General features: G+C 63.2%; 54 protein-coding genes, 1 tRNA gene and 2 pseudogenes (2 of these 57 running past the window's edge). 31 read left to right on the top strand and 26 right to left on the bottom strand.

Translation table 11 applies throughout. The features are described from left to right. From lon to cmoB, 4 genes are all read left to right on the top strand, one after another. On the top strand, positions 1–1901 hold the 3' portion of the coding sequence (gene lon, locus C2H86_RS17345; protein WP_159409093.1) for an endopeptidase La. 520 nt of this gene lie to the left of the window's left edge; only the last 1901 of its 2421 coding nucleotides appear in the window; the start codon falls outside the window, past its left edge; it ends in the stop codon at positions 1899–1901. A 108-nt stretch (positions 1902–2009) separates the two neighbouring features. Further along, positions 2010–2402, top strand: coding sequence for a protease inhibitor I42 family protein (locus C2H86_RS17340; RefSeq protein WP_159409092.1), 393 nt, complete (start codon positions 2010–2012; stop codon positions 2400–2402). An 89-nt stretch (positions 2403–2491) separates the two neighbouring features. Continuing rightward, positions 2492–3235 carry a carboxy-S-adenosyl-L-methionine synthase CmoA gene (cmoA, locus tag C2H86_RS17335; RefSeq protein WP_159409091.1) on the top strand — a complete coding sequence of 248 codons (744 nt, stop codon included), beginning with the start codon at positions 2492–2494 and terminating at the stop codon, positions 3233–3235. Continuing rightward, complete coding sequence (cmoB, locus tag C2H86_RS17330; RefSeq protein ID WP_159409090.1) at positions 3232–4188, top strand: tRNA 5-methoxyuridine(34)/uridine 5-oxyacetic acid(34) synthase CmoB; 957 nt, start codon at positions 3232–3234, stop codon at positions 4186–4188. Before cmoA ends, cmoB begins: the two co-directional genes overlap by 4 nt. 70 nt (positions 4189–4258) lie before the next feature. Here cmoB and C2H86_RS17325 read toward each other — a convergent pair whose 3' ends face one another. After that, positions 4259–4462 carry a hypothetical protein gene (locus tag C2H86_RS17325; RefSeq protein WP_103449372.1) on the bottom strand — a complete coding sequence of 68 codons (204 nt, stop codon included), beginning with the start codon at positions 4460–4462 and terminating at the stop codon, positions 4259–4261. Between the two features lie 241 nt (positions 4463–4703). On the opposite strand from C2H86_RS17325, the gene C2H86_RS17320 reads away from it, so the two are divergent. After that, positions 4704–5378 (top strand): heavy metal response regulator transcription factor, encoded by a 675-nt coding sequence (locus tag C2H86_RS17320; protein ID WP_159409089.1) that lies wholly within the window; start codon positions 4704–4706, stop codon positions 5376–5378. Then, entirely contained in the window at positions 5375–6766 is a 1392-nt protein-coding gene (locus tag C2H86_RS17315) for a heavy metal sensor histidine kinase (protein ID WP_159409088.1), read from the top strand. The genes C2H86_RS17320 and C2H86_RS17315 overlap by 4 nt, the downstream gene beginning before the upstream one ends. Here the strand turns inward: C2H86_RS17315 and pdxJ are convergent, their stop codons facing one another. The 10 genes from pdxJ to rpoE all read right to left on the bottom strand — a co-directional run bounded on the left by pdxJ (position 6767) and on the right by rpoE (position 16776). Beyond that, positions 6767–7489 carry a pyridoxine 5'-phosphate synthase gene (gene pdxJ, locus C2H86_RS17310; protein ID WP_430738590.1) on the bottom strand — a complete coding sequence of 241 codons (723 nt, stop codon included), beginning with the start codon at positions 7487–7489 and terminating at the stop codon, positions 6767–6769. A gap of 61 nt (positions 7490–7550) precedes the next feature. Continuing rightward, positions 7551–8234, bottom strand: coding sequence for a DNA repair protein RecO (recO, locus tag C2H86_RS17305; protein ID WP_159409086.1), 684 nt, complete (start codon positions 8232–8234; stop codon positions 7551–7553). Positions 8235–8382: 148 nt separating this feature from the next. Beyond that, positions 8383–9285, bottom strand: coding sequence for a GTPase Era (era, locus tag C2H86_RS17300; RefSeq protein ID WP_159409085.1), 903 nt, complete (start codon positions 9283–9285; stop codon positions 8383–8385). Then, positions 9278–9967, bottom strand: coding sequence for a ribonuclease III (gene rnc, locus C2H86_RS17295; protein WP_060508426.1), 690 nt, complete (start codon positions 9965–9967; stop codon positions 9278–9280). Before rnc ends, era begins: the two co-directional genes overlap by 8 nt. A 161-nt stretch (positions 9968–10128) precedes the next feature. Continuing rightward, complete coding sequence (gene lepB / locus C2H86_RS17290; RefSeq protein WP_054885003.1) at positions 10129–10983, bottom strand: signal peptidase I; 855 nt, start codon at positions 10981–10983, stop codon at positions 10129–10131. 5 nt (positions 10984–10988) lie between these two features. Then, on the bottom strand, positions 10989–12788 hold the full coding sequence (gene lepA / locus C2H86_RS17285) for a translation elongation factor 4 (protein WP_159409084.1): 1800 nt from the start codon (positions 12786–12788) through the stop codon (positions 10989–10991). Between the two features lie 182 nt (positions 12789–12970). Next, on the bottom strand, positions 12971–14407 hold the full coding sequence (locus C2H86_RS17280; RefSeq protein WP_159409083.1) for a DegQ family serine endoprotease: 1437 nt from the start codon (positions 14405–14407) through the stop codon (positions 12971–12973). A gap of 187 nt (positions 14408–14594) precedes the next feature. Further along, complete coding sequence (locus C2H86_RS17275) at positions 14595–15560, bottom strand: MucB/RseB C-terminal domain-containing protein (protein WP_159409082.1); 966 nt, start codon at positions 15558–15560, stop codon at positions 14595–14597. A 12-nt stretch (positions 15561–15572) separates the two neighbouring features. Then, the gene (locus C2H86_RS17270) at positions 15573–16163 is read right to left on the bottom strand and encodes a sigma-E factor negative regulatory protein (RefSeq protein ID WP_159409081.1); all 591 of its coding nucleotides are present in this window, start codon (positions 16161–16163) and stop codon (positions 15573–15575) included. Positions 16164–16194: 31 nt separating this feature from the next. Then, positions 16195–16776 carry an RNA polymerase sigma factor RpoE gene (gene rpoE, locus C2H86_RS17265; RefSeq protein WP_003252049.1) on the bottom strand — a complete coding sequence of 194 codons (582 nt, stop codon included), beginning with the start codon at positions 16774–16776 and terminating at the stop codon, positions 16195–16197. Positions 16777–17211: 435 nt separating this feature from the next. Between rpoE and nadB the strand changes: the two genes are divergently transcribed. After that, a complete protein-coding gene (gene nadB, locus C2H86_RS17260; protein ID WP_159409080.1) occupies positions 17212–18816 on the top strand; it encodes an L-aspartate oxidase in 1605 nt (534 codons plus the stop codon). Here the strand turns inward: nadB and C2H86_RS17255 are convergent. Further along, entirely contained in the window at positions 18809–19264 is a 456-nt protein-coding gene (locus tag C2H86_RS17255) for a protein YgfX (RefSeq protein ID WP_159409079.1), read from the bottom strand. The two genes, nadB and C2H86_RS17255, sit on opposite strands and share 8 nt — an antisense overlap. Then, complete coding sequence (locus C2H86_RS17250) at positions 19248–19502, bottom strand: succinate dehydrogenase assembly factor 2 (RefSeq protein ID WP_008094993.1); 255 nt, start codon at positions 19500–19502, stop codon at positions 19248–19250. Before C2H86_RS17250 ends, C2H86_RS17255 begins: the two co-directional genes overlap by 17 nt. 133 nt (positions 19503–19635) lie before the next feature. On the opposite strand from C2H86_RS17250, the gene C2H86_RS17245 reads away from it, so the two are divergent. Continuing rightward, positions 19636–20577, top strand: a complete 942-nt coding sequence (locus C2H86_RS17245; protein WP_159409078.1) for a YgfZ/GcvT domain-containing protein — start codon at positions 19636–19638, stop codon at positions 20575–20577. 31 nt (positions 20578–20608) lie between these two features. After that, positions 20609–21415: an HDOD domain-containing protein gene (locus C2H86_RS17240; RefSeq protein ID WP_159409077.1), complete on the top strand. Its 807-nt coding sequence runs from the start codon at positions 20609–20611 to the stop codon at positions 21413–21415. Positions 21416–21464: 49 nt separating this feature from the next. Here C2H86_RS17240 and C2H86_RS17235 read toward each other — a convergent pair whose 3' ends face one another. Both C2H86_RS17235 and C2H86_RS17230 read right to left on the bottom strand, forming a co-directional pair. Next, positions 21465–22844 (bottom strand): sensor histidine kinase, encoded by a 1380-nt coding sequence (locus C2H86_RS17235; RefSeq protein ID WP_159409076.1) that lies wholly within the window; start codon positions 22842–22844, stop codon positions 21465–21467. Continuing rightward, on the bottom strand, positions 22837–23508 hold the full coding sequence (locus C2H86_RS17230) for a response regulator (RefSeq protein ID WP_159409075.1): 672 nt from the start codon (positions 23506–23508) through the stop codon (positions 22837–22839). Before C2H86_RS17230 ends, C2H86_RS17235 begins: the two co-directional genes overlap by 8 nt. Positions 23509–23708: 200 nt before the next feature. Between C2H86_RS17230 and C2H86_RS17225 the strand changes: the two genes are divergently transcribed. From C2H86_RS17225 to C2H86_RS17205, 5 genes and pseudogenes are all read left to right on the top strand, one after another. Next, complete coding sequence (locus tag C2H86_RS17225; RefSeq protein WP_159409074.1) at positions 23709–24998, top strand: OprD family porin; 1290 nt, start codon at positions 23709–23711, stop codon at positions 24996–24998. A gap of 43 nt (positions 24999–25041) precedes the next feature. Then, positions 25042–26022: a Bug family tripartite tricarboxylate transporter substrate binding protein gene (locus tag C2H86_RS17220; RefSeq protein ID WP_060508439.1), complete on the top strand. Its 981-nt coding sequence runs from the start codon at positions 25042–25044 to the stop codon at positions 26020–26022. Positions 26023–26087: 65 nt separating this feature from the next. Next, complete coding sequence (locus C2H86_RS17215; RefSeq protein ID WP_159409073.1) at positions 26088–26546, top strand: tripartite tricarboxylate transporter TctB family protein; 459 nt, start codon at positions 26088–26090, stop codon at positions 26544–26546. A gap of 3 nt (positions 26547–26549) precedes the next feature. Beyond that, positions 26550–28064, top strand: a complete 1515-nt coding sequence (locus tag C2H86_RS17210; protein WP_159409072.1) for a tripartite tricarboxylate transporter permease — start codon at positions 26550–26552, stop codon at positions 28062–28064. Continuing rightward, positions 28057–29088, top strand: a pseudogene (locus tag C2H86_RS17205) (AbrB family transcriptional regulator). The gene C2H86_RS17210 and the pseudogene C2H86_RS17205 overlap by 8 nt, the downstream one beginning before the upstream one ends. A gap of 27 nt (positions 29089–29115) precedes the next feature. Here C2H86_RS17205 and ung read toward each other — a convergent pair. Further along, the gene (ung, locus tag C2H86_RS17200; RefSeq protein WP_159409071.1) at positions 29116–29808 is read right to left on the bottom strand and encodes a uracil-DNA glycosylase; all 693 of its coding nucleotides are present in this window, start codon (positions 29806–29808) and stop codon (positions 29116–29118) included. A gap of 126 nt (positions 29809–29934) precedes the next feature. Between ung and C2H86_RS17195 the strand changes: the two genes are divergently transcribed. Next, entirely contained in the window at positions 29935–31044 is a 1110-nt protein-coding gene (locus C2H86_RS17195; protein WP_159409070.1) for an enoyl-CoA hydratase/isomerase family protein, read from the top strand. Positions 31045–31049: 5 nt separating this feature from the next. Here the strand turns inward: C2H86_RS17195 and C2H86_RS17190 are convergent, their stop codons facing one another. Next, positions 31050–31511 (bottom strand): hypothetical protein, encoded by a 462-nt coding sequence (locus C2H86_RS17190; protein WP_159409069.1) that lies wholly within the window; start codon positions 31509–31511, stop codon positions 31050–31052. Positions 31512–31723: 212 nt separating this feature from the next. Here C2H86_RS17190 and C2H86_RS17185 point away from each other — a divergent pair, with 212 nt between their 5' ends. From C2H86_RS17185 to nadS, 7 genes and pseudogenes are all read left to right on the top strand, one after another. Then, entirely contained in the window at positions 31724–33214 is a 1491-nt protein-coding gene (locus tag C2H86_RS17185) for a sensor domain-containing diguanylate cyclase (RefSeq protein WP_159409068.1), read from the top strand. Continuing rightward, positions 33207–33401, top strand: a pseudogene (locus C2H86_RS17180) (cysteine-rich CWC family protein); the annotation flags it as partial. The gene C2H86_RS17185 and the pseudogene C2H86_RS17180, both read left to right, overlap by 8 nt. Positions 33402–33536: 135 nt before the next feature. After that, positions 33537–34229 (top strand): pseudouridine synthase, encoded by a 693-nt coding sequence (locus C2H86_RS17175; RefSeq protein WP_159409067.1) that lies wholly within the window; start codon positions 33537–33539, stop codon positions 34227–34229. A 332-nt stretch (positions 34230–34561) separates the two neighbouring features. Beyond that, positions 34562–35449, top strand: a complete 888-nt coding sequence (locus C2H86_RS17170) for an alpha/beta fold hydrolase (RefSeq protein WP_159409066.1) — start codon at positions 34562–34564, stop codon at positions 35447–35449. A 111-nt stretch (positions 35450–35560) separates the two neighbouring features. Then, positions 35561–35634: transfer RNA gene (locus C2H86_RS17165), tRNA-Gly, on the top strand. Positions 35635–35834: 200 nt separating this feature from the next. Beyond that, entirely contained in the window at positions 35835–37535 is a 1701-nt protein-coding gene (locus C2H86_RS17160; protein WP_159409065.1) for a SulP family inorganic anion transporter, read from the top strand. Between the two features lie 119 nt (positions 37536–37654). Continuing rightward, positions 37655–37942, top strand: a complete 288-nt coding sequence (gene nadS, locus C2H86_RS17155; RefSeq protein ID WP_159409064.1) for a NadS family protein — start codon at positions 37655–37657, stop codon at positions 37940–37942. Position 37943: 1 nt separating this feature from the next. Here nadS and C2H86_RS17150 read toward each other — a convergent pair whose 3' ends face one another. Beyond that, on the bottom strand, positions 37944–39011 hold the full coding sequence (locus tag C2H86_RS17150; RefSeq protein WP_159409063.1) for a glycerophosphodiester phosphodiesterase: 1068 nt from the start codon (positions 39009–39011) through the stop codon (positions 37944–37946). A 125-nt stretch (positions 39012–39136) separates the two neighbouring features. Here C2H86_RS17150 and C2H86_RS17145 point away from each other — a divergent pair, with 125 nt between their 5' ends. Further along, positions 39137–40147, top strand: coding sequence for a DUF4917 family protein (locus C2H86_RS17145; protein WP_159409062.1), 1011 nt, complete (start codon positions 39137–39139; stop codon positions 40145–40147). Positions 40148–40187: 40 nt separating this feature from the next. Here C2H86_RS17145 and C2H86_RS17140 read toward each other — a convergent pair whose 3' ends face one another. From C2H86_RS17140 to C2H86_RS17125, 4 genes are all read right to left on the bottom strand, one after another. After that, a complete protein-coding gene (locus C2H86_RS17140) occupies positions 40188–40676 on the bottom strand; it encodes a helix-turn-helix transcriptional regulator (protein WP_159409061.1) in 489 nt (162 codons plus the stop codon). Positions 40677–40678: 2 nt separating this feature from the next. After that, positions 40679–40942, bottom strand: a complete 264-nt coding sequence (locus C2H86_RS28375) for a hypothetical protein (protein ID WP_159409060.1) — start codon at positions 40940–40942, stop codon at positions 40679–40681. Positions 40943–41120: 178 nt separating this feature from the next. Then, on the bottom strand, positions 41121–42335 hold the full coding sequence (locus tag C2H86_RS17130) for a class I SAM-dependent methyltransferase (RefSeq protein ID WP_159409059.1): 1215 nt from the start codon (positions 42333–42335) through the stop codon (positions 41121–41123). Positions 42336–42408: 73 nt separating this feature from the next. After that, positions 42409–43026, bottom strand: coding sequence for a TPM domain-containing protein (locus C2H86_RS17125; protein WP_159409058.1), 618 nt, complete (start codon positions 43024–43026; stop codon positions 42409–42411). Between the two features lie 187 nt (positions 43027–43213). Between C2H86_RS17125 and bglX the strand changes: the two genes are divergently transcribed. The 4 genes from bglX to C2H86_RS17105 all read left to right on the top strand — a co-directional run bounded on the left by bglX (position 43214) and on the right by C2H86_RS17105 (position 50287). After that, positions 43214–45505, top strand: a complete 2292-nt coding sequence (gene bglX, locus C2H86_RS17120) for a beta-glucosidase BglX (protein WP_159409057.1) — start codon at positions 43214–43216, stop codon at positions 45503–45505. A gap of 120 nt (positions 45506–45625) precedes the next feature. Further along, positions 45626–47383, top strand: coding sequence for a sensor histidine kinase (locus tag C2H86_RS17115; RefSeq protein WP_159409056.1), 1758 nt, complete (start codon positions 45626–45628; stop codon positions 47381–47383). Continuing rightward, on the top strand, positions 47377–48711 hold the full coding sequence (locus tag C2H86_RS17110) for a sigma-54-dependent transcriptional regulator (protein ID WP_159409055.1): 1335 nt from the start codon (positions 47377–47379) through the stop codon (positions 48709–48711). The genes C2H86_RS17115 and C2H86_RS17110 overlap by 7 nt, the downstream gene beginning before the upstream one ends. Positions 48712–48967: 256 nt before the next feature. After that, positions 48968–50287, top strand: coding sequence for an MFS transporter (locus tag C2H86_RS17105; RefSeq protein ID WP_159409054.1), 1320 nt, complete (start codon positions 48968–48970; stop codon positions 50285–50287). Positions 50288–50338: 51 nt separating this feature from the next. Here the strand turns inward: C2H86_RS17105 and C2H86_RS17100 are convergent, their stop codons facing one another. Next, positions 50339–51091, bottom strand: a complete 753-nt coding sequence (locus tag C2H86_RS17100; protein ID WP_159409053.1) for a COG4705 family protein — start codon at positions 51089–51091, stop codon at positions 50339–50341. 352 nt (positions 51092–51443) lie between these two features. Here C2H86_RS17100 and C2H86_RS17095 point away from each other — a divergent pair, with 352 nt between their 5' ends. After that, positions 51444–51731: a hypothetical protein gene (locus C2H86_RS17095; RefSeq protein ID WP_159409052.1), complete on the top strand. Its 288-nt coding sequence runs from the start codon at positions 51444–51446 to the stop codon at positions 51729–51731. Between the two features lie 102 nt (positions 51732–51833). Then, positions 51834–52439: a flavin reductase family protein gene (locus C2H86_RS17090; protein ID WP_159409051.1), complete on the top strand. Its 606-nt coding sequence runs from the start codon at positions 51834–51836 to the stop codon at positions 52437–52439. Here C2H86_RS17090 and C2H86_RS17085 read toward each other — a convergent pair whose 3' ends face one another. Both C2H86_RS17085 and C2H86_RS17080 read right to left on the bottom strand, forming a co-directional pair. Next, the gene (locus C2H86_RS17085; protein ID WP_159409050.1) at positions 52440–52673 is read right to left on the bottom strand and encodes a hypothetical protein; all 234 of its coding nucleotides are present in this window, start codon (positions 52671–52673) and stop codon (positions 52440–52442) included. It lies immediately after the preceding gene. Positions 52674–52718: 45 nt separating this feature from the next. After that, entirely contained in the window at positions 52719–53012 is a 294-nt protein-coding gene (locus C2H86_RS17080) for a putative quinol monooxygenase (RefSeq protein ID WP_103449332.1), read from the bottom strand. Positions 53013–53213: 201 nt separating this feature from the next. Here C2H86_RS17080 and C2H86_RS17075 point away from each other — a divergent pair, with 201 nt between their 5' ends. After that, the gene (locus C2H86_RS17075; protein ID WP_159409049.1) at positions 53214–54134 is read left to right on the top strand and encodes an AraC family transcriptional regulator; all 921 of its coding nucleotides are present in this window, start codon (positions 53214–53216) and stop codon (positions 54132–54134) included. 1 nt (position 54135) lies between these two features. Here the strand turns inward: C2H86_RS17075 and C2H86_RS17070 are convergent, their stop codons facing one another. After that, entirely contained in the window at positions 54136–55773 is a 1638-nt protein-coding gene (locus tag C2H86_RS17070) for a 5-guanidino-2-oxopentanoate decarboxylase (RefSeq protein ID WP_159409048.1), read from the bottom strand. Positions 55774–55902: 129 nt separating this feature from the next. Here C2H86_RS17070 and C2H86_RS17065 point away from each other — a divergent pair, with 129 nt between their 5' ends. Then, a protein-coding gene (locus tag C2H86_RS17065) for a LysR substrate-binding domain-containing protein (RefSeq protein WP_159409047.1) crosses the window boundary here: on the top strand, positions 55903–56079 show its start. It continues 699 nt past the right edge of the window; only the first 177 of its 876 coding nucleotides appear in the window; the start codon lies at positions 55903–55905; its stop codon lies beyond the right edge, outside the window.

The raw sequence follows: 56079 nt of genomic DNA, 5'->3' as shown, positions 1-56079 counted from the left end.
TGCTGCCGCTCAACCCGCTGTACAGCGAAGAACTGAAGAACTACCTCAACCGCTTCAGCCCCAATGACCCGTCGCCACTCACCGACTTCGCCGCCGCGCTCACCTCCGCCACCGGCAACCAGCTGCAGGAAGTGCTCGACTGCGTGCCCATGCTCAAGCGCATGGAGAAAGTCCTGCCGATGCTGCGCAAGGAGGTCGAGGTCGCGCGCCTGCAGAACGAGATTTCCGCCGAGGTCAACCGGCAGATCGGCGAACACCAGCGCGAATTCTTCCTCAAGGAGCAGCTCAAGGTCATCCAGCAGGAGCTGGGCCTGACCAAGGATGACCGCAGCGCCGACCTCGAACAGTTCGAGCAGCGCCTTGCCGGCAAGACCTTGCCCGAGCAGGCGAGAAAGCGCATCGACGAAGAAATGGGCAAGCTGGCCATCCTCGAGACCGGTTCGCCCGAGTACGCCGTCACCCGCAATTACCTGGAATGGGCCACCGCCCTGCCCTGGGGCGTGTACGGCAAGGACAAACTCGACCTCAAGCATGCGCGCAAGGTGCTCGACCAGCACCACGCCGGCCTGGATGACATCAAGGAGCGCATCCTCGAATTCCTCGCCGTCGGCGCCTGGAAGGGCGAGATCAGCGGCTCGATCGTGCTGCTGGTGGGCCCGCCCGGGGTGGGCAAGACCAGCATCGGCAAGTCCATCGCCGAATCCCTCGGCCGGCCGTTCTACCGCTTCAGCGTCGGCGGCATGCGCGACGAGGCCGAGATCAAGGGCCACCGCCGCACCTACATCGGCGCCCAGCCGGGCAAGCTGGTGCAGGCGCTGAAGGAAGTCGAAGTGATGAACCCGGTGATCATGCTCGACGAGATCGACAAGATGGGCCAGAGCTACCAGGGCGACCCGGCCTCGGCGCTGCTGGAAACCCTCGACCCGGAGCAGAACGTCGACTTCCTCGACCACTACCTGGACCTGCGCCTGGACCTGTCAAAGGTGCTGTTCGTGTGCACCGCCAACACCCTCGACTCGATCCCCGGGCCGCTGCTCGACCGCATGGAGGTGATCCGCCTGTCCGGCTACATCACCGAAGAGAAGCTGGCTATCGCCAAGCGCCACCTGTGGCCAAAACAGCTGAACAAGGCCGGCGTGGCCAAGACCAGCCTGAGCATCAGCGACAGCGCCCTGCGCACGGTGATCGAGGGCTATGCCCGAGAAGCCGGGGTACGCCAATTGGAGAAACAGCTGGGCAAGCTGGTGCGCAAGGCGGTGGTCAAGCTGCTGGAAGACCCGGACGCCAAGCTCAAGATCGGCAACAAGGACCTGGAGCCCGCCTTGGGCATGCCGGTGTTCCGCAGCGAGCAGGTGCTGGCAGGCAAAGGCGTGATTACCGGCCTTGCCTGGACCAGCATGGGCGGTGCGACCCTGCCGATCGAGGCCACCCACATCCACAGCCTCAACCGCGGGCTGAAGCTTACCGGGCAGTTGGGTGACGTGATGAAGGAGTCGGCGGAGATCGCCTACAGCTACATCAGCTCGAACCTGAAGCAGTTCGGTGGCACGCCTGGCTATTTCAACGAAGCCTTCATCCACTTGCACGTGCCCGAGGGCGCCACGCCCAAGGATGGCCCCAGTGCCGGGGTGACCATGGCCAGCGCCCTGCTGTCCCTGGCTCGTGACCAGGCGCCGAAAAAGGGGGTTGCCATGACCGGCGAACTGACCCTGACCGGCCAAGTGTTGCCAATCGGTGGTGTGCGCGAGAAAGTCATCGCGGCGCGGCGGCAGAAGATCTTCGAGCTGATCCTGCCCGAGCCCAATCGCGGAGACTACGAAGAGCTACCGGACTACCTGCGTGAAGGCCTGACCGTGCATTTCGCCAAGCGCTTCGCCGACGTGGCCAAAGTCCTGTTCTGACCTGCACCGGCCTTTTCGCGGCTTTAGCCGCGAAGAGGCCGGCACTGGCAACACAAAATCCTTCGATCATCGGGTATCCTCAGACCATCGCCAGTCTTCGGAGCCACCATGACCGCCCCTCGTCTGCTCGTTCCCCTGAGCCTCGCCCTGCTCGCCGCCTGCGCCCAGCAGCCGAAACAAACCGTCGAACTGGACGCCGAAAGCGAATGCCCCAAGCGCCTGCATGTCGGCCAGAGCCTCACCCTGACCCTGCCCAGCAACCCCACCACCGGCTACCGCTGGCTGGTGCAGAACCCGGCATCCAACGTGCTGCAAAGCCTGGGCCCTGAGGTCTACAGTGCCCCCGAGGACGCCGGTATCGTCGGCAGCTCGGGCATTTCGACCTGGCGCTACCAGGCCCGCACCGCCGGTGAAGGCCACCTGGTGCTGGTCTACCAGCAGCCTTGGGCTCCGGAAGTGCGCCCGGTACAAACCTTCGATTGCGCCATTCGGGTCGACTGAACGCACAGCGCTGGTCAGCCAACCATGCATCCTGGCCGCGGTTTGGCTAGAATGCCGGCCCTGCCTATCGTCAGCCGCCTGGATTCACCGTGAGCAAACAACCCGACCGCCTTTTCGCCCGACCTCTGGAGCAAGTCCCCGACTTCGTGTTCAACGAAGACGTGGTGCGCGTGTTCCCGGACATGATCAAGCGCTCGGTGCCCGGTTACCCGACCATCGTCGAAAACCTCGGCGTACTGGCCGCCCGCTTCGCCCAGCCGAACACCGCGCTGTACGACCTGGGCGCCTCTCTGGGTGCCGTCACCCAGTCGCTGCGCCGCCATGTTCGCAGCGACGGCTGCCGGGTGATCGCGGTGGACAATTCCGCCGCCATGGTCGAGCGTTGCCGCCAGTACCTCACCGCCCAGGACTCAATGTTCCAGGAACTGCTGCCGGTCGAAGTGCTGGAAGCCGACATCCTCACCCTGCCCTTCGAACCGGCCTCGGTGGTGGCGATGAACTTTACCCTGCAGTTCATCGCCCCTGAACAACGCCTGGCGCTGCTGGGCAAGATCCGCCAGGCACTGCTGCCCGGCGGCGCGCTGATCCTCTCGGAGAAACTGCGTTTCGCCGATGACGAAGAACAGTCTCTGCTCAACGAACTGCACCTGGACTTCAAGCGGGCCAATGGCTACAGCGAACTGGAAATCGCCCAGAAGCGCAGTGCCATCGAGAACGTGATGAAGCCCGACACCCTGCAAGCCCACAAGGAACGTCTGCACGCGGCCGGTTTCACCAAGGTGGTGCCGTGGTTCCAATGCCTCAACTTTGCCTCGCTGATAGCCCTGCCATGATCGATCTGTCCCCCCTCGTCCGCCGCCTGGCGGGCACGCCCCTGGCGTCCTGGTCCCAGGGCCTGCAAGTACAACTGGAAGCCAAACTGGAAAAAGGCCACGGCGACCTCGACCGCTGGCGCGGCGCGCTCGACGCACTGCCAGCCCTGCAGCCCAGCGAAATCGACCTGGTCGACGGCCTGCGCCTGGATTGTGCGTGCGATGACGCCACCCGTGCGCAGATGCGCCAGGCGCTGATGGGCCTGTCGCCTTGGCGCAAGGGGCCGTTCGACCTGTTCGGCGTGCATGTCGACACCGAATGGCGCTCGGACTGGAAGTGGTCTCGGGTTGGCCCGCACCTGAACCTCAAGGGCAAGCGCGTGCTCGATGTCGGCTGCGGCAATGGTTACTACCAGTGGCGCATGCTTGGTGCCGGCGCCGACATGGTCATCGGAGTCGACCCCAACTGGCTGTTCTTCTGCCAGTTCCAGGCCGTGCAGCAGTACCTGCCCGAACTGCCAGCCTGGCACCTGCCGTTCGCGCTGGAAGAGTTGCCGGCCAACCTCGAAGGCTTCGACACGGTGTTCTCGATGGGCGTGTTCTACCACCGCCGCTCGCCCATCGAGCACCTGCTGGCGCTCAAGGACTGCCTGGTCAAAGGCGGCGAACTGGTGCTGGAAACCCTGGTGATCGAGGGCGACGAAAACCAGGTACTGGTGCCCGAAGACCGTTACGCGCAGATGCGCAACGTCTGGTACCTGCCGTCGGTACCCGCCCTGGAACGCTGGTTGCGCCGCGCCGGATTCACCGATGTGCGCTGCGTCGACGTGAGCGTCACCAGCGTCGAGGAGCAGCGCAGTACCGAATGGATGCGCTACCAGTCGCTGGGCGATTTCCTCGACCCGAACGACCACAGCAAGACCATCGAAGGCCTGCCCGCCCCGCGCCGCGCCACCCTGCTGGCGCGCAAGTAAAAAAGGCGTCCATGTGGACGCCCGAATCACACCTGTGCCGGGGAGCAGTGCCGGCACAGCTGCTGTTGCCTCAGTCCTTGGCCACCTCGCGGGCCTTCTCCTGCGCCTTGCGCTCGCGCTCGGCGACCGCCTGTTGCTTGTCGCCGTGCAGGCGCTCCTGATCCTGGCGGAATGCTTGCCAGAACTGCTGGGAACGTTCGGCGCCGCCTTCGGCGTAGACACTGGCGCTGCCCAGGGCGAGGGTCGCCAGCAGCAGGTATTTGCTCAGGTTCATGATGCTTGCCTCGTTGATAACCGATCAGACAGGGCAATCGTATCCACGGGCAGCTAACGCCAAGGTGAGGCGGGCATTACAGTCTTGCAATGTGGCCCTGGCAGACAGCCAGATAACACCAGGATTACAAATCCGTTATCTACGCCGACGGGGCATTCGCATGCCGTAACATCCTGCTGCTTGACCCTGAAGCCCCTACAGGCTTGAGAATCCTGCCCTTTCCCGCCTACCGAGCCCGCCCATGCGCCTACTGATCATCGAGGACGAACTGCGTACCGCCGACTACCTGCAACAAGGCCTGCGCGAAAACGGCTACGTGGTCGACTGCGCCCACACCGGCATCGATGGCTTGCACCTGGCGCGCCAGCAGCCCTACGACCTGATCATCCTCGACGTCAACCTGCCCGAACTGGACGGCTGGACGGTGCTGCAGCGCCTGCGCGCCGAGTCGGCCACGCGAATCATGATGCTGACCGCACATGGTCGCCTGTCAGACCGGGTCAAAGGCCTGGACCTGGGCGCTGACGACTACCTGCTCAAACCTTTCGAGTTCCCCGAGTTGCTGGCCCGTATTCGCAGCCTGCTGCGCCGTAACGACCAGCAACTGCAACCGAGCACCCTGCGCGTCGCCGACCTGGAGCTGGACCCCGGCCGCCATCGCGCTTACCGTGCTGGCAAGCGCATCGACCTGACTGCCAAGGAGTTCGCCCTGCTCCACCTGCTGATGCGCCAGAGCGGCGAGGTGCTGTCGCGTACCCAGATCATCTCGCTGGTGTGGGACATGAATTTCGACTGCGACACCAATGTGGTCGAAGTCTCGATCCGCCGCCTGCGGGCGAAGATCGACGACCCGTTTGACGACAAGCTGATCCATACCCTGCGCGGCGTCGGTTATGTCCTCGAGGCCCGCGTGTGAAGCACGCCAGCCTGTCGCTGCGCCTGGGCCTGAGCATGACTCTGATGGGCGCCGCCCTGGTCTTGCTGCTCGCCTGCCTGGCAGTGTTCGCCCTCGACCACGAACTGGACAGCCGCGCCCGCAAGGACCTGGCGCGCAAGATGTTGCAGGTGGAGCACAACTTGCGGGTCGACCTGCGCAGTGAGGACCTTGGCAACCGCGCCCATCCGTTGCTCGACCTGGTGATGGGCCACGACAACCTCAGCCTGAGCGTCCTGGCCCTTGAGGGCCGCCATCCGCACCTGCTCAGCCTCGGCCCTGCGCTGGAGTCCCGGGTTGGCGAATTGCATACCGATTCACGGCTGAACTACCACGAATGGCGCGACAGCAGCGGTAACCAGATCCTCACCGTGACCCGGCAGATGCGCCTGCGTGACGACACCCCGGTGCGGGTGATGATGTCGCTCAACCGCGCCGACGACCATGCCCTGCTCCAGGCCTATCTGCATTCGACCCTGCTGGCCCTGCCCGTGCTGTTGCTGCTGATCGGCGCGGGCGCCTGGTGGCTGATGCAACGAGGCCTGAAGCCACTGCGCCACTTCCGCCGCATCGCTGGGCAGGTTTCCACCCAGGACCTGCAACACCGCCTGCCCGTCACCGGGTTACCGCTGGAGCTGGCAGAACTGGCGCGCAGTATCAATGTGATGCTCGACCGCCTGGATCAGGGTGTACGCCAGCTGTCACAGTTCTCCGACGACTTGGCCCACGAACTGCGTACCCCGCTGGGCAACCTGATGGGCAAAGCCCAGGTCACCCTGGCCCGCGAGCGTGACAGCGCGAACTATCGGGAAGTGCTGGAAGACAGCGTCGAGGAGCTGACCCGACTCAACCGCATCATCAACGACATGCTGTTCCTCGCCCAAGTCAGCCAGCCCCAGGCGCAGGTGGCGCTCAAGCCACTGGCGTTGGCGGAGGAAGCGGCGCAGGTAACCGAACTGTTTGCCTTCAGTGCCGAGCTCAAGGATATCGAGCTGCGCTTGCAGGGCTGGGGGACGGCACTGGCGGACCGCTTGATGTTCCAGCGGGCGCTGTCGAACCTGTTGAGCAATGCCATACGGCATGGATCACAAGGGCAGGCAGTAAAGCTGGGGATCGAGCGTAAGGGCAACGATGTGTTGATCTGGGTGGAAAACCAAGGGCCAGGCATAGCCGATGAACACTTACCTCAACTGTTCGAGCGCTTTTATCGAGTAGGTTCAGGGCGTTCGCGGCTGGAGGGTGGGACGGGATTGGGACTGGCGATCGTGAAGTCGATCATGCAATTGCATGGTGGGCGGATCGTAGTTCAAAGCGAAGCTACAGGGCCAACCCGGTTCACCTTGGTGTTCCGGGCCGGCACTGACGACTGATCAGCGCGAAGCCGCGACGATCAGCGCCTTCATCTCGGCCACAGCGGCCTTGAAGCCGACGAACAGCGCATGCGCAACCAAGGCGTGGCCAATGTTCAGCTCATTGATGCCCTTGATCGCCGCAACCGCCTGGACGTTGTGGTAATGCAGGCCATGCCCGGCATTGACGATCAGCCCCTGGCCCACGCCAAACGCCACGCCATCGACAATGCGCTGCAGTTCCTCGGCCACTTCGGTCGGAGTTTCGGCATCGGCATAACGCCCGGTATGCAGCTCGACGGCTGGCGCGCCGACACGGCGCGAAGCCTCGATCTGCCGCTCGTCAGGATCGATGAACAGCGACACTTCAGCACCAGTACGCGACAGGCGCTCGACCGCTGCCTTGATCCGTGCCTCCTGGCCGGCCACGTCCAGTCCGCCTTCGGTAGTCAGCTCCTGGCGAGTTTCGGGAACCAGGCAGATATGCGCCGGGCGGATCTTTTCGGCAAACGCCATCATCTCTTCGGTAATGCCCATTTCGAAGTTCATGCGCGTCTGCAGCACGTCCTTGAGCACCAGCACGTCGCGCTCCTGGATATGCCGGCGGTCTTCACGCAGGTGCACGGTAATACCGTCGGCGCCCGCTTCCTCGGCATCCAGCGCAGCCTTGACCGGGTCCGGGTAGCGGGTGCCGCGGGCCTGGCGCAGGGTCGCCACGTGGTCGATGTTGACGCCAAGAAGCATGCGGTTGCTGTGAGTCACGAAAGGCTCTCCTGAAGTTTGAGCCACACAGCATACGACGTGCTCAGCGCTTGCGAAACAGTTCCCGGCTGACCAGCGGTTTTGCCCCCAGGTGAACCGCCAGTGCCTGGCGCATCAGGCGCTTGGCCGCCAGCAAGGCGCCGGGGGCATCCCAGTCGGCCTGGGCCAGGGCCAGCAGCTCGGTGCCGTTGAACAGACCAGGTTGGGCCAGGTGCACACGTTCAAGGCCGGCATCGACCCGCAGGCGGTACAGGCCTTCACTTTCGATAGGGTCGTCGTTGACGTCGTGGCTGAGGGAAAAGGTATAGCCCAGGTCCTCCAGCAGCCGCCACTCGAAGGAGCGCAGTAAGGGTTCCAGCGGCCTTCCCGCGGCCAAGGCCTGCAGGGTCAGGGCGTAATGCTCGAACAACTCAGGCTGCGGAGCCTCAGCGGGCAGCAGGCGCATAAGCAGTTCATTAAGGTAGAGGCCACTGAACAGGGCGTCGCCATGCAGCCACGCCGCAATACCGACAGTGTCCAGGCGCCTGACGTTCTTCAGCTCACCTTTACCGAACAGCTCCACTTCCAGCGGAACGAACGGCCGCACCAGGCTGCCACCCTTGCCGCGCGCACGCCGCAGCACCGCACGCAGGCGGCCCTGCGGGGTGAAGAAGTCCACCAGAGCACTGGTTTCCTTGTAGGCGCGGCTGTGCAGGACGTAGGCCGGCTGGCCGACAGGTTGATCCATGTACGATCACTCAGTCACAGGCAGGGCGCACACCTGTAGGAGCGGGCTTGCCCCGCGAAGAGGCCAGCCCAGGCACCGTGAGTGCATGGCACGGGCTTCGCCCGTGTTCGCGGGGCAAGCCCGCTCCTACAAGAGAACCCGACAAGGCTTACAGGTCGCCGTAGCCCAGGGAACGCAGGGCGCGTTCGTCGTCGGACCAGCCGCCCTTGACCTTGACCCAGAGGTTGAGCATGACCTTGGAGTCGAACAGCACTTCCATGTCCTTGCGCGCTTCAGAGCCAATGCGTTTGATGCGCTCGCCCTTGTCACCGATGATGATCTTCTTCTGGCCATCACGCTCGACCAGGATCAATGCATGGATGTGCAGCACGTGGCCCTGCTGCTTGAATTCTTCGATTTCCACGGTGATCTGGTACGGCAGCTCGGCGCCCAGCTGGCGCATGATCTTCTCGCGCACCAGTTCGGCGGCGAGGAAACGGCTGCTGCGGTCGGTGATCTGGTCTTCCGGGAAGAAGTGCTCGTTTTCCGGCAGGTGCTTGGCGATCTGGGCTTCCAGCGCTTCCAGGTTGTGGCCCTGCTGCGCGGAAATCGGCATCACCTCAGCGTTCGGCAGTTGTTCCTGCAGCCATTGCAGGTGCGGGATCAGCTCGGCCTTCTCTTCCATGCGGTCGGTCTTGTTGACCGCAATGATCAGTGGGCCGGTCACGTACTGCACGCGCTCCAGCACCAGCTGGTCCTCGTCGGTCCACTTGGTGCGGTCGACCACGAAGATCACCACGTCGACGTCCTTCAGGGCCGCCGAGGCGTTGCGGTTCATGTAGCGGTTCAAGGCCTTGTCGTTGGCCTTGTGCATGCCCGGGGTGTCGACGTAGATCGCCTGCACGTCACCCTCGGTCTTGATGCCGAGCATGTTGTGGCGAGTGGTCTGCGGCTTGCGCGAGGTGATCGCCAGCTTCTGGCCGAGGATGTGGTTGAGCAAGGTCGACTTGCCCACGTTCGGGCGGCCGACGATGGCCACGTAACCGCAGCGGGTCGGATTGTTATCAGTCATTACCATTCTCCACGCCCAGGGCGATCAATGCAGCAGCAGCGGCGACCTGCTCGGCGATACGCCGGCTGACGCCTTGGCCACGGCTCTTGTTGTTCAGCAGCACCACTTCGCATTCGACGAAGAAGGTACGGCAGTGCGGTTCGCCCTGGATGTCGACCACTTCGTAACGCGGCAGCTCACAGCTGCGCGATTGCAGGAACTCCTGCAGGCGGGTTTTCGGGTCCTTGTTGGTGTCGACCAGGGTCAGGCCTTCGAACTCGTCGGTCAGCCAGGCGAGGACACGCTCGCGCGCGGTCTGCATGTCCGCGTCCAGGTAGATGGCGCCGATCAGCGCCTCGAGGGCGTCTGCCAGGATCGACTCACGGCGGAAGCCCCCGCTCTTGAGTTCACCCGAGCCCAGGCGCAGGTAATCGCCCAGGTCGAAACCACGGGCCAGGCGCGCCAGGGTCTCGCCCTTGACCAGGCGGGCGCGCAGACGCGACAGCTGGCCTTCGCGAGCCTGCGGGAAGCGCTCGAACAGCGCCTCGCCGGCGACGAAGTTGAGAATGGCGTCACCGAGGAACTCCAGGCGCTCGTTGTTGCGCCCGGCATAGCTGCGGTGGGTCAAGGCCAGCAGCATCTGCTCCTGATCCTTGAAGGTGTAGCCGAGCTTGCGCTCGAGACGGGCAAGGGAAGCAGTCATGCAGCCACCCGTTGGTTGTTCAACGCGTTGTTCAAATCAACATCCTGAAAGACTGTTTGGCTGTGGTCCGTCGCGGTGAGCGGCGAATCTCTCGCTCCTTGAGAACACAGCCTATGTCAGAAATGCATTCGGCGCTGTCTGCAGGACAGCGCCGAAGGGTATCAATGGATCAGGCCGACCCGCGAAAGGTTGGGCAAGTGGCTGAGCTTGGGCTCTGGCCAGCTCATCCACACCGCGAAAGCCTTGCCGACGATGTTCCGGTCCGGAACCATGCCGTGCAGCTCTTTAGGGATTTTCGGGTCATCCCAGTAGCGGCTGTCGTTGGAGTTGTCGCGGTTGTCACCCATCATGAAGTAATGGCCGGCCGGCACGGTCCATTGCTGGTCCGGTGGCATGCGATAACGGGTCATCTCCTTACGGATCAGGTGCTCGGCTTCGCCGAGTTTTTCCTTGTACAGCTCGGCGCTGCCCAGGGTACCTGGCTCGGCGCCGACCAGCTGCTCGGCGATGGGCTGGCCGTTGACGAACAGCCGCTTGTCGCTGGTATAGCTGATCTTGTCGCCCGGCAGGCCGACCACACGCTTGATGTAGTTGACATTCGGGTCGCTCGGGTAGCGGAACACCATCACATCGCCGCGTTGCGGGTCACCGACCTCGATGACCTTCTTGTCGATCACCGGCAGGCGGATGCCGTAGGAGAACTTGTTCACCAGGATGAAATCGCCCACTTCCAGGGTCGGTTTCATCGACCCCGAAGGGATCTGGAACGGCTCGACCAGGAACGAGCGCAGCACCAGCACGATGAACAGCACCGGGAAGAACGACTTGCCGTACTCCACCAGCAGCGGCTCTTTGCTCAGGCGCTCGACCACCGCCATTTCTGGCTGGGTGACGCTGCCCTGGTAGTTGGCGATCGCTGCCCGCCGGCGCGGAGCCAGGAACAGCAGATCGATCAAGCCCAGCAGACCGCAGACGAAGACGGCGATGACTAGCAACAGCGGGAAATTTAGCGACATAGGACCTAGCTATCCAACCTGAGCACGGCGAGGAAGGCTTCCTGTGGAATCTCCACGTTACCCACCTGTTTCATGCGTTTCTTACCGGCCTTCTGCTTCTCCAGCAGTTTCTTCTTACGGCTGACGTCACCACCGTAGCACTTGGCCAGTACGTTCTTTCTGAGCGCCTTGACGGTCGTCCGCGCGATGATCTGGCCACCAATGGCAGCCTGGATCGCCACGTCGAACATCTGCCGAGGGATCAGCTCCTTCATCTTCTCGGTCAACGCACGGCCTTTGTAGGCCGCGTTGTCGCGGTGCACGATCAATGCCAGGGCATCGACCTTGTCGCCGTTGATCAGTACGTCCAGCTTGACCAGGTTGGCCGACTGGTAGCGATCGAAATGATAGTCCAGCGAAGCATAGCCGCGGCTGGTCGACTTCAGGCGGTCGAAGAAGTCCAGTACCACTTCGTTCATCGGCATGTCATAGCGCACCTGCACCTGGCTGCCGAGGAACTGCATGTCGCGCTGCACGCCACGCTTCTCGATGCACAGGGTGATGACGTTGCCCAGGTGCTCCTGCGGCACCAGGATGGTCGCGGTGACGATCGGCTCGCGGAAATCGGCCACCGACGAGACGTCCGGCAGCTTCGACGGGTTGTCGACGATGATGGTTTCGCCGGTTTTCAGTTCCAGCTCGTAGATCACGCTTGGCGCAGTGGTGATCAGGTCCAGGTCGTATTCGCGCTCCAGGCGCTCCTGGATGATCTCCATGTGCAGCATGCCGAGGAAGCCGCAACGGAAGCCGAAGCCCAGGGCGTCGGAGCTTTCCGGCATGTACTGCAGCGACGAATCGTTAAGCGTCAGCTTCTGCAGGGCATCGCGGAAGTCCTCGAAATCGTCGGAGCTGACCGGGAACAGGCCGGCGTATACCTGCGGCTGAATCTTCTTGAAACCAGCCAGCACCTCGACCTCTGGGGTCGAGGACAAGGTCAGGGTGTCACCGACCGGGGCACCGTGAATGTCCTTGATGCTGGCAATGATGAAGCCTACTTCACCGGCCTTCAGGTCGGCAGTCTGGGTGTGCTTCGGCGTGAACACACCGACGCTGTCGACCAGGTGCACCTTGCCGGTGGACTTGACCAGGATCTTGTCGCCTTTCTTGACGCGGCCGTGGCGCACACGCACCAGCGAGACCACGCCCAGGTAGTTGTCGAACCAGGAGTCGATGATCAGCGCCTGCAGTGGCGCCTCGATATCGCCTTCCGGCGCGGGGATGGTCTGCACCAGACGTTCGAGCACCTCATCCACGCCCATGCCGCTCTTGGCGCTGCAGGCCACGGCGTCGGTGGCGTCGATGCCGATGATCTTCTCGATCTCGTCCTTCACGCGGTCCGGATCGGCCTGGGGCAGGTCCATCTTGTTCAGGACCGGCATGACTTCCAGGCCCTGCTCGATGGCGGTGTAGCAGTTGGCCACTGACTGGGCTTCGACGCCCTGGCCGGCGTCCACCACCAGCAGCGCACCCTCACAGGCCGCCAGAGAACGCGAGACTTCGTAGGTGAAGTCGACGTGGCCGGGGGTGTCGATGAAGTTCAGCTGGTAGACCTTGCCGTCTTGCGCCTTGTAGTTGAGCGTGACGCTGTGGGCCTTGATGGTGATACCGCGTTCGCGCTCCAGGTCCATGGAGTCCAGTACCTGGGCTTCCATTTCGCGCGCCGACAGGCCACCGCACATTTGAATGAAACGGTCGGCCAGCGTCGACTTGCCATGGTCGATGTGGGCGATGATGGAGAAATTGCGGATATGACTCAAATCACTCACGGGTCAACACTCGGAAAAGGCTGCGAGCCGGACGCCCGCCGAAAAATAGCCGGGAATTGTACCTTAAGCTGCTGGGATATGGGAGATTCCTCTATCGGACTGTACACAGCATTCGCCCCCGCAATTGTGAACTTTCATGAAAAAGGGCAGCCGAAGCTGCCCTTTCCTACACCTGAGCCCGCTTATTCGGCGAGTTTGAAGGTGATGAAGCTGGCACGTCCCTGGCGCAGTACGCGCATCGACACCGAGCGGTTCTTCGGCAGGTCCTTGGCGATTTCAGTGAACTGCTTGGCCGAAGCGATGGCCTGGTTGTTCAGATGGCTGATCACGTCACCCGGGCGCAGGCCGATCATCGCGGCAGGGCCGTCCTGAACCTCCTTGATCACCACGCCGCCCTTGAGCTCCAGGGTTTTCTTCTGCTCAGCGGTAAGATCCGACACGGACACGCCCAGGCGGTTGCTGCTGCGCTCGGCGCTGCCGTCGGCGCCAGTGCCGGCACCGATGTCAGCATCGTCATCCGGCATTGGGCCTACGGCGACGTCCAGGGTCTGGCGCTTGCCGTTGCGGATGATTTCGAGCTTGGCTTTCTCGCCGTCCTTCAGGCTGCCGACCAGGTGCGGCAGGTCGGCCGACATGACGATCGGCTGGCCGTTCATGCTCAGGATCACGTCACCCACCTGCAGGCCGCCCTTGGCTGCCGGGCCGTTCTCCAGCACCTGCGCTACCAGAGCGCCGGCAGGCTTGTCGAGGCCGAACGATTCAGCCAGGTCCTTGTTGACCTCCTGGATCACCACGCCCAGCCAGCCGCGGCTGACCTTGCCATCTTTCTTCAGCTGGTTGGATACATCGATGGCCACGTCGATCGGGATGGCGAAGGACAAACCCATGAAACCACCGGAACGAGTGAAGATCTGCGAGTTGATACCCACCACTTCGCCCTTCATGTTGAACAGCGGGCCACCGGAGTTGCCTGGGTTGATGGCCACGTCGGTCTGGATGAACGGCACATAGGTGTCGTTGGGCAGCGTCCGGCCCTTGGCGCTGACGATACCTTTGGTCACCGAGTGGTCGAAGCCGAACGGCGAACCGATGGCAAGCACCCACTCACCGACCTTGAGCTTCTCGGAGTCACCCAGCTTGACGGTCGGCAGGTTCTTGCCCTCGACCTTGAGCAGGGCCACATCGGTGCGTGGGTCGGTGCCGATCAGTTTGGCCTGCAGCTCGCTGCGGTCCGACAGGCGGACGATGATCTCGTCAGCATCGGCAACCACGTGATTGTTGGTCAGTACATAGCCATCGCTGGAAATGATGAAGCCCGAACCCAGCGACATGGCCTCGCGCTGACGGTCACCGCGCGGCGAACGCGGCTGCTGCGGCATGTTGCGCTCGAAGAACTCGCGGAACATCGGCGGCAGGCCTTCGAGGTCCGGCATCTGCCCGGAGGCGACGCGGTTCGGCAGCTTCTGCTTGGTACTGATGTTGACTACAGCCGGCGAGGCTTGCTCGACCAGGGTGGTGAAGTCCGGCAGGGCTTCATCGGCCTGGGCGCTGAGCACCTGACCGAGCATCAGCACGGCGGCGAACATCGTTAGGTAGGATTTCAAGCGTGGTATTGACATACGGCTCCCGTCACAACGAGCGGTAGTTGGAAATTGCCCTGCACAAAGCAGGAAAGGCCAGACTCCTAGAAGCCTGACCTATAGAAAATTTGCCGAAGGATTGCAAATGACAATGCTTTAATTTCATTTCAGCCGCGTGTCCGTTCGCCTGTGCATTGCCCTTGACCCGGCCCGCAAACGCGCGCCGTCACTGGCGCGCCTGAGCATCCTGAGGGCGCATCGACAGCGCGATACGTTCTGCCGTACCCAGCGGAATTTCGCCGACCACGGTGACCTGCACCTTGCCCTTGGGTGTATTCAGCCGGCGCGAAACGGCCGAGGTCGGGCCAAGCTGGGTGCGCACATCGGCACCGGCATCGTCCTTCACGGGCTCGAGGAACACCGAGAATCGGGCCAGTCCATCGTCATACATCAGGCTGCTGATCGAGCTGTTGCGCTCAGGATCGCGGCGCACCGTACTGTTGATCAACTCGAACCCCGGCGGCAGCCAGTCCGAACGCCAACCGGCAACCGCTTCGCTGGTGGTACTGGCCACCCGCTCCACTGGCTTGCATGCAGCACTGGCTTGCAGGTCCTGGTCGGTAGGCAGGTCGTCGGTGTCCAGGCGGGTCATCTGGAAGCGTTCGAGCAACTGCCCCTTGTCATTGAGCATCAATGAGCGCAGCGGCAGGCCGGTACGGCGGTCCAGGTGGAGCTCGAATGCGTAGCGGTGCTGATCGCGAGGTGTCAGCGTGACAATCACGGCATCGCGTTCAGCGACCCGTGACTTGCCTGCCACGCTCAGGTCATACCAGCTCATCAGCTTGAGGGGATCGAGCGAACGCTGTGCAGAATCGGGAGGGGTACCTACCCCGCTCGCCAAGGCACCACTGACGCACTGCACCTTGCCATCCACGCGCACGATTTCCTGAACGGTGCCATCGAGCTGCAGAAGCCTCTCGCTGACCTTGCCGTCCTGAACGCGATGCCAGATATCGTGGGAAGAAAAGCTGCCGTTACGTTCGTAGACGAAGGAGCCCTGGTAACTCTGCTTCTGCTCGGCCTGTGCCAGCTTGTTCAACCATTCACTCGCCTCGGGCGATGAGTTGGCTGCCAACGCTGGCACCGTCATGCAGCTGCCTATCAGCAGCGACAGGAGAGGTAGCGCGCGCATGATCCTCCTTACTTAGCGGTTTTCCAGGCTGGCGGCGCGGGCATACGGCAGGGCGGTTTCAGTGCCCTTGAGCGCGGATTCCTGCGCATGCTGGCGCAGATAGCCTGGCAGACGCTGATCCCAGCCGGCCTGGTTCTGCAGCACGCCGTTGGCCATTGGCCCGGTCGGTTGCTCACTGCTTTCACTATAGCCTGCCAAAACTGCCGGGCCCTGACTTTGTGGCATGGTCAGGCCTTGCTGTGCAGGCTGCTGGGCAGCCAGCTCGGCACCGGTGATATCGTCCTGGTTGTACATGCGTACACCGGCCAGCACCGCTACGGTGACCGAGGCAGCCACGGCCAGCCGGCCAATGCTGCGCCACGGGCCCTGTTTGACCTTGGCCGGCACGGCTTCATCGGCCAGCGCGGCGGAGACCGCCGAGGCGATATCCAGCTTGGGCAGCAGCAGTTCCTTGTGCATGGCTGCGCGGGCTACCTGGTAACGCGACCAGGTGGCACGGGTTTCGGCATCGTCGACGGCGTTCAACACCCGACGTAATTCCAGTTCGTCCGCTTCGTTATCCATCACCGCGGACAGCGATTCCTGCAAAGCTTCACGACTCATGGCGGTTCCTCTCTTGGCTGTCGCCGCTGTCTCAGGTTTCCTGCAACAACGGCTGCAGGGCTTTATCTATGGCCTCCCGAGCGCGGAAGATTCGAGAGCGCACGGTACCCACCGGACATTGCATTACGCTGGCAATGTCTTCGTAACTCAACCCATCGAACTCACGCAGGGTCAGTGCCGTGCGCAGATCTTCGGGCAGTTGCTGGATGGTGCGATGGACAGTGCCTTCGATTTCATCCCGCAACAACGAGCGCTCTGGGGACTCGAGATCCTTGAGACCATGATCGCCGTCGTAAAACTCCGCATCCTCGGAGCTCACATCGCTGTCTGGCGGCCGTCTTCCACGGGACACCAGGTAGTTCTTCGCCGTGTTGATGGCGATGCGGTACAGCCAGGTATAAAACGCACTGTCACCGCGGAAATTGCCAAGCGCACGGTAGGCCTTGATAAAGGCTTCCTGCGCCACATCCTGGGCCTCGTGGGTGTCGTGAACGAACCGCACGATCAACCCTAGAATCTTGTGCTGATACTTCAGCACCAACAGATCGAACGCTCGCCTGTCTCCGCGCTGCACGCGCTCGACAAGCTGCTGATCCTCTTCCTGGGTTAGCATGAACACTCCTCAGTGAACTCGAAGGAGCGTTGCCACAGCCTTTGTTCAGGCTTGCAACCATAGACTCGGGCTTTGCGCAAAAGTTCTCCCCTCCAAGCAAGTTTCCTGCGGCCCTTGGTCGGCTCGCACGGAAGACGCGGCGCGGTCACGGCCCGCTGCGTCGATAATCAGGTTTCGAATACGCAGGTGTCAGCCCGAATAGAGCTGCCGCCCCGCGTCGCCGCGGCAAATTGTGGCGTGCGGACAGCCTTCATAGGATTTCCGGCCGTGTCGGAAAGTTCCCGCAAAGATTGACGCAACGTCCTAACTGGCATGGAAATTGGCTGCCGCAGGCTGCTATAAAGGCAGCCCGGCCAGCATTCACGATAGTTTCACATTGCCATCTGCACGTGACTATTGTGCCGCGCCCTTTCCAAAGATTACTAGTGTCCCGACATGAGCCAACAATTCCAACATGATGTCCTGGTGATCGGCAGCGGCGCAGCCGGTCTCAGCCTGGCACTGAACCTTCCCGGCCATTTGCGCATTGCCGTGCTGAGCAAGGGCGACCTGGCCAACGGCTCGACCTTCTGGGCCCAAGGCGGTGTCGCCGCCGTACTCGACGACACCGACACCGTGCAGTCGCATGTCGAGGACACCCTCAATGCCGGCGGTGGCCTGTGCGACGAAGAGGCCGTGCGCTTTACTGTCGAGCACAGCCGCGAAGCCATCGAATGGCTGATCGAGCAAGGTGTACCTTTCACCCGCGATGAGCACTACAGCGTCGATGATGGCGGTTTCGAGTTCCATTTGACCCGCGAAGGCGGCCACAGCCACCGACGCATTATCCATGCCGCAGACGCCACCGGCGCGGCGATTTTCACCACACTGCTCGAACAGGCGCGCAAACGCCCGAACATCGAGTTGCTGGAGCAGCGCGTGGCGGTCGACCTGATCACCGAACGCCGCCTGGGCCTGGCGGGTGATCGCTGCCTGGGTGCCTACGTGCTGAACCGCAACAGCGGTGAAGTCGACACCTTCGGCGCGCGCTTCACCGTGCTGGCCACGGGGGGCGCAGCCAAGGTCTACCTCTATACCAGCAACCCCGACGGTGCCTGCGGCGATGGCATCGCCATGGCCTGGCGCGCCGGCTGCCGGGTAGCGAACCTGGAATTCAACCAGTTCCACCCGACCTGCCTGTATCACCCTCAGGCCAAGAGTTTCCTGGTCACCGAGGCCTTGCGTGGCGAAGGCGCGCTGTTGCGGCTGCCTAACGGTGAGCGGTTCATGCCGCGCTTCGACCCGCGTGAAGAACTGGCCCCGCGCGATATCGTCGCCCGCGCCATCGACCACGAGATGAAGCGACTGGGGGTCGACTGCGTCTACCTGGACATCACCCACAAGCCGGCCGACTTCATCAAGAGCCACTTCCCGACTGTCTATGAACGCTGCCTGGCCTTCGGCATCGACATCACCCGCCAGCCGATTCCGGTGGTTCCGGCCGCCCACTACACCTGTGGCGGGGTCATGGTCGACGATCGCGGCCACACCGATGTGCCCGGCCTGTACGCCATCGGCGAAACCAGCTTCACCGGCCTGCACGGCGCCAACCGCATGGCCAGCAACTCGCTGTTGGAATGCTTCGTCTATGGCCGTGCCGCAGCGGCGGACATCGAGGCGCATCTGGACCAGATCGCCATGCCCAGGTCCCTGCCCTGCTGGGACGCCAGCCAGGTCACCGATTCGGACGAAGACGTGATCATCGCGCACAACTGGGACGAGTTGCGCCGCTTCATGTGGGACTATGTGGGCATCGTGCGCACCAGCAAGCGCTTGCAGCGCGCGGAGCATCGCGTGCGCCTGCTGCTCGACGAGATCGACGAGTTCTACAGCAACTACAAGGTCAGCCGCGACCTGATCGAACTGCGCAACCTCGCCCAGGTGGCGGAACTGATGATTCGCTCGGCGATGCAGCGCAAGGAAAGCCGCGGGCTGCACTACACCCTGGATTACCCGGGAATGCTGCCAGAGGCCAAGGACACCATCCTCAGCCCTATCTGAAACAGCTGTCGAACCTTCGACGGCTGAACTTCAGCCTCACCCGCAAACGCCGGTGCTGGTCAGGCCCCACGGCATCTCGAGGCACGCACTGGCTCTCGCCGAGCCAGTGCCCTGCCCTGACGAAGCGCAACACCACCAAGCCCGGCAGCGCCACGCTGTCCCGACACAAGCGCACCGGCTGCCAGCCCAGCGCCCGGCTGAACACACGCCAGCCCAGCGCATCTCGGCGCAGGCCAGTAACAGCACGGGGATCAGTCAGCAGGATACGACGGGGAATCGCCCAGCACGCGTGGGCAATACAAGCGGCAAGAACACAAAGACCAAGCCACCAGGGCAGCGCGCCCAGCCACAAGACTGCTAGCGCCAGCACCTGGCAACCCAGGTAGGCCGCCAGCAACAGGCGCGAACCCTGCCAGCGGCACTCGAAACACTCACTTGGGCTGGACACGATCCAGGATGATGCGGACCATGCGCTGCAGCTCCGGGTCTTCCGACTCGGTACGCTCCATGAACCAGCCGAACATGTCCTGATCTTCACAGCTCAACAGGCGGACATAAAGTTCGCGGTCGGCTTCGCTCAGGGTCGGATAGACCTCCTGGGTGAATGGCACCAGCAGTACGTCCAGTTCCAGCATGCCGCGGCGGCTGTGCCAGAAAAGCCGGTTGAGTTCAGTTTGTTCGACCATGGGGCCCTCCTCGAATGGTCGCGCAGTATACCGCGCAGTGAACGAAGCGACACAGGGCGTTGGTCTAGTCACCTACCTATTTTGTTACTGGCGTTCTATGATGGCCGCCAGTCTTTAGCCACCGCGATGACCCATGGCCGATTCCGCTTTCTTCAGCCCCCTGTCCCACGAGGGCATCCTCGCCGTCCGCGGCTCCGACGCCGGCAAGTTCCTGCAGGGCCAGCTGACCTGCAACATCAACTACCTCAGCCTCGAGCATGCCAGCCTCGGCGCCCGCTGCATGGTCAAGGGGCGCATGCAGTCGAGCTTCCGCATCTTGCCCGAGGGTAATGGCTACCTGCTGGCCATGGCTAGCGAGCTGCTGGAGCTGCAACTGGCCGACCTGAAGAAGTACGCCGTGTTTTCCAAGGCCACGCTCACTGACGAGAGCGCAGCCTGGGCGCGCTTCGGCCTGCAAGGTGGCGGCACCGCGCTGCAGGCGCTGGGGCTGGACCTTCCGGCTGCGGCGGGTAGTACCGTTCGCCGTGATGGCCTGATCGCCATTGCCGTCTCCACCGACCGCGCCGAACTCTGGGTGCCTGCAGAGCAAGCCGACAGCGTTCGCCAACAGCTGGCAGCCGCTTTGCCGGAAGGCAGCCTCAATGACTGGCTGCTGGGGCAAGTGCGCGCCGGCATCGGCCAGGTTACGGGCCCCACCCGCGAGCTGTTCATCCCGCAGATGATCAACCTGCAGGCCGTCGATGGCGTGAGCTTCAAGAAAGGCTGCTACACCGGCCAGGAAATCGTCGCGCGCATGCAGTATCTGGGCAAGCTCAAGCGCCGCCAGTACCGGCTGGCACTCGAGCAGCAGGATGTTCCGGCCCCCGGTAGCGAAATATTCTCACCGACCCATGGTTCGTCAGTTGGCGAAGTGGTGTTGGCAGCCAGCACCGGCAAAGGCTGCGAGCTGCTTGCAGTGCTCAGCGCCGAATCGGTGGAGGACGACAACCTGCACCTGGGCAGCCTCGAAGGCCCTCGTCTGCAGGTGCTGAGCCTGCCCTACGAGCTGGACCGCGACCAGGAAATCCAGCGCTGAACAGTGCACCACCCTTGCCGTTGAGACGTTAATGAACAAGCTGGCCGAGATGGTTCAAGCGCAGTTGCTCGCTGCCATCGACAACGATGACCTGGTCCTGCCAACCTTGCCCGAGGTAGCCCTGAGCATTCGCGAGGCCGCCGAAGACAGCGAGATCAGCGTTGCCGCCCTGAGCAAGGTGATCGGCCGTGACGCCGCCCTGTCGGCGCGCCTGATCAAGGTGGTCAATAGCCCGCTACTGCGCGCAGCGGTCGAAGTCACCGACCTGCACACGGCCATCACACGATTGGGCATCAACTACAGCTGCAACCTGGCGATCGGCCTGGTGATCGAACAGATCTTCCATGCCCGCTCGTCGGCAGTTGAACAAAAATTGCGGGATATCTGGTCGAACAGCCTGGAAGTTGCGGGCATCAGCTATGAGATCTGCCGTCGCTTTACACAACTGAAACCCGACCAGGCAACCCTCGGCGGGCTGGTCAACCAGATCGGCGCGCTGCCGGTGCTGATCTACGCCGAAGAACACAACGAGCTGCTTTCCGACCCGGTCTGCCTGCACTACGTGATTGAGCAGATCCAGCCGGTGCTGGGGGACAAGATTCTCTCTTCGTGGGAGTTCCCCGAGCAATTGGTCAACCTGCCGAGCCAGGTACAAGACCTGGACCGGCACACCGACAAGGTTGATTACATCGACGTGGTGCAGATCGCCAAGTGCCTGAGCCAGCGCGCGCGCAGCCGGCCGTTGGCGGCGTTGCCGGCTTATCGGCACCTTGGATTGCCCTTTGGCACCGAGCTGGAGATTGCCGAGTTGCTGGAAGCGCGGAGCATGTTGCGCTGATAGGGGCTGCCTGCACTTGCACCGCTAAGGGGCCGGTACAGGCAGAAGATCAGTCGGCGATGAAACTCACCCGCACTTTCAACCCGCCTTTCTCGCCATCATGCAGGCTGATCTGCGCCAGGTGCGCCCTGCAGATCTCACCCACGATGGCCAACCCCAGCCCACTGCCCTGCACGCCCCGTCGATAGAAGCGCTCGAATACCCGCTCGCGCTCCTCTTCGGGAATCCCCGGCCCATCATCCTCGACCTCCAGCACCGCCGGCGCCAGCACCCGCAAGATCACATTGCCGCCCGCCGGAGTATGCGCCAGCGCATTGTCCACCAGGTTGCTGAGCAGTTCGTTGAGCAATGTCGGTTCACCCTTCAACCACACTGGCGCCTCGGCCTCCAGCGCCAAGGCCACGCCTCGGTTGTACGCCAGTGGCGCCATGGCCATGCCCAGTTCACGGGCAAGCTGGCTCAGGTCCAGGCGCTGGGCACCGCCTTCGGCAATCGCCCGGGCACCGTTCTCGACCCTGGCCAGCGATAACAACTGATTGGCCAGATGGGTCAGGCGATCAGTCCCCTGCGCTGCCGACTCCAGGGTCTGCCGCCATTCTTCGGGCTGCTGCGAACGCAACCCCAGCTCGACCCGGGCCTTGAGCGCCGCCAGTGGCGTGCGCAGTTCGTGGGCCGCCTCCGCAATGAACTGCGCCTGGCGTTCGAACTGCCCGCGCAAACGCTCGGTGAAGTGGTTCAAGGCACGCACCAGAGGGCCCAGTTCACGCTGCACCTGCACCACCGGAAGCGCCCGCAGGTCATCCGGCTGCCGCTCTTCCACCGCCGTGCGCAGGCGCTCCAGGGGGCGTAACGCCGCGCTGACCGCGAACCACACCATGACCAGCGCAGCCAGCGCCAGCATGCCCAGGCGCAGCAGGGTGTCGGCCATCAACCCACGGGCCATGCTCACCCGCGCCTCTTCGGTTTCGGCCACGCGAATTTCCGCCATGCCGTTCATGTTCGGCTCGCTCACCGCCTTCAGCAGGCTGACCACACGCACGTCCTGGCCGAGATAGGTGGCATCGTAGAAGCGCGCCAGTGCCGGATAGTCGTCGGTACGCGGGGTGCCGGGCGGCGGTGGTGGCAGGTGCTCGTAACCGGAAATCAGCTGCTGGTTGATGTCCAGAACCTGATAGTAGATGCGCCCGGCGCTGTCGTAGGCGAAGGTGTCCAGCGCCACATAGGGCACATCGGCGCTGAGGCTGCCATCACGCTGGGAGAGCCCGGCGGCGATGGTCCGCGCCGAAGCCAGCAAGGTGCGGTCGTAGGCAGTATCGGCCGCTTCGCGACCGTTCCAATAGGCGCTCAGGCCGCTGGCGAGCATCAGCACCACCAGCAGCAGTGCCAGGTTGCCCAGCAGCCGCCCGCGCAAGCTGCCATTGTCACGCATCGCGGTGCTCGAGCAGGTAACCCAGGCCGCGGAAGGTGACAATGGCGACCGAGTGGCCATCGAGCTTCTTGCGCAGGCGGTGGATGTAGATTTCGATGGCGTCGGGGCTGGCCTCTTCGTCCAGGCCAAATACCTGAGCGGCCAGCTGCTCCTTGCTCATCACGCGCCCCGGGCGGGCGATCAATGCTTCAAGCACGCTTTGTTCACGCGAGGTCAGGGTCAGGTTTTCCTCGTCCAGGCTGAAACGCCGGGTGTCCAGGTCGTAGACCAGTGGCCCGCAGCGCTGCTGGCGCTCACCACCGAGCACGCTGCGCCTGAGCAAGGCCTTTACCCGCGCTTCCAGCTCGGTCAGCTCGAAGGGTTTGGCCAGGTAATCGTCAGCACCGAGGTTCAGGCCGTGCACGCGATCCTTCACATCGCTGCGTGCGGTGAGCATGAGCACCGGCAGGGTCTTGCCGCGACCGCGCAGGCGCGCCAGCACCTCGAAGCCGTCCATCCGCGGCAGCCCCACGTCGAGCACGGCAACGGCGTACTCCTCGCTGGCCAGGGCCAGGTCGGCAGCCACGCCATCATGCAATACATCCACGGTCAGGCCTTGGCTTTTCAGGGCCTGGGCCACGCTTTCGGCCAGTTGCAGATGGTCTTCGACCAGCAGCACACGCATCGGATTCTCCCTGCTCGGGTGGGGCGGTGGCGCGGAGTGTACCGCCGTCGCCAAGCCTGTGAAGCCCCTTGTGGCAAACCTTTCACACTGAAAGGTTAGCGAAAGGTTCATTGCCTAGCATCGCACCACGGTCGCTCCACGCGCCGAAAAAAGCACCAGCAAGGTGCAACGAACAAGAATAAAAAAACGGAGTCATCCCGATGCTGTCATCGCAGCCTGAGGCGTTCGCGCCTAGCCGTTCCCTGTCCGCACGCCCTTCCGCCATCGCCAGTGCCCTTGCACTTGCCGGTGTCGCCCCGCTGAGCCAGGCCGCCTTCTTCGAAGACAGCACGGCAACCTTCGAAACCCGCAACATGTACTTCAACCGCGACTTCCGCGACGGCACCAGCGCGCAGCAATCCAAGCGCGACGAGTGGGCCCAGGGCTTCATGCTCAACTTCGAGTCCGGCTATACCGATGGCACCGTCGGCTTCGGCCTGGATGCGCTGGGCATGATGGGCATCAAGCTCGACTCCAGCCCCGACCGCACCGACACAGGCCTGCTGCCGACCCACGATGACGGCAAGGCTGCCGACGAGTATTCCAAGCTCGGCCTGACCGGCAAGGTCAAAGTGTCGAAGACCGAACTGAAGATCGGCACCCTGATCCCGGAACTGCCGACCCTGCAGCCCAACGACGGCCGCATCCTGCCGCAGACCTTCGAGGGCGGCCTGCTGACCTCGCAGGAGATCAAGGGCCTGAGCTTCACCGGCGGGCGCCTGGACAAGGCCAAGGACCGCAACGACACCAACTGGGAAGACTTGGCCCTAAACAACAAGAACGGCCGCTTCGGTGGCACCTTCAGCGCCGACAACCTCGACCTGGCCGGCCTGGACTACAAGTTCACCGATCGCATCACCGGCAGCTATCACTTCGCCCAGCTCGACGACATCTACCGCCAGCACTTCATCGGCATGCTCGCCACCCAGCCGTGGGGCCCGGGCACCTTCGGCGCCGACGTGCGCCTGGCGATCAGCGACGATGCCGGCGCGGCCAAGGCCGGGCGCATCGACAACACCACCTTCAACACGATGCTCAGCTACAGCCTGGGCGGGCACAAGGTCAGCGCCGCCTGGCAGCAGCTTTCCGGCGACAGCGCCTTCCCCTACATCGATGGTGCCGACCCGTACCTGGTCAACTTCGTCCAGATCAACGACTTCGCCGGCGCCGACGAGCGCTCGTGGCAAGCGCGCTACGACTACAACTTCGCCGCCCTCGGCGTCCCCGGCCTGACCTTCATGACCCGCTACATCAACGGCGACAACGTCAGCCGCGCTGCCGGTGGCGAGGGCAAGGAGTGGGAACGCAACACCGAACTGAAGTACGTGGTACAAAGCGGCCCGTTGAAGAACGTCGCCGTGCGCCTGCGCAACGCCACCTTCCGCTCCAACTTCGCTCGCGATGCCGACGAAGTGCGGTTGCTGGTGAGCTACAGCGTCGCGCTCTGGTAACCCATGCGGTAACCCATAACAAAAACGCTCACGGAGACATTCGATGACCTTTTCACTGCGCCGCCTCGTCCTCGCCACCGGTTGCCTGCTGCTGGCCGGCAACGCCCTCGCCGCCGAACCGAAACGCCCTGAATGCATCGCCCCGGCCTCGCCCGGCGGTGGTTTCGACCTGACCTGCAAATTGGTGCAGAGCGCCCTGGTGCAGGAGAAGATCCTCAGCAAGCCGATGCGCGTGACCTACATGCCCGGCGGTGTCGGCGCAGTGGCGTACAACGCCGTGGTCGCCCAGCGCCCTGCCGACGCCGGCACTCTGGTGGCCTGGTCCAGTGGCTCGCTGCTGAACCTGGCCCAGGGCAAGTTCGGCCGCTTCGACGAGAACGCGGTGAAGTGGCTGGCTGCGGTCGGCACCAGCTACGGTGCCATCGCGGTGAAGAGTGACTCGCCCTACAAGACCCTCGACGACCTGGTCGCGGCACTGAAGAAGGACCCGAGCAAGGTGGTGATCGGCTCCGGCGGCACTGTCGGCAGCCAGGACTGGATGCAGACCGCGCTGATCGCCAAGGCGGCTGGCATCAACCCGCGCGACCTGCGCTACGTGGCCCTGGAAGGCGGTGGCGAGATTGCCACCGCGCTGCTGGGCGGGCACATCCAGGTCGGTTCCACCGACATTTCCGACTCCATGCCGCATATCCAGAGCGGCAACATGCGCATCCTCGCGGTGTTCTCGGAAAACCGCCTGGACGAGCCGGAGATGAAGGACATCCCCACCGCCAAGGAACAGGGCTACGACATTGTCTGGCCAGTGGTACGCGGCTTCTACCTCGGCCCGAAGGTAAGCGACGAAGACTACGCCTGGTGGAAAGAATCGTTCGACAAGATGCTGGCCTCTGAAGACTTCGCCAAGTTGCGTGACCAGCGCGAGCTGTTCCCGTTCGCCATGACCGGCGCGGAGCTGGACGGCTATGTGAAGAAGCAGGTGACTGAGTACAAGGCACTGGCCAAGGAATTCGGCCTGATTCAGTAAGCCCCGGTCTTTCACCGAACCCTGTGGGAGCGGGCACGCCCGCTCCCACAAACGAGGACTCTCTGATGATCCTGCAACGTATCTTCGCCCTGGTCCTGCTGGCGGTATGCGCCGCCTTGGCCGTGATGGCCTGGCCCTATCAGGCCGCATTTTCCTACGAACCGGTCGGCCCGCGTGCCTACCCGCTGCTGATGCTCGGGCTGATGAGCCTTGGCCTGCTGTACCTGGCGATCCGCCCCACGCCCATCGTGCGCAAGGACGACGAGCCTGAACTGGACCGCGAAACCCTGATCAAGATCACCGCCTGCGTCGGCCTGCTGATTCTCTTCGCCGCCACCTTCGAAACCCTGGGCTTCATCCTCAGCGCCATCCTGGTCGGCATCCCCATGGCCCGCCTGTACGGCGGCCGCTGGTTGCACAGCACCCTCGTAGTGGTGGGCATGAGCGTGTTCCTCTACTGGCTGTTCGACCGCGTCATGGACGTGCCCCTGCCCCTCGGCCTGCTGAGCGTACTGGAGAACTGACACATGGATACCTTGAGCTACCTGGGCCAGGGCTTCGGCGTCGCCCTGTCCCCTTACAACCTGGTCACCGCCCTGTCGGGCACACTGATCGGCACCGTGGTCGGCCTGCTGCCGGGCCTGGGCCCGATCAACGGCGTGGCCCTGCTGATCCCGATCGCCTTCGCCCTTGGCCTGCCACCGGAGTCGGCGCTGATCCTGCTGGCTGCGGTCTACCTGGGCTGCGAATACGGCGGCCGGATCAGCTCGATCCTGCTGAACATCCCGGGCGAAGCCTCGACCGTGATGACCACCCTCGACGGCTACCCGATGGCACGCCAGGGCCTGGCCGGCGTGGCCCTGTCGCTGTCGGCCTGGAGTTCGTTCATCGGCGCGTTCATCGCCACCTGCGGCATGGTGCTGTTCGCCCCGCTACTGGCGAAATGGGCGATTGCCTTCGGCCCGGCGGAATACTTCGTGCTGATGGTGTTTGCCATCGTCGCCCTCGGCGGCATGGCCGGTGACAAGCCACTGAAGACATTCATTGCCGCACTGATCGGCCTGTTCCTCTCGGCAGTCGGTATCGATGCCAACAGCGGCGTGTACCGCTTCACTGGCGACAGTGTGCACCTGGCCGACGGTATCCAGTTCGTGGTGCTGGTGCTGGGCCTGTTCTCCGTCAGCGAAATCCTGCTGTTGCTGGAGAAGACCCACCATGGCCACGAAGCGATCAAGGCCACCGGGCGGATGCTCTTCAACGTCAAGGAAGCGGCCTCGGTGTTCGTGGTCAATATCCGCTGCGGCCTGCTGGGCTTCATCATGGGCGTACTGCCGGGTGCCGGCGCAACCCTGGCCAGCGCCGTGGCCTACATGACCGAAAAACGTATCGCCGGTGAAAAGGGCAAGTTCGGCAAAGGTGATGCCCGTGGCCTGGCGGCCCCGGAAACCGCCATCGGTGCCTCCTGCTGCGGCGCCCTGGTGCCGATGCTGACCCTCGGCGTACCGGGTTCGGGCACCACGGCGGTAATGATCGGCGCGCTGACCCTGTACAACATCACCCCAGGCCCACTGCTGTTCGAACAGCAGCCGGACATCGTCTGGGGCCTGATCGCCTCGCTGTTCATCGCCAACATCATGCTGGTGATCCTGAACATCCCGATGATCCGCATCTTCACCCGCATCCTCGCCGTGCCGAACTGGGCGCTGGTGCCGGTGATCGCAATCATCACCGGGATCGGCGTATATGCCGTGCATGCCACTACCTTCGACCTGTTCCTGATGGTCGGCATCGGCATCATGGGCTACATCCTGCGCAAGCTGGACTTCCCGCTGTCGCCGATCCTGCTCGGCTTCATCCTCGGCGGCCTGATGGAGCAGAACCTGCGCCGGGCGCTGTCGATTTCCAACGGTGAACTGGGCATCCTCTGGTCGAGCCCGATCAGCATGTCGGTGTGGGTGTTGACCATCTGCATGCTGACCCTGCCGCTGCTGCGCATCTGGCGCAAGCGCAGCCTGCAGCGCCGGGCCATGGCTGATGCCTGATCGGTCGCTGCCGCTGTTTGTCGCAACCGGGCTGGTCGGCCTTGCTGGCGGTTTTGCCGCCAGCAAGGTCGGCTGGCCTTTGCCATGGATGATCGGCTCTTTGCTGGCGATCATCCTGGTTCGCTGCCTGACGCCCTGGCAGCTGTCGGAAATCCCCAATGGCCGCAAGTGCGGGCAATGCATCATCGGCATCGGTATCGGCCTGCACTTCACCCCCGCGGTGATCGAGCAGGTCGCCAGCCATTTCGCGCTGATTTGCTTCGGCGCACTGTTCACCACGCTTTCCAGCGTGATCAGCGTGTGGCTGCTGCGGCGCACTGGTGAAGACCGCGCGACGGCGTTCTTCGCCAGCATGCCCGGTGGCTCGGGGGAAATGGTCAACCTTGGCGCACGCAATGGCGCGGTACTCAGCCAGGTGGCGGCAGCGCAGAGCCTGCGCGTGCTGGCCGTGGTGCTGTGCGTGCCGGCACTGTTCAAGTTCCTGCTCGGTGACGGCGTGCCGCTGAATCACGCCGGCAGTGTCAGTTGGGGCTGGCTGACACTGATCGTGCCGCTGGGCGTAGCGGTGGGATTTGCCTGGCAGCGCCTGCGCCAACCCAACCCGTGGCTGTTCGGGCCGTTACTGGTCGCCGCGTCGGTAAGCCTGGCGGGCAACCTGCAGATCGCCTTGCCCAATGGTGCCAGCCAGATCGGCCAGTGGCTGATCGGCAGCGGCTTGGCCTGCCACTTCAACCGCGCGTTCTTCCGCCGCGCGCCGTCCTTCCTCGGGCGCACGCTGTTGGCCACGGCGCTGTGCATGGCGATTGCCGGCAGCGCGGCGTGGGGGTTGAGCGTGATGACCGCGCTGGACCTGCGTTCGCTGACCCTGGGGATGATGCCGGGCGGGATCGCCGAGATGAGCCTGACGGCCGAAACCCTGTAGTTGTCGGTGCCGCTGGTGACGGCGCTGCAGGTGGTGCGGTTGATTCTGGTGCTGTTTCTGGCGGAGCCGTTGTTCAGGTATTGGGTCAAGGCTCAGGACTAGGGGCTGCCCTGCAGCCCCTGCCCGCCTTCAGAGTGGCGGCAATGCCCAGTTGATGGGCGCCATGCCACGCTGTTCGAGGAAGCTGTTGGTGCGGCTGAAGTGCCCGCAGCCGAGGAACCCGCGATACGCCGACAGCGGCGACGGGTGCACCGACTTGAGCACCAGGTGCTTGGTGCCATCGATCAGCTTCTGCTTGCTCTGGGCATGCGCGCCCCACAGCAGGAACACCACGTTCGGACACTGCTCGCTGACTACCTGGATGATCCGGTCGGTAAAGAACTCCCAGCCCTTCTTCGCATGCGAGGCGGCATTGGCGCGCTCGACGGTCATGGTCGTGTTGAGCAGCAGCACGCCCTGCTCGGCCCAGCTCTGCAGGTAACCGTGGCTGGCGATCGGGATGTTGAGGTCGCGCTGCAGCTCTTTATAGATGTTGACCAGCGACGGTGGCGCCGGCACGCCCGGCTGCACCGAGAAGCACAGGCCATGGGCCTGACCCGGGCCGTGATAGGGGTCCTGGCCAAGGATCACCACCTTGACCTGATCCAGCGGCGTGGAATTGAGCGCATTGAAGATCAGCGGCCCCGGCGGGTAGATCTCCTTGCCGGCCGCGTGCTCCTGGCGCAGGAACTCACGCAGCTGGTGCATGTAGGGTTGGTCGAACTCGGCGCGCAGTGCAGCCTTCCAGCTGGGTTCGAGTTTGATGCGATCGTCTTCAGTCATGGGGCCATCCGTAAACAATGGCGCGACACTAGGTAAGCCACTTGCCCTTGTCAATCGATCCGACCGACGACCGGCATGATCGGCGATGCGGGCCATACTTGGTGGATGACTTGCGCGAGGTAGTCCATGGCCATTCATTGCGAGGTACTCACCGGCGCCGATGGCGCCCGAATCGGCATCGCCACGCTCGATGCCCCCAAGGCGCTCAATGCCCTCAACCTGCCGATGATCGAAGTGCTGGGTGAACAGCTGCACAGCTGGGCCAGCGACCCTGGCGTCGTCTGCGTGCTGTTGCGCGGTAACGGTGCCAAGGCCTTTTGCGCCGGCGGCGATGTACGGGCGCTGGCCCAGGCCTGCCTTGCTCACCCCGGCAGCATACCGCCGCTGGCCGCCACCTTCTTTGCCGCCGAATACCGCCTCGACTACCTCTTGCATACCTACCCGAAGCCCTTGCTGTGCTGGGGCCACGGGCATGTGCTGGGTGGCGGCATGGGGCTGCTGCAGGGCGCCGGTGTACGCATCGTTACCCCAAGCAGCCGGCTGGCCATGCCGGAAATCAGCATTGGCCTGTACCCGGACGTAGGTGCCAGCTGGTTTCTCGCCCGCCTGCCCGGCAAGCTTGGCTTGTTCCTCGGGCTGACCGGGGCACCGATCAATGCCCGTGATGCCCTTGACCTGGACCTGGCGGATCGTTTCTTTGGGGAAGAACAGCAAGAGGCATTGGTCGAAGAGCTGCTGCAACTGAACTGGCAGGAGCAGACCGACCTGCAACTGAACAGCTTGCTCAAGGCCGAACAGCATCGCGCCTGGGCCGAGCTGCCTGCGGCGCAGTGGCTGCCGCGGCGCCAGGTGATCGACGAACTGCTGGATGTGGCCGACCCGGCTGCGGCCTGGCGAGCGCTGGAAGGTGTCAAACATCACACTGATCCGCTGCTGGCCGAAGCCGGTCAACGCCTGCATGAAGGCTGCCCGCTGACGGCACACCTGGTCTGGGAGCAGATCCAGCGTGCCCGGCACCTGTCACTGGCCCAGGTGTTCCAGATGGAATACAGCATGAGCCTCAATTGCTGCCGGCACCCGGAATTCAGTGAAGGCGTGCGAGCGCGCCTGCTGGACAAGGACAACCAACCGCTTTGGCACTGGCCGGATGTGGCACAGGTGCCAGCGGCGGTGGTCGAGGCGCACTTTGCCAAGGTGTGGGAAGGGCGGCACCCGTTGGCCGACCTGGGGGCATGACAGCGTCAGTGCTGCCAGTTGTGGTCGCCTCCACGCCCACGATCCGACTGGCCGTCGTTGCCCCCGCGGTTATTGGAATGCCAGCGATCATGCTGGTAACGCTGACTGCCATCACGATAGTCATTACGGTCGCGATCGCGGCCATAGTCATTGCGCTGGCGATTGCCATAGTCGTATCGCGGGTTGCCGTGCCACTGGTTCATCCCCGGCTGTGGGCCCGGCCGGTAGTAGGGGGCAGGTGCCGGCCGGTAGTAGCGCGGCGCCGGCTGGTAATAGCGGGGTGCCGGCTGGTAGTAGTAGCGCGGCGGCGGTGTCACATAGTAGCGGTCATATCGGTAATACCCAGGCGTCACGTAGCGATCGGTCGAATAATATTCAGTGCGTGAATAGCCGCCACTCTCGTAGTAGGGCGCACAGGCAGAAGTCATCAAACCCAGCAGGGCGATCAACAGAATTCGATAGGACATGGCGGCCTCCTGGACCGCAGAGGTGCTCGAACAGCGGCGCTGGCGAGCGTCGACGCAAATGCGTTCATCGACAATGAATCAGACAGCGGCTCCAAGGTGCAGTGCCATTTCAGCAACAAATTGATACAGGTCGAAATAACCTTTAAAAACATGCAGTCATTTGCCTGTCATCTCACTAGAATGAGCGCCTCGGCACACATCACGGGAAGATCATGCCATCACGCTCCGCCCTGTTCTCACAGCGCTCGCTGATCCTTGCCCTGCTGCTGTTGCTGACCTGCGGCTTCCTCGCTACATCGCTGATCAGCTATTTCGCCTCGCGCAGCGCGATCCGCGACGGCATCGTCAATACCGAGCTGCCGCTGACCTCCGATACCGTCTATTCGGAAATCCAGAAAGACCTGATCCGCCCGGTGCTGATCGCTTCGATGATGGCCCAGGACACCTTCCTGCGCGACTGGGTGCTGGCGGGTGAACAGGACACCCAGCGCATCACCCGCTTTCTGGGCGAGGTCATGGGCAAGCAGGACACCTTCACCTCGTTCTTCGTCTCCGACCGCACCCTCACCTACTACCAGGCCAAGGGCGTGCTCAAACACGTGGTACCGAACACCTGGCGCGACGCCTGGTACTTCCGCCTGCGCGAAATGAAAGCGCCGTATGAGATCAACGTCGACCTGGACATGGCCAACCAGGACAACCTGACGGTGTTCATCAACTACCCGGTGCTGGACTACAAGCAACGCTTCATCGGCGCCACCGGCGTGGGCCTGAGCGTGGACGCGGTGATCAAGCTGATCGACAAGTATCAGCGCCGCTACCAGCGTTCGGTGTTCTTCACCGACGCCAAGGGCAAGGTCATTCTGACCGGCTCGGAGGGTGGCCCGCATGGCCTCAAGGTCGGGCAACCCTTGACCGACAATACCGATCTGAGCGAGTTGCTGGCGCAGCGCCCAACACCCACCGAGGGCAGCCACGAGTACAAGGACAGCAAAGGTCACAGCCACTTCCTCAATGTGCGGCAACTGCCCGAACTGGGCTGGTACCTGCTGGTTGACAAACGCGAGACCGGCGCCCTGGACCCGATTCGCCACTCGCTGTACCTGAACCTGGTGATCTGCGCGATGATCACCCTGGTGGTGCTGTCGCTGCTCAATGGCATGCTCAGGCGCCACCAGGCCAGCACCGAGGCGCTGGCGACCCTCGACAGCCTGACCGGCCTGCCCAACCGGCGCAGCTTCGACCTGCTGGCCGCCCAGGCCCTGCAGGAGGCCCAGCGCGATTGCGCGCCGCTGGTCGCCTTGCTGATCGACCTCGATCACTTCAAGGTGCTCAACGATACCCATGGCCACCTGGCAGGCGACGAAGTGCTGCGCCAGTTCGCCAACGTGCTGCAGGGCAGCCTGCGTCAGTCGGATATACTCTGCCGCTGGGGGGGTGAGGAATTCATCGTCCTGTTACGCGAAGCCGAGGGCCGGCAGGCGATCGACGTGGCGGAGAAAATTCGCGGTCGTACCGAGCAACTGACCTTCAGCTACGAAGACCAACCGTTGCGCCTGACCACCAGTATCGGCCTCAGCGCCTTGCAGCCGGGTGACAGCCTGCACGCCCTGCTGACTCGCGCCGACCGTGCGCTTTATCGTGCCAAGCAGGCCGGTCGAAACCGCGTCTGCAGTGAAACACCCGGAACCGAACATGAATGACAGCCAGCACTGCCCCGCCTGTGGCGCCCTCAACCAGTGCAGCCTCGCCGACCCGCGCAGTGCCACCCAGGCCTGCTGGTGCTATGGCGTGACCATCGACCCCGCCGTGCTCCAGGCTTTGCCTGCCGAACTGCGCGACAAAGCCTGCCTGTGCCCGCGCTGTGCCGCCGTGGAAGACCAGCTAAAAGCTGTTGAAAGTTGCCGCGAATCCTGTGGGAGCGGCTTTAGCCGCGAAGCAGGCGACGCGGTGGCTGGCACCGGCTTTGCCGGTGTTCGCGGCTAAAGCCGCTCCCACAGAGTCCACCATAAATCAGATACTGCCATGCGCCTCGACCGTTTCCTCGCCAACCTGCCCTGCTACAATCGCCAGCAAGTGCGCCTGCTGCTGGTGCAGGGCCGTGTGCGCCTGGACCACAATGTGGTCACCGACCCAAAGGCGGACGTGCGGGAATTCAGCCGCGTGGAAGTGGACGATCAACTGCTGCAGGCCGGCCGCCCCGCGCGCTACCTGATGCTGCACAAGCCCACTGGCTGCGTCAGCGCCACACAAGACCCGCAGCACCGCACCGTGCTCGACCTGCTACCCAGCGAATTGCGCGACGACCTGCACATTGCCGGGCGCCTGGACTTCAACACCACTGGCCTGATGATCCTGACCAACGATGGCCAGTGGTCGCGGCGCCTGACCCAGCCAGCCACCAAGCTGCCCAAGCATTACCTGGTGGAAACCGAAGACGAGATCGGCGCGCATTATGTCGCCAAGTTCAGCGAAGGGTTCTATTTCGCCTTCGAAGACCTGACCACCCTGCCCGCCCGACTCGACATCCTCGGCCCACGCCTGGCACGGCTGGCAATCGTCGAAGGGCGCTACCACCAGGTCAAGCGCATGTTCGGCCACTTCGACAACAAGGTGGTCGGCCTGCATCGCGAAAGCATGGGTACGATCCGCCTTGATCCGGGCCTGCAACCTGGCGAATTCAGGGCCTTGACGGCGGAAGAGATCGCCTCGGTCTGAATGCCGTAATACAGGCATACGACCGCTGAGCAGCCCGAGTCACAAATTTGCGCAAACGGCACTTGCGGGATCCCCGACCCACTGCTTGACTCCTAACTCGTCAGTCCGCGAGTGACCAGTCGGTCACGCCTGCAGTTCAGACACCTTTTGCTGGCCACCCAAAGCCCAGATGCCTTGGGGCACGGCAGATTGCCCGCCACAACAATATCGTCGACACGTGTGCCAAGGATCGACACAGGGCCCCCCGTTTTATTCAGGCGAATGCCTACCTGTCATAAAGAACGTGCACCCTAGGTGACGCGATTACCCTTTTTGCGCCAGGAGTCGATGACATGAGGCCAGAAATCGCTGTACTTGATATCCAAGGTCAGTATCGGGTTTACACGGAGTTCTATCGCGCGGATGCGGCCGAGAAGACGATCATACTGATCAATGGGTCGCTGGCCACCACGGCCTCGTTCGCCCAGACGGTGCGTAACCTGCACCCGCAATTCAACGTTGTGCTGTACGACCAGCCGTATGCCGGCAAGTCCAAGCCGCACAACCGCCAGGAACGGCTGATCAGCAAGGAAGACGAGTCGCAGATCCTTCTCGAACTGATCGAGCGCTTCCAGTGCGACCACGTCATGTCCTTCTCCTGGGGCGGTGCCTGCACCTTGCTGGCGCTGGCGCACCAGCCGCGGTTGGTGAAGAAGGCGGTGGTCAGCTCGTTCTCGCCGATCATCAACGAGCCGATGCGCGACTACCTGGAGCGTGGCTGCCGGTACCTGGCTGCCTGCGATCGCTACCAGGTCGGCAACCTGGTCAACGACACCATCGGCAAGTACCTGCCATCACTGTTCAAGCGCTTCAACTACCGGCATGTCAGCGGTCTGGACAGCCACGAATATGCGCAGATGCACTTCCACATCAATGAAGTGCTGCAGCGTGACCTGCAGCGGGCACTGAACGGCGCGCGCAACATCGACATCCCGGTGCTGTTCATCAACGGCGACCGCGACGAGTACACCACCGTCGAAGATGCACGCGAGTTCGGCAAGCATGTAGGCAACAGCCAGTTCAGCGTGATCCGCGACGCGGGCCACTTCCTCGACATGGAAAACAAGGCAGCCTGTGAAGACACCCGCAACGTCATGCTCGGTTTCCTCAAGCCAACCGTGCGCGAGTCCCGTCAACGCGGCAACCCATACATCCAGGGGCAGCATGCATTGGCCATCTGAGCGCATCGGCGTCCCGTACCCGACACCCGCTGGTCATGGGGCGCCGACAAGCTTTTTTATAACTTGGGCTTCTAATTCAGGGAGGGTTCTGGTAAAAAGTCCAACGCAGACGCGGGTATAGTTTAGTGGCAAAACGAAAGCTTCCCAAGCTTTAGTTGAGGGTTCGATTCCCTCTACCCGCTCCACACATTGCATTCCCCGCATGGCGTTTCAGCAACGTCATCGCTGTCAAAAGGAGCCCACGGCTCCTTTTTTCGTTTCTGCCCTTTCATTGATATGGCCCATGGCCGCGTTCGACGCCTTCGTCTTCAATTCGCTTGCAAGCGAAACGGCTTGTGGCGCATATGCTTCATGGATTCGTGAAACATTTTGAAAGGACGACGCGATGTTTCTCTCCCGCTGGCTCCCCGGCCTTTCCAACCTGTTGCATTACCGCCGTGAATGGTTCCATGCCGACCTGCAGGCCGGGCTGTCGGTGGCGGCGATCCAGATACCCATCGCCATCGCCTACGCCCAGATCGTCGGCCTGCCGCCGCAGTACGGCCTGTACGCCTGCGTGCTGCCAATGATGGTCTATGCCCTGATCGGCAGCTCACGGCAATTGATGGTTGGCCCCGACGCCGCCACCTGCGCCATGATCGCTGGCGCCGTGGCGCCACTGGCCATGGGCGATCCGCAGCGCATCGCCGAACTCTCGGTGATCGTCACCGTGCTGGTCGGGGTAATGCTGATCGTCGCCGGTGTGGCGCGCGCCGGGTTCATCGCCAGCTTCTTCTCGCGCCCGATCCTGATCGGTTACCTCAACGGTATCGGCCTAAGCCTGATTGCCGGGCAATTGTCCAAGGTCGTGGGGTTCAAGATCGAGGGGGACGGCTTCATTCTCAGCGTGGTGAATTTCTTCCAGCGCCTGAACGAGATCCACTGGATGACCCTGGCTATCGGCCTGGCCGGGCTGGCACTGCTGATCTTGCTGCCGCGCCGCTACCCTCGCCTGCCGGCGGCCCTGGTGACCGTGGCAGTCTTCACCCTGCTGGTCGGCCTGCTCGGTCTGGACCGCTTTGGCGTCGCCATCCTCGGGCCGGTGCCGTCCGGCATCCCCAAGCTCGCCTGGCCCCACAGCAACCTGGACGAAACCAAGAGCTTGCTGCGCGATGCCCTGGGTATCGCCACCGTGAGCTTCTGCAGCGCCATGCTCACCGCGCGCAGCTTCGCCGCACGGCACGGCTATGCGATCAACGCCAACCATGAATTCGTCGCCCTTGGCGTAAGCAACCTGGCCGCCGGCATTTCCCAGGGCTTTGCCATCAGCGGCGCCGACTCGCGCACGGCGGTCAATGACATGGTCGGTGGCAAGAGCCAGCTGGTCGGCATTATTGCGGCACTGGTCATCGCCCTGATCCTGCTGTTCTTCACCGCACCGATGGCGTGGATCCCGCAGGCGGTGCTGGGTGCGGTGCTGCTGATGGCAGGCTGGGGCCTGATCGACATCAAGTCGCTGGGCAAGATCAGACGCCTGAGCCGCTTCGAGTTCTGGCTGTGCCTGCTGACCACGGTCGGCGTGCTCGGCCTGGGCGTATTGCCGGGCATCGTGTTTGCAGTGACCCTGGCGATCCTGCGCCTGCTCTACACCATCTACCAGCCCACCGACGCCGTGCTTGGCTGGCTGCCAGGCACCGAAGGCCAGGTCGACATCCGCAAGAACAAAGACGCCCGCACCGTGCCGGGCCTGGTGGTGTACCGCTTCGACGACGCGATCCTGTTCTTCAACGCCGACTACTTCAAGATGCGCCTGCTCGAAGCGGTGCAGAGTCAGGCCCAGCCCCAGGCGGTGCTGTTCGATGCGGAAGCGGTGAGCAGCATTGACGTCAGCGGCATCGCCGCCCTGCGCGAGGTGCGCGACACCCTGACAGCGCAAGGCATCCACTTCGCCATCGCCCGTGCCCGCGGTACCTTCCTGCGCATGCTGGTGCGCTCGGGGATGGCGCGGGAGATGGAAGAAAAGTTGCTGTTTGGCTCGGTACGGGCGGGAATTCGGGCTTATCGGGTTTGGCGGAACAGGAGTCGCCAGGCGCCAGTGATTAAATAGAGAATCGGACTACACCGGAGTCGGAAGAGGACGACCTGCTAGCCAATGCATCATCCGCTAGCTTCGTCACCCCACGCAGAACAAGCGCTAAAGCACATCATCGAATACTGGAGGCGTACATGAGCAAGTTTTTTGAAGAGTTGATGGAAAGCGTTCAGCAGATGGATGAAATCGTTCAAGGTAAGCGTTTGCCCTCGCGAGTCATCGAGATAGATGCAGTGCAGGTCAGAAGCATCCGTAAATCCACGGGTTTGTCCCAAGTGCGTTTCGCCGAGATGATCGATGTTCAGGTCGCCACACTAAGGAACTGGGAGCAAGGGCGCAGGGAACCTACCGGGCCGGCCAAGGCTTTGCTACGTGCCATACGCAACGACCCTGACCATGTCCTCAGGGCACTTGCCCATTGATTCAGTATCCCAAACGCTTCAACAGAACCGCCTCGCTTTCTACCGGGCGCTGATAAGCGCGCAAAAGCTCCCCCGCCCGATTGGTGAAGATTCCGTCGACACCAGCCTTCATGGCCTTGTCGAAATCGACCCGATCATCGAGTGTGTAGACGTGAACCAACAGCCCGCGCTCGTGATTGGCCTGGTTCATCCACGGCTGAATCAGGTCGCTGTAGCTCTGCTCGCCCAGATGAGTGCGCGTGGCTGACGGGCCGGTACCGATTGCACCCTCCTGCCTTGCATGGTCGAGCCAGCGTAAGAACTCCGCCTTGTCCTTGGGCTGTTGGCGCGCATAGAAGGCGGCCTTGTCCTGCTCGCCTGACTGGGCGAAATCCTGCCCGGACGCTGATGCGATGCCATTGTTGCCCACCCACAGCAAGAGGATCTTCGGCACCTGCGGCATAGCCTCGTGCAGCAGCTTGAGGCTGTTGCGGTCGAAGGTCTGCAACACTACCCGCCCCGGCCGATCAAGCCAGCCACGGGCTTCGAGGCGAGCTTTCAGTTCCTTTTCGATCCCGGGGAACTGGTTGGGCACCTTGGTCTCGATATACAGCCCGGGGTGGCGGTCGGGGTTGCCTTCGGCAATGTCGATGACTTCTTCCAGGGTCAGGATCGGCAACTTTTCGAACGACGGACGGGCACGCTTCGGGTAGGCCTGGTTGAACCAGCTGCCGGCATCCAGCGACTTCAGCTCAGCCAGGGTGAAGGCACTGACCGGGCTTTTCGCGCGCTCGGGATATCGCTCGGCGACGTTGCTGGTGCGCGACAGCTCATCATCGTGGACCACCACCAGTACGCCATCGCGGGTGCGTTGCAGGTCGAGTTCCAGGTAATCGGCGCCCAGCTCGCGGGCCAGCAGGTAGGCAGGCCTGGTGGATTCGGGGGCATCGTGGGAAGCGCCGCGATGGGCGATCACGGCCGGGTTAGGAATACCTTGGGCAGCGGCCAAGGTCTTGCCATCAGTGGCTGAGGCCAGGGCAGCCGAGAACAGCGTGCTCAGGGCCAGGGTGCGGAGCAGCGGGTTGCGCATGGAGAAGTCCTCTTTCGTCCTGCCTTGCAGGCAGCACAAGGCTGCAATGTAAGCTCCAACCCTCGCACACCTTGCATGACATGCTAAAGTCCCCGCCGTTTCCCGCACCACCGAACGGACCGCACATGCCAGCTCTCGACGCCCGCCTCGCCTCTTGGCCAGACCTCAACCAGCGCCACCCGTGCACTGCCCTGCTGCTAGGCAACGGCGCCAGTCGCGCGCTGTGGAAACCATTCGGCTACTTCTCGCTGTACGAGGAAGCCCAGCGCGCCGGGCGCAAGAAGGGCCTGGCAATCAGCGACCAGGCCCTGTTCAAGTCGCTGGGCACCGAGCTGTTCGAGCCAGTACTGAGCACCCTCAACCACACCGTGCGCGCCAACGCCGCCCTGGCCATCAACTCCACCGCGCCGCTGAACCGCTACTACTCGATCAAGGAAGGCCTGATCCACGCCATCCGCACCCTCCACCTGCCCTGGCCGCTGGTGCCAGCCGCAACCTTGACGTCGATCAACCAGGCCTTGCGCGAATACCGCAGCGTCTATACCAGCAACTACGACCTCATCCTGCCCTGGGCCGTGCATCACAATCCGCAGGGTTTCGCCGAGCTGTTCGACGATCAAGGGTTCTTCGACGTACGTCGCACCCGCAGCGAAGGCACCCGAGTGCTGCACCTGCATGGCGGCCTGCACCTGCTCAAGCTGCCCGACGGCAGCACCCGCCAGCGCAGCGCCGACAGCGCCGAATTGCTGGACGGCTTTGCCGTGAACATTCCAGGTGAAGTGCCGTTGTTCGTCAACGAAGAACGCAGCGACGAGAAAATGCGCGCCATCCGCAACTCGGACTACCTCGCCTGGGGTTTGGGGCAACTGGCTCAGGAAAGCCAGGGCGTGTGCCTGTTCGGGCAGCATCTGGACAGCACTGACCAGCACCTGGTCGACGCCATTCGCCAGGCGCGGCCGGCGCATCTGTCGATTGCCATCCGGCCGTTGAGCGAGGCTTCGGTGATCAACCAGAAGCAGCATTTTGTCGAGCGGTTCGGGGATATGACCGGGACGGCGCTGCACTACTTCGACGCCAGTACGCATCCATTGGGGGTGGAGGGGTTGGCGATCGAGGTGCCGTCAGCGCGTCACTGATTGCCGCGCTCAATTCGCTTGCAAAGGCTGGGTTTCGCACTCAACCGAAAACGCGCTCATGTGCACGGGATACATTGACAGACATGGCTACCCGAGCCAGATCCACAATGTCCTGACCGATCGCGTAACTTCCCCGCGCCTGCAACCAGATCAGTACATCCGCAAGATGCCACAGCGATGTACTTCCTTCATGAACAGGTGTCGGGAAACTGTACATATGCGAATGCATCAACTTGCGCATGTTTTGCCGTGACACACCGATAATTTCCGCTACGTCGGTGAGCCCTACCAAGTCGGGTGTCGCTTCGATCAGGCGGGCACCGGGCACTGCTTTACGTACATCACTCAGCGCACTTTCAATGGCTTCCATGGCAGAGGGCGCCTCGCGCACAAAAGCCAATGCCAAGCGCCCTGGCTGCCCAACTCCAACCATTGCATCATCACAGCCTGCCTCGGCCAAACGCTCCAGCATCGCATCGACGTTTTCATCTTCGATCAGTTGATACTTCAGGGTGAACTCGTATTCCACTGCTACCTCTCCTCACCAGCTTTGGCCATGCTGCTGGTGCAGTTGTCCACGACGCGCCTTAGCTGACGGGCGAAATTGCCAGGGTTTTTCGGGGTGCTCCATACGCTGGTAATGCAAAACTCCCCGCAACGGCAATCGGCATCATTCAGAGGGCAGTACAGCTTTCCCCAACAATGGCCACCTCCTACCACCACCCGCCATCCCTGTGACTCAGCGTGCCTCAAGGCCTGCTCGACCTCTTTCCTGGCATGACTGGGGCGTGACATCAGCTTCCTCCAGTGTGGGCTTGTGATTAGCAGGTTGTCAAATGACAACCACCGAGATTGACGAACAATCACGCCACACTACAGAACTCTTGAGGATCAAAACGGCCGTTAAGTGCTCTTGGGAATTCTCCTACATGAAAGCAGGAGCAGTGCTCCAGTGCTCTTCATGTTGCTGTAATCAGATCAGCTTATCCGCCCGCAACAATGTCTCCAGGCAATGCTCCTGCACCCCATAAAACGCCTTGAGATGCTCGATCTTCTCCAGCAATGCCGCGTTATCCGTAGTCTGCCGGCGCTTCACCGCAAGAATCATCTTGTTCTTGTTGGTGTGCTCCAGGGAGATGAACTCGAACACCTTGGTTTCGTAACCGCAAGCTTCCAGATACAGCGCCCGCAGGCTGTCGGTAAGCATTTCGGCCTGCTGTCCCAGGTGCAGCCCGTACTGCAGCATCGGCTGCAGCAGCCCCGGGCTGTGCAGTTGCGGGCGGATCTGTTTGTGGCAGCACGGCGAGCACATGATGATCGCCGCATTGCAGCGGATGCCGGTATGGATGGCGTAGTCGGTGGCGATGTCGCAGGCGTGCAGGGCAATCATCACCTCGATGGCCTCGGGCACCACGCTGCGCACGTCGCCACACTGGAACTCCAGGCCAGGGTGTTCCAGGCGCTGCGCGGCGGCATTGCACAGGTCGACCATGTCCTGGCGTAGCTCCACGCCGGTCACCTGTGCTTCGCGAGCCAGGGTGTTGCGCAGGTAATCATGCATGGCGAAGGTCAGGTAACCCTTGCCCGAGCCGAAGTCGGCCACCCGAAGGGCCTGCTCGGCCGGCACCGGGGCATTGGCCAGGGCGTGGTCGAAGACTTCGATGAACTTGTTGATCTGCTTCCACTTGCGGGACATCGAAGGGATCAGCGCGCCTTGGGCATCAGTCACGCCCAGGTCACGCAGGAATGGCCGTGACAGCTCAAGGTAGCGCTTCTTCTCACGGTCATGACCGGTGTTGGCAACCGCCTCGCGTGGCGCCTGCGCACCGTGGCGCTGGAGCATCGGCTTGCCCTTCTTGCTGAAGGTCAGCTGCACTTCGCCGTCGGCATCGAACAGGTGGGCATTGCGGAAGCTCTCCGGCAGCAGCTCGGCGACCAGCGCCTGGGCCTGGTCCAGCGGCAGGTTGCGGGTGATGTCGCGGGTCTGGTGGCGGTAGACCAGCGACAGCTGGGCCTGCCCCTTCACCAGCAGCGGCTTGGCGATGATGCGCTGCAGAGTCTGGTCGGCACCGACATGGCGCGCCAGCACCAGTTTGACCAGGGTGTTGCCGTGCAGGGCGGCACTCAGCAGGTCGAGGAACTGGGCGCGCGCATCCGGCGCGGAAGAAGCGGAAGTACTGGCGGACATGGAAAGCGGGTGCCTCGGATGACAGGGGGCGCATTGCGCAATGCCGCGCATTCTACACCCTGCACCAGCCAGTTCAGTCGAGAATCACCAGACGGTTGGGCAGTTCGTTGCGCGCATGGGTGCGTGGCACGTGTTCGCACAGCAACTCGCCGCACGCCTCGATGCACTCGACAAAGCCCTGCAAGGTCCGCCCCTGGCGAACCTGTTCGGCGAAACGCGCTACCAGCACGGCGCGGGCCTGGGCATCGAGATGCTGATCGATGCCCTGGTCGACAAGAATTTCCACATGCCGCTCGGCCTCGGCGACAAAGATCAGCACCCCCGTAGCGCCTTCCGTGCCCTGCAGGTTCTGTTCGCGAAATTGCTGGCGCGCCAGGCTCGAAGCACGCCAGCGGCGCAGGGCAGCGGGGATCAGCATGGCCGCCAGGCGCGGGCTGCGCAGCAGCAGGCACAGGCCGATGAACAGCAGTACGTTGGCGACCAGCAGCCCGCGTAGGCCGGGCCAGCCCAGCAACCACTGCAGCAGGCCAGGCACGGCCAGCGCCAGCAAGGCGGCCCAGAACAGCGGCAGGTAGGCATAGTCATCGGCGCGGCGAGCCAGCACGGTCACCAGTTGCGCATCGGTGCGCCGCTCCACCCGGGCGATGGCCTCGGCCACCTGGCGGCGTTCGTATTCGTTGAGGGGGGCCATGCCTTCGCTCTCTTCAGCGTTCTTATAGTTGTTGTCCCGGCATTCGGGGCTTCGTCCGCGGCCGACATATTCAGGCATAATCCGCCGCTGGAAGCATTACCCGCGAATCGTACAACAACAGCCGCCTGAAAACTTCGGCCGCGCGCGTATCACCGTGGATACGGCAAAGGCCTCGACAATGGAATTGATGATGAAACTGTCTTTGCTGGGCCTGGCCATGGGCCTTGCCAGCCAGGCGGCCCTTGCCGCCCCTACCGCCCCGCCCCTGCAGGACAAGCAGGCGTTCATCGACCATCTGATCAGCCAGATGACCGAGGCCGAGAAGATCGGCCAGCTGCGCCTGATCAGCATCGGCCCGGAAATGCCCCGTGACAAGATCCGCGAAGAAATCGCCGCCGGTCGCATTGGCGGCACGTTCAACTCGCGCACTGCCCCCGAGAACCGGCCGATGCAGGACGCCGCCATGCGCAGCCGCCTGAAGATCCCGATGTTCTTCGCCTACGACACCATCCACGGCGAGCGCACCATCTTCCCGATCGGCCTGGGCCTGGCCGCCAGCTGGGACATGGACGCCATCGCCAAGGTCGGCCGCACCTCGGCCATCGAAGCGTCGGCCGACGCCCTGGACATGACCTTCGCGCCCATGGTCGACATCGCCCGCGACCCACGTTGGGGCCGCACCAGTGAAGGCTTCGGCGAAGACACCTACCTGACCTCGAAGATCGGCCAGGTGATGGTCCGCTCGTTCCAGGGCAGCAGCCCGGCCAACCCCGACAGCATCATGGCCATCGTCAAGCACTTCGCCCTGTATGGCGCGGTGGAAGGCGGGCGCGACTACAACACGGTCGATATGAGCCTGCCGAAGATGTACAACGACTACCTGCCGCCCTACCGCGCCGCGCTCGACGCCGGTGCCGGCGGGGTGATGGTGGCGCTCAACTCGATCAACGGCGTGCCGGCCACCTCCAACACCTGGCTGATGAACGACCTGTTGCGCAAAGAGTGGGGCTTCAAGGGCGTGACCATCAGCGACCATGGCGCCATCCAGGAGCTGATCCGCCACGGTGTCGCCCGCGATGGCCGCGAAGCCGCCAAGCTGGCGATCAAGGCCGGCATCGACATGAGCATGAACGACACCCTGTACGGCGAAGAGCTGCCAGGGCTGCTGAAGTCCGGCGAAGTGACCCAGCACGAACTGAACCAGGCCGTGCGCGAGGTGCTCGGTGCCAAGTACGACATGGGCCTGTTCAAGGACCCGTACGTGCGCATCGGCAAGGCCGAAACCGACCTGAAAGACTACTACGCCGAAGACCGCCTGCACCGCGATGCCGCCCGTGACGTGGCGCGCCGCAGCCTGGTGCTGCTGGAAAACCGCAACCAGACCCTGCCACTGAAAAAGTCCGGCACCATCGCCCTGGTCGGCCCGCTCGCCGATGCCCCGATCGACATGATGGGCAGCTGGGCCGCCGACGGTAAGCCGATGCACTCGGTCACGGTGCGCGAAGGCCTGCGCCGTGCGGTCGAGGGCAAGGCCAAGCTGGTGTACGCCAAGGGCTCCAACGTCACTGGCGACAAGGCGATCCTCGACTACCTGAACTTCCTCAACTTCGATGCCCCGGAAATCGTCGATGACCCGCGCCCTGCGGCCGTGTTGATCGATGAAGCGGTCAAAGCCGCCAAACAGTCCGATGTGGTGGTGGCCGTGGTCGGTGAGTCCCGTGGCATGTCCCACGAGTCGTCGAGCCGCACCACCCTGGAAATCCCGGCCAGCCAGCGCGAGCTGATCAAGGCCCTGAAGGCCACCGGCAAACCGTTGGTCCTGGTACTGATGAACGGCCGCCCGCTGTCGATCAGCTGGGAGCGTGAGCAGGCCGATGCCATGCTCGAAACCTGGTTCTCCGGTACCGAAGGCGGCAACGCCATCGCCGATGTGCTGTTCGGCGACTACAACCCGTCGGGCAAGCTGGCCATCACCTTCCCGCGTTCGGTCGGGCAGATCCCGATGTATTACAACCACACCCGCATCGGCCGGCCGTTCACCCCAGGCAAGCCGGGCAACTACACCTCGCAGTACTTCGAAGAGCCCAACGGCCCGCTGTACCCGTTCGGCTATGGCCTGAGCTACAGCAGCTTCGAGCTGTCGGGCCTGACCCTGTCGAACAAGGACCTCAAGCGCGGCGACACCCTGGAGGCCAAGGTGACGGTGAAGAACACCGGCAAGCTTGACGGCGAGACGGTGGTGCAGTTGTACCTGCAGGATGTTTCGGCGTCGATGAGCCGCCCGGTCAAGGAACTGAAGAACTTCCAGAAACTGATGCTCAAGGCCGGTGAGTCACGGACCTTGACCTTCCGCATCAGCGAGGATGATCTGAAGTTCTACAATGGCCAGCTGCAGCGGGTGGCCGAGCCTGGCGAGTTCAGTGTCCAGGTCGGGCTGGACTCCGAGGCGGTGCAACAAAAGAGTTTCGAACTGCTGTAACTGAAAGGTTGCCTGTACCGGCCCCTTCGCGGGGCAAGCCCGCTCCTACACACCCTCTGTAGGAGCGGGCTTGCCCCGCGAAAGGGCCGTACCTGATATCCCTGAATCCGGATCCGCCCCATGCCCTTTTCCTTTCGCGCCCTGCGTCTGGGGCTGATCACCCTGCTGATCGTACTTGGCACCGCCCTCAGCGCCGGCTGGGCCATGCACCAGGCCAAACGCCAGGCCATGGAAGACGACGCCCGCCGCGCCAGCCAGCAACTCGTGCTGTACGCCAACGCCCTGCACACCCTGATCGATCGCTACCGTGCCCTGCCCGCTGTGCTGGCCCTGGACCCGGAACTGGTCGATGCCCTGCGCGGCCCGGTCAGCGAACAGGTGCAGCATGCGCTCAACCTCAAACTCGAGCGCATCAACGGCGCCGCCAACTCCTCGACCCTGGAGCTGCTCGACCGCACCGGGCTGGCCGTGGCCGCCAGCAACTGGCGCCTGCCGACCACCTACGTGGGCTCCAACTACGGCTTTCGCCCCTACTTCAAACAGACCCTCAACCTGGGCAGCGGCCGCTTCTACGCGGTGGGCGTAACCAGTGGCGTGCCGGGCTATTTCCTGTCCAGTGCGGTCAGCGACGAGCACGGGCGCTTCCTCGGCGCCATGGTGGTCAAGCTGGAGTTCCCCGAGCTTGAACGCGAGTGGCGCCAGGGCAGCGACATCCTGCTGGTCAGTGATGCCCGTGGAATTACCTTCATCGCCAACCAGGACGGCTGGCGCTACCGCGAGCTCAAACCGCTCAGCGGCGCCGATCGCACCGAGCTTGGCGAAACCCGCCAGTACGACAAACAGCCGCTGGTGCCGCTCCAGCATCAGATATTGACCCGCTTCGCCAGCAACAGTCACCTGAGCCGCGTACAGGGCCCCGATGGCGCCGTCGAATACCTCTGGGAAAGCCTGCCGCTGGAGGGCGAGGACTGGACCTTGCACCTGCTGCGCAAACCCCAGGTCGAAGCCGCCGGCCGCAACGCTGCACTGGGCGCCGCCGCCGTGTGGCTGAGCCTGGTGTTCGCCGCACTGTTCGTCAGCCAGCGCCTGCGCCTGGCCCGCCTGCGCCAGCGCAGCCGCGAAGAGCTCAAGCGCCAGGTCGAGGAACGCACCCGCGAGCTGCGCACTGCCCAGGAAGGCCTGGTGCAGTCGGCCAAGCTGGCGGCACTGGGGCAGATGTCGGCGGCCATGGCCCACGAGATCAACCAGCCGCTGACCACCCAGCGCATGCAACTGGAGACCTTGCGCCTGCTGCTCGACCACGGCCGTTACGACGATGCGCGCAAGGCCCTCGAGCCGCTGGAGCAGATGCTCACGCGCATGGCCGCGCTGACCAGCCACCTGAAGACCTTCGCCCGCAACAGCCCGGTCGGCCTGCGCGAACGCCTCGACCTGGCCACCGTGGTCGACCAGGCCCTGCACCTGCTGGACACCCGCATTCGCAGCGAGGAAGTCGAAGTGGCGCTATACCTGGCCCGCCCGGCCTGGGTCCGGGGCGACGCGATCCGCCTCGAGCAGGTATTGATCAACCTGCTGCGCAACGCCCTCGACGCCATGGCCGACAAACGTTACAAGCGTCTGGAGGTACGCATCGAACCGGACCACGCGCAGTGGCGCCTGAGCGTGCTGGATTCCGGCGGCGGCATTGCCGAAGCGGACCTGGCCAAGGTCTTCGACCCCTTCTTCACCACCAAGCCGGTGGGCGAAGGCCTGGGCCTGGGCCTGGCGATTTCCTATGGCATCATTGTCGAAGCCGGCGGCCAACTGCATGCCGAGAACCTGCCGGGCGGCGCCCGCTTGAGCCTGACTCTGCCCCGTGACCTGGAGCCTGTATGTTGAATTCGGTGATCGTCGTCGATGATGAAGCCAGCATCCGCACGGCGGTCGAGCAGTGGCTGAGCCTGTCGGGCTTCAGCGTGCAACTGTTCGCGCGCGCCGAAGACTGCCTGGCCCAGCTGCCCGCGCACTTTGCCGGGGTGATCATCAGCGACGTACGCATGCCGGGCATGGGTGGCCTGCAACTGCTCGAACGCCTGCAGGCGGATGACCCTGACCTGCCGGTGATCCTGCTGACCGGCCATGGCGATGTGCCGATGGCGGTCGAGGCCATGCGCAACGGCGCCTACGACCTCCTCGAAAAGCCCTTCACCCCGCAGCACTTGCTGGGCAGCCTGCGCCGCGCCCTGGAGAAACGCCAGCTGGTCCTGGAGAACCGCCGCCTGCATGAACAGGCGGACCTCAAGTCGCGCCTGGAAACGACCCTGCTCGGCATGTCGCAAGGTTTGCAGCAGCTACGCAGGCAAGTACTGGACCTGGCCAGCCTGCCAGTGAACGTGCTGATCCGCGGCGAAACCGGCAGCGGCAAGGAGCGCGTGGCGCGCTGCCTGCACGACTTTGGCCCGCGTGCCGACAAGCCGTTCGTCGCGCTCAACTGTGCGGCCATCCCCGAAGCCCTGTTCGAAGCCGAACTGTTCGGCCACGAAAGCGGTGCCTTCACTGGCGCCCAGGGCAAACGCATCGGCAAGTTGGAATACGCCAACGGCGGTACGGTGTTCCTCGACGAGATCGAGAGCATGCCGCTGGCCCAGCAGGCCAAGTTGTTGCGGGTGATCCAGGAGCAGAAGCTGGAGCGACTGGGGGCCAACCAGAGCATCAGCGTCGACCTGCGCATCATTGCCGCCACCAAGCCCGACTTGCTCGAAGAGGCTCGCGCCGGGCGTTTTCGCGAGGATTTGGCCTATCGCCTGAACGTGGCGGAACTGCGCCTGGCGCCGCTGCGTGAACGGCGTGAGGATATCCCGCTGCTGTTCGAGCATTTCGCCCGTGCGGCCGCGACCAAGCTGGGGCGCACGGCGCCAGCACTGAGCGGCGTGCAACTGGCGCAGCTGCTGTCCCATGACTGGCCGGGCAATGTGCGTGAACTCGCCAATGCGGCGGAGCGGCATGCCCTGGGGTTGGATTCGCCGAACATCGAGGTAGCGCCTGCCGGGCAGTCGTTGGGTGAGCAGATGGAAGCATTCGAGGCCCAGTGCCTGCGCGCGGCCTTGCGCCAGCATGCGGGGGAGATCAAAGCGGTGATGGAAGCCTTGCAGCTGCCTCGGCGTACGCTGAACGAAAAGATGCAGCGCCATGGTTTGGTCCGTGAGGCATTCGTCGAGCGAGAATAGGCGGAAATCCGCTTATCGACGGATCTTGATAGGCGAAAATCCGCTTACCCCTGCGAGATTTCGGGGCTGCTCTGCAGCCCTTCGCGGGCAGGCCCGCTCCCACAGAGAACTGCGCCGCGCCAGGTAGCACGCGGTTCCCGCGACGCTGCAACGCCCCCATTTGGATCGCTACGCACCCATTTGGCACACCTTCTGCAATTGCCCTGGCAAGCTGCGCTTCGGCGCGCTCCACAAAAACAACGAGAAGGTATCCCTGATGGATAACGCCACCTCCCTGCCAGCCGGGGCGGCCGTCACGCCCGCCGCTGAAAAAACCACCGCCAGCCGCCTCAAGTCGATCTTCAGTGGTTCCATCGGCAACATGGTCGAATGGTACGACTGGTACGTCTACGCCGCATTCTCGCTGTACTTCGCCAAGGCCTTCTTCCCTGCCGGCGACTCCACCGCACAACTGCTCAACACCGCTGCGATCTTCGCCGTTGGCTTCCTGATGCGCCCGATCGGCGGCTGGCTGATGGGCCTGTACGCCGACCGCAAGGGCCGCAAGGCCGCGCTGATGGCCTCGGTGCTGCTGATGTGCGCCGGCTCCCTGGTGATCGCCCTGACCCCAGGCTATGAAACCATCGGTGTCGCGGCGCCGGTCCTGCTGGTCATCGCACGGCTGATGCAGGGCCTGTCGGTGGGCGGCGAATACGGCACCTCGGCCACCTACCTCAGCGAAATGGCCAGCAAGGACCGCCGTGGCTTCTTCTCCAGCTTCCAGTACGTGACGCTGATTTCCGGCCAGCTCATCGCCCTGGCAGTACTGATCATCCTGCAGCAGACCCTGACCACCGAGCAGCTGTATGCCTGGGGCTGGCGTGTGCCCTTCGTGATCGGTGCGCTGTGCGCAGTGGTTGCCCTGTACCTGCGCCGCGGCATGGAAGAAACCGCTTCTTTCACCAAGAAGGAAAAGGCCAAGGAAAGCCTGATGCGCACCCTCATGCGCCACCCCAAGGAGCTGATGACCGTGGTCGGCCTGACCATGGGCGGCACCCTGGCCTTCTACACCTACACCACCTACATGCAGAAGTACCTGGTCAACACCGTGGGCATGAGCATCAGCGATTCGACCACCATCTCGGCGGCCACGCTGTTCCTGTTCATGTGCCTGCAGCCGGTGATCGGTGGCCTGTCCGACAAGATCGGCCGTCGCCCGATCCTGATCGCCTTCGGCGTGCTCGGCACCCTGTTCACCGTACCGATCCTCAGCACCCTGCACACCATCCAGACCTGGTGGGGCGCGTTCTTCCTGATCATGGCGGCGCTGATCATCGTCAGCGGCTACACCTCGATCAACGCAGTGGTGAAGGCCGAGCTGTTCCCTACCGAAATCCGCGCCCTGGGCGTTGGCCTGCCGTACGCGTTGACCGTATCGATCTTCGGCGGCACGGCCGAGTACGTGGCCCTGTGGTTCAAGAGCGCCGGCATGGAAAGCGGCTTCTACTGGTACGTCACGGCGTGCATCGCCTGCTCGCTGCTGGTGTATGCGACCATGAAGGACACCAAGCAGCATTCGCGGATTACTACTGACTGATTGTGATACCGCATGGAAAAAGGGCGCCCTATCAAGGGCGCCCTTTTTGCTTCAGGACATCTCCAACACCTGACGCGGCTCACGTTTCTGGTACCAACTCGCCAACAGCACCAGCACCAGCAGCACGCCCCCCAGCACAGCGGAAGAACCGATAGTGCCGAAGTCCAGCCCGCCCTTCTCATGCGGCTTGGTCAGGACGTCGCCAAGAGTCGCTCCGAACGGACGGGTCAGCACGAAGGCCACCCAGAACAGCACCACGCCCGGGATGCGCGTCCAGTAGCGGGCCAGCACCACCAGGGCGATGGCGCTGCCGACCAGCAGTGCGCCACCGGCAAAGCCCAGCCCCGAATCGTCCGCCAGGTAGTCACCCAACGCGGTACCCAAGGTGTTGGAGAACAGGATGGCGATCCAGTAATAGATTTCACCGGTGCGGTTCTTGATGCGGGTGACGTCGAGCGGGTTGCCGCTCAGGCGCCAGACCAGGAACGTCAGCAGCAGGATGCCGATCAGGATTGCCGAACCTGCGGCATAGCCCAGACCCAGGGTGCGGTCCATGAAGTCGGACATAGTGGTGCCGGCGGTGCTGGTGGAAAGGATCACCAGCCAATACAGCATCGGGTGATAGCGGCGCGAAAACAGCTGACCAAGCAAGGTCACCAGGAACACGCTGATCAACACCATCGAGCTGACGGCATAGCCAACGTTGAGGGTCATCGACAGCAGATCACCGGCCGTTTCGCCAAGGGTGGTGGCGCAGATCTTCATGACCCAGAAGGCCAAGGTGATTTGCGGAAGTTTGTTCATTATTCATCGCTCCGGAATGAGGTGCGGCGATGGTGCTGAGCAGAGCCTGAAAAATCGGTTGGCGATATATGAAAAAAGCGTCATACGCTGTTACAAATTAAGATTTTTCGTTCTTAACCCTCGATTAATACCGCCCCCTCAATCTGCAATGGCTGGCGAAGCATTGCGCTCGCCTGGGTTTGAAGCACCTCACGCAGAGGTATCGGCACCGCTGAAAGACACAGCGCTCGACCATATACATCTATTAATTCGATTTTTGGACGCTAATTTTTGCGCTTTTTAATCAAATTAATCGGCGTAGCATTAAACCCATAGAAACAAACAACCTCTCGCACCCGACGGAGCAACGACCATGAAAAGCAAACTGATCCTCACCCTGGCCCTCTCGGTATTCGCTGCTGGCGCATTCGCCGAAGATGGTTTCGACCGCACCAACGCCCACACCTTCGCCGCCGCCCAGACCCAATCGGCCAGCTACGCTGAAGACGGTTTCGATCACACTGGCGCTCAACGCTTCGCCGAAGACGGCTTCGATCACACCGGCGCTCAACGCTTCGCCGAAGACGGCTTCGACCGCACTGGCGGCCAGCGCTTCGCCGAAGACGGCTTCGACCGCACCAACGCCCACCGCCTCAGCTGATCCCTGTTGCGCGCTACCAGCCCGGCCTCGCGCCGGGCTTGATCATTTTCAGGCGGACAAAGGCTTGGCACACTAGGCACCTCGTTCCCAGGATGCTGGCAGATGTACTACTACGAACCCGCCAAAGGCCACGGCCTGCCCCACGACCCGTTCAACGCCATCGTCGGCCCGCGCCCGATCGGCTGGATCTCCTCGCAGAGCCGAGACGGCCAGTTGAACCTCGCGCCGTACAGCTTCTTCAACGCCTTCAACTACATTCCACCGATCATCGGTTTCTGCAGCGTCGGGCGCAAAGACAGCCTGAACAACATCGAGCAGACCGGCGAGTTCGTCTGGAACCTGGCGACCCGGCCGCTGGCCGAGCAGATGAACCAGAGTTGCGCGGCCGTCGCCGCCGATGTCAACGAGTTCAAACTGAGCAGCCTGACTGCGGTGCCATCGAACATCGTCAAGGTGCCACGCGTGGGCGAAACGCCGGTGGCCTTCGAATGCAAGGTGAGCCAGATCGTCCAGCTCAAGCGCGCCGATCAGGCACTGGTGCCCAGTTGGCTGATTCTGGGTGAAGTGGTGGCGGTGCACATTGCCGAGCACCTGCTGAAGAACGGCATCTACGATACCGCTGCCGCCGAGCCGATCCTGCGTGGTGGTGGCCCGGCGGATTACTTCGAGTTGGGCAACCTGTTCAAGATGGCTCGCCCACAGGCCTGATCACCAGATCAGTTCGCCTTCCTCGCCTACGCCCTGCAGGCGTGCAAGCTCGGCGCAGGCGGCTTCGTCTGCCGCCACGGCGCTTTTGAACACTTGCTCGTCGAGTACCTTGTGGAAACGCGGCGCGCCGCCCATGCCCAGAGCCTTGACCGCGATGGCGGCGTTATAGCCACCGCCTTCCACCGGGACCATCGCCGAAACCGCTTCGAAATGCGGGAATTCCCTACGTGCCATGTTGCCATCCGCCTGTTGATCGAAGGGCGGCATTCTAACCGTGTTTCAATCGAAGGTATGCAGGTCGAGGCTGCTGACGACCTGCGCCTGAACCAGCTCGCCGAATACATTGAGGGTGGGCGAGGCGAAGTAACCGCTCATCGCCTGTTGATCCTGCCAACTGCCGCTGAGCAGCCACAGGTCGGCATCGGCCTGGGAGCGCTGCACGGTGAAGCTCAGGCAGCCCGGGGTGCGCAAGGATGGCTCCAGCAGGTCGCGCAGGCGGGCGCCGAGTTCTGCGGAGCGACCGCTGCTGGCACGGATGAAAGCCAGATGGGTGACCGGTTGTCGTAGGGTCATGCACGATCTCCTTGAAGCAGGCGGGCGGAAAAACCAGGCTGCCAAGGTTAGGGGCTGGCGCGCGCGACGCGTTAGGCCATTACTGCTCACCGATTGCCTGATCCTGCACTGCGGCAGGATCAGGCAATCGACGTGCAGCTTTCGACTAGCGCCTGCCATTGCCCAAACCTATGCTGCGTCGGTCAGCAGAGGAAAGCCATCATGACCACCGCCCCGTCCATCGACCCGACCCTGGAAGTGCAACGCCAGGAACTGGCCGCGTTGATCCGCAAGCACGCCGGCGAGCCCCATGGTCCCGCCTCGGCCATCGACGACCTGTATCTGGTGCGCTACACCGAAAACGTCCGCTCGGTACCGACCTTGGCTCAACCGGCGCTGTGCATCCTGGCGCAGGGCAGCAAAAGCCTGTTCCTCGGCGACGAACAATACGCCTACGACCCGTTGCATTACATGGTGGTATCGGTGACTTTGCCGCTGAGCGGCGTCAAGCTGGACGCCAGCCCGGAGAACCCGAGCCTGGGTATCCGCATGGACCTCGACCCGGCCGAAATCAGCCAGCTGATCGCAGAAAGCGGGCCGATGCTGGTGCCCAACCTGCCCTCCGGCCGTGGCCTGTACGTGGAACGCACCGACCCGCAACTGCTCGACGCGTTGCTGCGGCTGGTCCGCTTGCTGGACACACCGCGCGACATCGGCATGCTGGCACCGCTGATTCGTCGCGAGATTCTCTACCGCCTGCTGCGTGGGCCGCAGGGCTATCGACTGTACGAAATCGCCTTGGCCAACAGTCAGACCCACCGGGTGTGCCAGGCCATTACCTGGCTCAACCAGAACTATCAACAGCCGCTACGCATCGAGGACCTGGCCCGTGAGGTCAACCTCAGCACCTCGACCCTGCATCACCGCTTCAAGGCCGTGACCTCCATGAGCCCGCTGCAGTATCAGAAGCAGCTGCGCCTGCAGGAGGCGCGGCGGCTGATGCTCAACGACGGCCTGGAGGCGGCGGTGGCAGGCTATCGGGTGGGGTACGAAAGCCCGTCGCAGTTCAGCCGCGAGTACAGCCGGCTGTATGGTGCACCGCCGATCCGAGATGTGGCGCGGTTGCGGGCCAGTGCGGGCTGAACTAGCCCGCTACTGCCGCCTGCCACTGGTTCTGGTCGACCTGGATCAAGGTCGGCCCCTTGCGCTCCACCGCCCGTCCCAGCGCAGCCTGCAATTGCTCGACATCGGCCACATGCTCGGCATCGGCGCCCAACGCCCGCGCCACGCCGATGAAGTCCGGGGTATGAATGTCCACGCCGACCGGCTCGATCGCCCGGTTGACCATGTACTTCTTGATCTCCTCATAACCCTGGTTATTCCACAGCAACACGATCATCGGCACCTGCGCCTCTACCGCGCTGGCCAGTTCCGGCAGGGTGAATTGCATGCCGCCATCGCCAATCAGGCAGACCGCTGGCGCACGCTCGGCCGTTTGCTCGGCGCTGCCCAACCAGGCGCCCATCGCCGCTGGCAATGCATAGCCCAAAGTGCCGTAGCCGGTCGAAGCATTGAACCAGCGGCGCGGCTGATCCATGTCCAGGGTCAGGTTGCCGGTGTACACCGGCTGGGTCGAGTCACCGACCAGAATCGCGTTGGGCAGGCTTTGCAGAATGCTGCTCAGCAGGCGTGTCTGGCTCAGCGTCGGCTGGTCCCAGCCCGTTGCCAACGTTTCGCGCAGGCGCTGCGCGCGGGCAACGCCCCAGCCCTCGGCACACACCGGTGCGGGTAGCTGACGCAAAGCCTCAAGCAGGGATTGCGCGGCCAGCTCGGCATCCGCCACCAGCGCCAGCTCCGGCAGGTAGTTGCGCACGGTCTGGTCCGGGTCGATGTCGATGCGCAGCAGGCTGCCGGGAATCTTGAAACCGCCCTTGAAGGTCACGTCATAGTCAGTCTCGGCCAGTTCGGTGCCGATCGCCAGCACCACATCGGCCTCTTCCACCAGCTCACGGGTGGCGACCAGCGATTGGGTGGAACCGATCTGCAGCGGGTGGCTGGCTGGCAGCAGGCCTTTTGCATTGATGGTCAGTGCCACCGGCGCTTGCAAGTGCTCAGCCAGCAGCGCCAGCGGCGCACCTGCAGCCAGTGCACCGCCACCGGCCAGGATCAGCGGCCGGCGGGCATTGGCCAGGCGCTCGGCCATGGCGGCTACGGCCTGGGGTGCGGCACCTGCGCGGGCACTGCGCACAGGGCGGCCGGGCAGCAGGTGGTCGGCGGGCTCGACCAGCACGTCCAGCGGAATTTCGATATGCACCGGGCGCGGGCGGGCACCATCGAACACGGCAAAGGCGCGAGCCAGCACCTGCGGCAGGTCATCGGCGCTCATCAACGTCTGCGAGAACGCCGCCACGCCCGACACCAGCGCTGCCTGGTTGGGCAGCTCGTGCAGCTTGCCGCGGCCGCCGCCCAACTGATCGCGCGACTGCACGCTGGAGATCACCAGCATCGGGATCGAATCGGCATAGGCCTGGCCCATGGCGGTGGTGATGTTGGTCATCCCGGGGCCGGTAATGATGAAGCACACGCCAGGCTTGCCGCGGGTGCGCGCGTAGCCGTCGGCCATGAACCCGGCGCCCTGCTCGTGGCGCGGGGTGATGTGGCGGATCGACGAGCCCGCCAGGCCACGGTAGAGCTCCACGGTATGTACGCCGGGAATGCCGAAGACATGGTCCACGCCATAGCCTTCAAGGAGTTTGACCAATACTTCGCCGCAGGTTGCCATGGGGTTTCACCTAAGATCTTGTTGGGGAGAATCTTGTTGCAATCTGCGCCCATTGGACCCAAGGCACCGCTACCGCCACAATGCAAAAAAACACATACTAGCCATGTCCTGTAATCATGGCTCAGCGCAATGAAACGGCTACCACCCCTGCCCGCCTTGCACACTTTTCTGGTCACCGCGCAGCACTGCAATTTCACCCGTGCCGCACAGCAGCTGCACATCACCCAAGGCGCCGTCAGCCGGCAGATTGCCGGTCTCGAAGAGCACCTGGGCTACGCCTTGTTCCAGCGCCAGGCTCGCGGCCTG

Source organism: Pseudomonas putida (assembly GCF_009883635.2).
GTDB lineage: Bacteria > Pseudomonadota > Gammaproteobacteria > Pseudomonadales > Pseudomonadaceae > Aquipseudomonas > Aquipseudomonas putida_W.
Note: the sequence above shows the minus strand (reverse complement) of the source record. Positions and strands in the feature narration are given on the sequence as shown.

What these genes read in the sequence shown, in the direction of transcription:
- C2H86_RS17340 (WP_159409092.1), top strand. Translation starts at nt 2,010, where the DNA reads ATGACCGCCCCTCGTCTGCTCGTTCCCCTGAGCCTCGCCCTGCTCGCC.
- cmoB (WP_159409090.1), top strand. Translation starts at nt 3,232, where the DNA reads ATGATCGATCTGTCCCCCCTCGTCCGCCGCCTGGCGGGCACGCCCCTG.
- C2H86_RS17325 (WP_103449372.1), bottom strand. Translation starts at nt 4,462, where the DNA reads ATGAACCTGAGCAAATACCTGCTGCTGGCGACCCTCGCCCTGGGCAGC.
- C2H86_RS17320 (WP_159409089.1), top strand. Translation starts at nt 4,704, where the DNA reads ATGCGCCTACTGATCATCGAGGACGAACTGCGTACCGCCGACTACCTG.
- pdxJ (WP_430738590.1), bottom strand. Translation starts at nt 7,489, where the DNA reads ATGCTTCTTGGCGTCAACATCGACCACGTGGCGACCCTGCGCCAGGCC.
- recO (WP_159409086.1), bottom strand. Translation starts at nt 8,234, where the DNA reads ATGGATCAACCTGTCGGCCAGCCGGCCTACGTCCTGCACAGCCGCGCC.
- era (WP_159409085.1), bottom strand. Translation starts at nt 9,285, where the DNA reads ATGACTGATAACAATCCGACCCGCTGCGGTTACGTGGCCATCGTCGGC.
- rnc (WP_060508426.1), bottom strand. Translation starts at nt 9,967, where the DNA reads ATGACTGCTTCCCTTGCCCGTCTCGAGCGCAAGCTCGGCTACACCTTC.
- lepB (WP_054885003.1), bottom strand. Translation starts at nt 10,983, where the DNA reads ATGTCGCTAAATTTCCCGCTGTTGCTAGTCATCGCCGTCTTCGTCTGC.
- C2H86_RS17280 (WP_159409083.1), bottom strand. Translation starts at nt 14,407, where the DNA reads ATGTCAATACCACGCTTGAAATCCTACCTAACGATGTTCGCCGCCGTG.
- C2H86_RS17275 (WP_159409082.1), bottom strand. Translation starts at nt 15,560, where the DNA reads ATGCGCGCGCTACCTCTCCTGTCGCTGCTGATAGGCAGCTGCATGACG.
- C2H86_RS17270 (WP_159409081.1), bottom strand. Translation starts at nt 16,163, where the DNA reads ATGAGTCGTGAAGCTTTGCAGGAATCGCTGTCCGCGGTGATGGATAAC.
- rpoE (WP_003252049.1), bottom strand. Translation starts at nt 16,776, where the DNA reads ATGCTAACCCAGGAAGAGGATCAGCAGCTTGTCGAGCGCGTGCAGCGC.
- nadB (WP_159409080.1), top strand. Translation starts at nt 17,212, where the DNA reads ATGAGCCAACAATTCCAACATGATGTCCTGGTGATCGGCAGCGGCGCA.
- C2H86_RS17250 (WP_008094993.1), bottom strand. Translation starts at nt 19,502, where the DNA reads ATGGTCGAACAAACTGAACTCAACCGGCTTTTCTGGCACAGCCGCCGC.
- C2H86_RS17245 (WP_159409078.1), top strand. Translation starts at nt 19,636, where the DNA reads ATGGCCGATTCCGCTTTCTTCAGCCCCCTGTCCCACGAGGGCATCCTC.
- C2H86_RS17240 (WP_159409077.1), top strand. Translation starts at nt 20,609, where the DNA reads ATGAACAAGCTGGCCGAGATGGTTCAAGCGCAGTTGCTCGCTGCCATC.
- C2H86_RS17235 (WP_159409076.1), bottom strand. Translation starts at nt 22,844, where the DNA reads ATGCGTGACAATGGCAGCTTGCGCGGGCGGCTGCTGGGCAACCTGGCA.
- C2H86_RS17230 (WP_159409075.1), bottom strand. Translation starts at nt 23,508, where the DNA reads ATGCGTGTGCTGCTGGTCGAAGACCATCTGCAACTGGCCGAAAGCGTG.
- C2H86_RS17225 (WP_159409074.1), top strand. Translation starts at nt 23,709, where the DNA reads ATGCTGTCATCGCAGCCTGAGGCGTTCGCGCCTAGCCGTTCCCTGTCC.
- C2H86_RS17220 (WP_060508439.1), top strand. Translation starts at nt 25,042, where the DNA reads ATGACCTTTTCACTGCGCCGCCTCGTCCTCGCCACCGGTTGCCTGCTG.
- C2H86_RS17215 (WP_159409073.1), top strand. Translation starts at nt 26,088, where the DNA reads ATGATCCTGCAACGTATCTTCGCCCTGGTCCTGCTGGCGGTATGCGCC.
- C2H86_RS17210 (WP_159409072.1), top strand. Translation starts at nt 26,550, where the DNA reads ATGGATACCTTGAGCTACCTGGGCCAGGGCTTCGGCGTCGCCCTGTCC.
- ung (WP_159409071.1), bottom strand. Translation starts at nt 29,808, where the DNA reads ATGACTGAAGACGATCGCATCAAACTCGAACCCAGCTGGAAGGCTGCA.
- C2H86_RS17195 (WP_159409070.1), top strand. Translation starts at nt 29,935, where the DNA reads ATGGCCATTCATTGCGAGGTACTCACCGGCGCCGATGGCGCCCGAATC.
- C2H86_RS17190 (WP_159409069.1), bottom strand. Translation starts at nt 31,511, where the DNA reads ATGTCCTATCGAATTCTGTTGATCGCCCTGCTGGGTTTGATGACTTCT.
- C2H86_RS17185 (WP_159409068.1), top strand. Translation starts at nt 31,724, where the DNA reads ATGCCATCACGCTCCGCCCTGTTCTCACAGCGCTCGCTGATCCTTGCC.
- C2H86_RS17175 (WP_159409067.1), top strand. Translation starts at nt 33,537, where the DNA reads ATGCGCCTCGACCGTTTCCTCGCCAACCTGCCCTGCTACAATCGCCAG.
- C2H86_RS17170 (WP_159409066.1), top strand. Translation starts at nt 34,562, where the DNA reads ATGAGGCCAGAAATCGCTGTACTTGATATCCAAGGTCAGTATCGGGTT.
- C2H86_RS17160 (WP_159409065.1), top strand. Translation starts at nt 35,835, where the DNA reads ATGTTTCTCTCCCGCTGGCTCCCCGGCCTTTCCAACCTGTTGCATTAC.
- nadS (WP_159409064.1), top strand. Translation starts at nt 37,655, where the DNA reads ATGAGCAAGTTTTTTGAAGAGTTGATGGAAAGCGTTCAGCAGATGGAT.
- C2H86_RS17150 (WP_159409063.1), bottom strand. Translation starts at nt 39,011, where the DNA reads ATGCGCAACCCGCTGCTCCGCACCCTGGCCCTGAGCACGCTGTTCTCG.
- C2H86_RS17145 (WP_159409062.1), top strand. Translation starts at nt 39,137, where the DNA reads ATGCCAGCTCTCGACGCCCGCCTCGCCTCTTGGCCAGACCTCAACCAG.
- C2H86_RS28375 (WP_159409060.1), bottom strand. Translation starts at nt 40,942, where the DNA reads ATGTCACGCCCCAGTCATGCCAGGAAAGAGGTCGAGCAGGCCTTGAGG.
- C2H86_RS17130 (WP_159409059.1), bottom strand. Translation starts at nt 42,335, where the DNA reads ATGTCCGCCAGTACTTCCGCTTCTTCCGCGCCGGATGCGCGCGCCCAG.
- C2H86_RS17125 (WP_159409058.1), bottom strand. Translation starts at nt 43,026, where the DNA reads ATGGCCCCCCTCAACGAATACGAACGCCGCCAGGTGGCCGAGGCCATC.
- bglX (WP_159409057.1), top strand. Translation starts at nt 43,214, where the DNA reads ATGATGAAACTGTCTTTGCTGGGCCTGGCCATGGGCCTTGCCAGCCAG.
- C2H86_RS17115 (WP_159409056.1), top strand. Translation starts at nt 45,626, where the DNA reads ATGCCCTTTTCCTTTCGCGCCCTGCGTCTGGGGCTGATCACCCTGCTG.
- C2H86_RS17110 (WP_159409055.1), top strand. Translation starts at nt 47,377, where the DNA reads ATGTTGAATTCGGTGATCGTCGTCGATGATGAAGCCAGCATCCGCACG.
- C2H86_RS17105 (WP_159409054.1), top strand. Translation starts at nt 48,968, where the DNA reads ATGGATAACGCCACCTCCCTGCCAGCCGGGGCGGCCGTCACGCCCGCC.
- C2H86_RS17100 (WP_159409053.1), bottom strand. Translation starts at nt 51,091, where the DNA reads ATGAACAAACTTCCGCAAATCACCTTGGCCTTCTGGGTCATGAAGATC.
- C2H86_RS17095 (WP_159409052.1), top strand. Translation starts at nt 51,444, where the DNA reads ATGAAAAGCAAACTGATCCTCACCCTGGCCCTCTCGGTATTCGCTGCT.
- C2H86_RS17090 (WP_159409051.1), top strand. Translation starts at nt 51,834, where the DNA reads ATGTACTACTACGAACCCGCCAAAGGCCACGGCCTGCCCCACGACCCG.
- C2H86_RS17085 (WP_159409050.1), bottom strand. Translation starts at nt 52,673, where the DNA reads ATGGCACGTAGGGAATTCCCGCATTTCGAAGCGGTTTCGGCGATGGTC.
- C2H86_RS17080 (WP_103449332.1), bottom strand. Translation starts at nt 53,012, where the DNA reads ATGACCCTACGACAACCGGTCACCCATCTGGCTTTCATCCGTGCCAGC.
- C2H86_RS17075 (WP_159409049.1), top strand. Translation starts at nt 53,214, where the DNA reads ATGACCACCGCCCCGTCCATCGACCCGACCCTGGAAGTGCAACGCCAG.
- C2H86_RS17070 (WP_159409048.1), bottom strand. Translation starts at nt 55,773, where the DNA reads ATGGCAACCTGCGGCGAAGTATTGGTCAAACTCCTTGAAGGCTATGGC.